54 protein-coding genes, 7 tRNA genes and 2 riboswitches are annotated in these 51044 nt (G+C 25.7%); of the genes, 39 read left to right on the top strand and 22 right to left on the bottom strand.

What is annotated here, in order from left to right:
- Positions 1–127: 127 nt before the first annotated feature.
- A riboswitch (cobalamin riboswitch) is annotated at positions 128–300 on the bottom strand.
- Between the two features lie 102 nt (positions 301–402).
- From Q0V09_RS00865 to Q0V09_RS00815, 11 genes are all read right to left on the bottom strand, one after another.
- Entirely contained in the window at positions 403–771 is a 369-nt protein-coding gene (locus Q0V09_RS00865; RefSeq protein ID WP_297404235.1) for a hypothetical protein, read from the bottom strand.
- A gap of 91 nt (positions 772–862) precedes the next feature.
- Entirely contained in the window at positions 863–1459 is a 597-nt protein-coding gene (locus Q0V09_RS00860; RefSeq protein ID WP_297404237.1) for a class I SAM-dependent methyltransferase, read from the bottom strand.
- A 10-nt stretch (positions 1460–1469) separates the two neighbouring features.
- On the bottom strand, positions 1470–2321 hold the full coding sequence (locus Q0V09_RS00855; protein WP_297486749.1) for an ABC transporter substrate-binding protein: 852 nt from the start codon (positions 2319–2321) through the stop codon (positions 1470–1472).
- The gene (locus tag Q0V09_RS00850; RefSeq protein ID WP_297404241.1) at positions 2314–3099 is read right to left on the bottom strand and encodes an ABC transporter ATP-binding protein; all 786 of its coding nucleotides are present in this window, start codon (positions 3097–3099) and stop codon (positions 2314–2316) included. The genes Q0V09_RS00855 and Q0V09_RS00850 overlap by 8 nt, the downstream gene beginning before the upstream one ends.
- Positions 3099–4085, bottom strand: a complete 987-nt coding sequence (locus Q0V09_RS00845) for an iron ABC transporter permease (protein ID WP_297404329.1) — start codon at positions 4083–4085, stop codon at positions 3099–3101. The genes Q0V09_RS00850 and Q0V09_RS00845 overlap by 1 nt, the downstream gene beginning before the upstream one ends.
- Positions 4086–4201: 116 nt before the next feature.
- Positions 4202–5260, bottom strand: coding sequence for a M23 family metallopeptidase (locus Q0V09_RS00840; protein ID WP_297486746.1), 1059 nt, complete (start codon positions 5258–5260; stop codon positions 4202–4204).
- A 133-nt stretch (positions 5261–5393) separates the two neighbouring features.
- Positions 5394–6143 (bottom strand): ABC transporter ATP-binding protein, encoded by a 750-nt coding sequence (locus Q0V09_RS00835; protein WP_297404246.1) that lies wholly within the window; start codon positions 6141–6143, stop codon positions 5394–5396.
- A 1-nt stretch (position 6144) separates the two neighbouring features.
- Complete coding sequence (locus Q0V09_RS00830; RefSeq protein WP_297404248.1) at positions 6145–7182, bottom strand: iron ABC transporter permease; 1038 nt, start codon at positions 7180–7182, stop codon at positions 6145–6147.
- Between the two features lie 11 nt (positions 7183–7193).
- A complete protein-coding gene (locus tag Q0V09_RS00825; RefSeq protein ID WP_297404250.1) occupies positions 7194–8048 on the bottom strand; it encodes an ABC transporter substrate-binding protein in 855 nt (284 codons plus the stop codon).
- Between the two features lie 50 nt (positions 8049–8098).
- On the bottom strand, positions 8099–8941 hold the full coding sequence (locus tag Q0V09_RS00820; RefSeq protein WP_297404252.1) for a sirohydrochlorin cobaltochelatase: 843 nt from the start codon (positions 8939–8941) through the stop codon (positions 8099–8101).
- Positions 8942–8959: 18 nt separating this feature from the next.
- Complete coding sequence (locus Q0V09_RS00815; RefSeq protein ID WP_297404254.1) at positions 8960–9886, bottom strand: sirohydrochlorin cobaltochelatase; 927 nt, start codon at positions 9884–9886, stop codon at positions 8960–8962.
- A 75-nt stretch (positions 9887–9961) separates the two neighbouring features.
- Positions 9962–10136: riboswitch (cobalamin riboswitch) on the bottom strand.
- A gap of 153 nt (positions 10137–10289) precedes the next feature.
- Here Q0V09_RS00815 and Q0V09_RS00810 point away from each other — a divergent pair.
- Positions 10290–12005 carry an ABC transporter ATP-binding protein gene (locus tag Q0V09_RS00810; protein WP_297404256.1) on the top strand — a complete coding sequence of 572 codons (1716 nt, stop codon included), beginning with the start codon at positions 10290–10292 and terminating at the stop codon, positions 12003–12005.
- A gap of 18 nt (positions 12006–12023) precedes the next feature.
- On the opposite strand, the gene Q0V09_RS00805 is transcribed toward Q0V09_RS00810, so the two are convergent.
- The 4 genes from Q0V09_RS00805 to Q0V09_RS00790 all read right to left on the bottom strand — a co-directional run bounded on the left by Q0V09_RS00805 (position 12024) and on the right by Q0V09_RS00790 (position 17103).
- Positions 12024–12371, bottom strand: coding sequence for a hypothetical protein (locus Q0V09_RS00805; protein WP_297404257.1), 348 nt, complete (start codon positions 12369–12371; stop codon positions 12024–12026).
- A 105-nt stretch (positions 12372–12476) separates the two neighbouring features.
- Complete coding sequence (locus tag Q0V09_RS00800; RefSeq protein WP_297486744.1) at positions 12477–13820, bottom strand: CoA-disulfide reductase; 1344 nt, start codon at positions 13818–13820, stop codon at positions 12477–12479.
- Positions 13821–13848: 28 nt separating this feature from the next.
- Positions 13849–15126, bottom strand: a complete 1278-nt coding sequence (locus Q0V09_RS00795; RefSeq protein ID WP_297404261.1) for a serine dehydratase subunit alpha family protein — start codon at positions 15124–15126, stop codon at positions 13849–13851.
- Between the two features lie 219 nt (positions 15127–15345).
- Positions 15346–17103, bottom strand: a complete 1758-nt coding sequence (locus Q0V09_RS00790; RefSeq protein ID WP_297404263.1) for a sigma 54-interacting transcriptional regulator — start codon at positions 17101–17103, stop codon at positions 15346–15348.
- Between the two features lie 156 nt (positions 17104–17259).
- Here Q0V09_RS00790 and Q0V09_RS00785 point away from each other — a divergent pair, with 156 nt between their 5' ends.
- Together Q0V09_RS00785 and Q0V09_RS00780 are read left to right on the top strand one after the other, a co-directional pair.
- Positions 17260–17637 carry a NifB/NifX family molybdenum-iron cluster-binding protein gene (locus tag Q0V09_RS00785; protein ID WP_297404265.1) on the top strand — a complete coding sequence of 126 codons (378 nt, stop codon included), beginning with the start codon at positions 17260–17262 and terminating at the stop codon, positions 17635–17637.
- Positions 17638–17639: 2 nt separating this feature from the next.
- Positions 17640–18080, top strand: a complete 441-nt coding sequence (locus Q0V09_RS00780; RefSeq protein WP_297404268.1) for a DUF134 domain-containing protein — start codon at positions 17640–17642, stop codon at positions 18078–18080.
- A gap of 16 nt (positions 18081–18096) precedes the next feature.
- On the opposite strand, the gene alr is transcribed toward Q0V09_RS00780, so the two are convergent.
- The 4 genes from alr to Q0V09_RS00760 all read right to left on the bottom strand — a co-directional run bounded on the left by alr (position 18097) and on the right by Q0V09_RS00760 (position 23352).
- Positions 18097–19146 carry an alanine racemase gene (gene alr / locus Q0V09_RS00775; RefSeq protein WP_297404269.1) on the bottom strand — a complete coding sequence of 350 codons (1050 nt, stop codon included), beginning with the start codon at positions 19144–19146 and terminating at the stop codon, positions 18097–18099.
- Between the two features lie 70 nt (positions 19147–19216).
- Complete coding sequence (gene ptsP, locus Q0V09_RS00770; RefSeq protein WP_297404271.1) at positions 19217–20962, bottom strand: phosphoenolpyruvate--protein phosphotransferase; 1746 nt, start codon at positions 20960–20962, stop codon at positions 19217–19219.
- Between the two features lie 92 nt (positions 20963–21054).
- Positions 21055–21318, bottom strand: coding sequence for an HPr family phosphocarrier protein (locus Q0V09_RS00765; RefSeq protein WP_297404273.1), 264 nt, complete (start codon positions 21316–21318; stop codon positions 21055–21057).
- Between the two features lie 222 nt (positions 21319–21540).
- Complete coding sequence (locus Q0V09_RS00760; RefSeq protein ID WP_297404275.1) at positions 21541–23352, bottom strand: replication initiator protein A; 1812 nt, start codon at positions 23350–23352, stop codon at positions 21541–21543.
- Between the two features lie 773 nt (positions 23353–24125).
- Here Q0V09_RS00760 and rpmH point away from each other — a divergent pair.
- From rpmH to Q0V09_RS00605, 31 genes are all read left to right on the top strand, one after another.
- Positions 24126–24260, top strand: a complete 135-nt coding sequence (rpmH, locus tag Q0V09_RS00755; RefSeq protein ID WP_023050045.1) for a 50S ribosomal protein L34 — start codon at positions 24126–24128, stop codon at positions 24258–24260.
- A gap of 78 nt (positions 24261–24338) precedes the next feature.
- Positions 24339–24680, top strand: a complete 342-nt coding sequence (gene rnpA, locus Q0V09_RS00750) for a ribonuclease P protein component (RefSeq protein ID WP_297404279.1) — start codon at positions 24339–24341, stop codon at positions 24678–24680.
- A gap of 19 nt (positions 24681–24699) precedes the next feature.
- Entirely contained in the window at positions 24700–24939 is a 240-nt protein-coding gene (gene yidD, locus Q0V09_RS00745) for a membrane protein insertion efficiency factor YidD (protein ID WP_297404281.1), read from the top strand.
- Positions 24940–25548: a YidC/Oxa1 family membrane protein insertase gene (locus Q0V09_RS00740; RefSeq protein WP_297404283.1), complete on the top strand. Its 609-nt coding sequence runs from the start codon at positions 24940–24942 to the stop codon at positions 25546–25548. It begins immediately after the preceding gene.
- An 8-nt stretch (positions 25549–25556) separates the two neighbouring features.
- Entirely contained in the window at positions 25557–26270 is a 714-nt protein-coding gene (gene jag / locus Q0V09_RS00735) for an RNA-binding cell elongation regulator Jag/EloR (RefSeq protein WP_297404285.1), read from the top strand.
- 12 nt (positions 26271–26282) lie between these two features.
- On the top strand, positions 26283–27650 hold the full coding sequence (gene mnmE / locus Q0V09_RS00730) for a tRNA uridine-5-carboxymethylaminomethyl(34) synthesis GTPase MnmE (RefSeq protein WP_297404286.1): 1368 nt from the start codon (positions 26283–26285) through the stop codon (positions 27648–27650).
- A gap of 75 nt (positions 27651–27725) precedes the next feature.
- Positions 27726–29576 carry a tRNA uridine-5-carboxymethylaminomethyl(34) synthesis enzyme MnmG gene (gene mnmG, locus Q0V09_RS00725; protein WP_297486741.1) on the top strand — a complete coding sequence of 617 codons (1851 nt, stop codon included), beginning with the start codon at positions 27726–27728 and terminating at the stop codon, positions 29574–29576.
- A 91-nt stretch (positions 29577–29667) separates the two neighbouring features.
- A complete protein-coding gene (locus Q0V09_RS00720; RefSeq protein ID WP_297404289.1) occupies positions 29668–30480 on the top strand; it encodes a histidinol-phosphatase HisJ family protein in 813 nt (270 codons plus the stop codon).
- 13 nt (positions 30481–30493) lie between these two features.
- A complete protein-coding gene (locus tag Q0V09_RS00715; RefSeq protein WP_297404292.1) occupies positions 30494–31057 on the top strand; it encodes a hypothetical protein in 564 nt (187 codons plus the stop codon).
- Entirely contained in the window at positions 31054–31206 is a 153-nt protein-coding gene (locus tag Q0V09_RS00710; protein WP_297404293.1) for a hypothetical protein, read from the top strand. Before Q0V09_RS00715 ends, Q0V09_RS00710 begins: the two co-directional genes overlap by 4 nt.
- An 8-nt stretch (positions 31207–31214) precedes the next feature.
- Positions 31215–32351: a GspE/PulE family protein gene (locus Q0V09_RS00705; protein WP_297486737.1), complete on the top strand. Its 1137-nt coding sequence runs from the start codon at positions 31215–31217 to the stop codon at positions 32349–32351.
- A complete protein-coding gene (locus tag Q0V09_RS00700) occupies positions 32348–33502 on the top strand; it encodes a type II secretion system F family protein (protein WP_297486734.1) in 1155 nt (384 codons plus the stop codon). The genes Q0V09_RS00705 and Q0V09_RS00700 overlap by 4 nt, the downstream gene beginning before the upstream one ends.
- Before the next feature lie 16 nt (positions 33503–33518).
- Complete coding sequence (locus Q0V09_RS00695) at positions 33519–33959, top strand: type II secretion system protein (protein ID WP_297404298.1); 441 nt, start codon at positions 33519–33521, stop codon at positions 33957–33959.
- Positions 33944–34399: a prepilin peptidase gene (locus Q0V09_RS00690; protein WP_297404300.1), complete on the top strand. Its 456-nt coding sequence runs from the start codon at positions 33944–33946 to the stop codon at positions 34397–34399. The genes Q0V09_RS00695 and Q0V09_RS00690 overlap by 16 nt, the downstream gene beginning before the upstream one ends.
- Positions 34396–34722, top strand: a complete 327-nt coding sequence (locus Q0V09_RS00685; RefSeq protein WP_297486732.1) for a prepilin-type N-terminal cleavage/methylation domain-containing protein — start codon at positions 34396–34398, stop codon at positions 34720–34722. The genes Q0V09_RS00690 and Q0V09_RS00685 overlap by 4 nt, the downstream gene beginning before the upstream one ends.
- A complete protein-coding gene (locus tag Q0V09_RS00680) occupies positions 34709–35242 on the top strand; it encodes a hypothetical protein (RefSeq protein ID WP_297404303.1) in 534 nt (177 codons plus the stop codon). Before Q0V09_RS00685 ends, Q0V09_RS00680 begins: the two co-directional genes overlap by 14 nt.
- Entirely contained in the window at positions 35214–35795 is a 582-nt protein-coding gene (locus tag Q0V09_RS00675) for a hypothetical protein (RefSeq protein ID WP_297404304.1), read from the top strand. The genes Q0V09_RS00680 and Q0V09_RS00675 overlap by 29 nt, the downstream gene beginning before the upstream one ends.
- Positions 35746–36450, top strand: a complete 705-nt coding sequence (locus tag Q0V09_RS00670) for a hypothetical protein (protein ID WP_297486729.1) — start codon at positions 35746–35748, stop codon at positions 36448–36450. The genes Q0V09_RS00675 and Q0V09_RS00670 overlap by 50 nt, the downstream gene beginning before the upstream one ends.
- 158 nt (positions 36451–36608) lie before the next feature.
- On the top strand, positions 36609–37070 hold the full coding sequence (locus tag Q0V09_RS00665) for a hypothetical protein (protein ID WP_297486726.1): 462 nt from the start codon (positions 36609–36611) through the stop codon (positions 37068–37070).
- Positions 37070–38620, top strand: a complete 1551-nt coding sequence (locus Q0V09_RS00660; protein ID WP_297404309.1) for a hypothetical protein — start codon at positions 37070–37072, stop codon at positions 38618–38620. Before Q0V09_RS00665 ends, Q0V09_RS00660 begins: the two co-directional genes overlap by 1 nt.
- Positions 38621–38622: 2 nt before the next feature.
- Positions 38623–39603 carry a D-glycero-beta-D-manno-heptose-7-phosphate kinase gene (rfaE1, locus tag Q0V09_RS00655; protein ID WP_297486723.1) on the top strand — a complete coding sequence of 327 codons (981 nt, stop codon included), beginning with the start codon at positions 38623–38625 and terminating at the stop codon, positions 39601–39603.
- A 19-nt stretch (positions 39604–39622) separates the two neighbouring features.
- Complete coding sequence (ispF, locus tag Q0V09_RS00650; protein ID WP_297404313.1) at positions 39623–40099, top strand: 2-C-methyl-D-erythritol 2,4-cyclodiphosphate synthase; 477 nt, start codon at positions 39623–39625, stop codon at positions 40097–40099.
- Positions 40100–40159: 60 nt separating this feature from the next.
- Positions 40160–40235, top strand: a tRNA-Val gene (locus Q0V09_RS00645).
- 3 nt (positions 40236–40238) lie between these two features.
- Positions 40239–40315 (top strand) — tRNA-Asp (locus Q0V09_RS00640).
- A gap of 35 nt (positions 40316–40350) precedes the next feature.
- Positions 40351–40426 (top strand) — tRNA-Thr (locus Q0V09_RS00635).
- 17 nt (positions 40427–40443) lie between these two features.
- Positions 40444–40518, top strand: a tRNA-Glu gene (locus tag Q0V09_RS00630).
- 3 nt (positions 40519–40521) lie between these two features.
- Positions 40522–40605: transfer RNA gene (locus Q0V09_RS00625), tRNA-Ser, on the top strand.
- Positions 40606–40636: 31 nt separating this feature from the next.
- Positions 40637–40712 (top strand) — tRNA-Phe (locus Q0V09_RS00620).
- Positions 40713–40730: 18 nt separating this feature from the next.
- Positions 40731–40805: transfer RNA gene (locus Q0V09_RS00615), tRNA-Cys, on the top strand.
- Positions 40806–40903: 98 nt separating this feature from the next.
- Positions 40904–41365, top strand: coding sequence for an S-layer homology domain-containing protein (locus tag Q0V09_RS00610; RefSeq protein ID WP_297404314.1), 462 nt, complete (start codon positions 40904–40906; stop codon positions 41363–41365).
- A gap of 21 nt (positions 41366–41386) precedes the next feature.
- Positions 41387–42736 carry a glucose-6-phosphate isomerase gene (locus Q0V09_RS00605; protein ID WP_297404315.1) on the top strand — a complete coding sequence of 450 codons (1350 nt, stop codon included), beginning with the start codon at positions 41387–41389 and terminating at the stop codon, positions 42734–42736.
- Positions 42737–42778: 42 nt separating this feature from the next.
- Here Q0V09_RS00605 and Q0V09_RS00600 read toward each other — a convergent pair whose 3' ends face one another.
- Entirely contained in the window at positions 42779–43594 is an 816-nt protein-coding gene (locus Q0V09_RS00600) for a carboxypeptidase-like regulatory domain-containing protein (protein ID WP_297486719.1), read from the bottom strand.
- Between the two features lie 97 nt (positions 43595–43691).
- Between Q0V09_RS00600 and Q0V09_RS00595 the strand changes: the two genes are divergently transcribed.
- The 4 genes from Q0V09_RS00595 (at position 43692) to leuS (ending at position 48961) form a co-directional block, all read left to right on the top strand.
- On the top strand, positions 43692–44264 hold the full coding sequence (locus Q0V09_RS00595; protein WP_297404318.1) for a DUF1694 domain-containing protein: 573 nt from the start codon (positions 43692–43694) through the stop codon (positions 44262–44264).
- Positions 44245–45537, top strand: coding sequence for a UDP-N-acetylglucosamine 1-carboxyvinyltransferase (murA, locus tag Q0V09_RS00590; protein ID WP_297404319.1), 1293 nt, complete (start codon positions 44245–44247; stop codon positions 45535–45537). The genes Q0V09_RS00595 and murA overlap by 20 nt, the downstream gene beginning before the upstream one ends.
- A gap of 10 nt (positions 45538–45547) precedes the next feature.
- On the top strand, positions 45548–46276 hold the full coding sequence (rlmB, locus tag Q0V09_RS00585) for a 23S rRNA (guanosine(2251)-2'-O)-methyltransferase RlmB (protein WP_297404321.1): 729 nt from the start codon (positions 45548–45550) through the stop codon (positions 46274–46276).
- Between the two features lie 72 nt (positions 46277–46348).
- Positions 46349–48961, top strand: a complete 2613-nt coding sequence (gene leuS, locus Q0V09_RS00580; RefSeq protein WP_297486715.1) for a leucine--tRNA ligase — start codon at positions 46349–46351, stop codon at positions 48959–48961.
- 45 nt (positions 48962–49006) lie between these two features.
- Here leuS and Q0V09_RS00575 read toward each other — a convergent pair whose 3' ends face one another.
- Positions 49007–49360: a zf-TFIIB domain-containing protein gene (locus tag Q0V09_RS00575; protein WP_297404324.1), complete on the bottom strand. Its 354-nt coding sequence runs from the start codon at positions 49358–49360 to the stop codon at positions 49007–49009.
- A 2-nt stretch (positions 49361–49362) separates the two neighbouring features.
- The gene (locus Q0V09_RS00570) at positions 49363–50175 is read right to left on the bottom strand and encodes a shikimate dehydrogenase (RefSeq protein WP_297486712.1); all 813 of its coding nucleotides are present in this window, start codon (positions 50173–50175) and stop codon (positions 49363–49365) included.
- Positions 50176–50275: 100 nt separating this feature from the next.
- On the opposite strand from Q0V09_RS00570, the gene Q0V09_RS00565 reads away from it, so the two are divergent.
- Positions 50276–50920 (top strand): Crp/Fnr family transcriptional regulator, encoded by a 645-nt coding sequence (locus tag Q0V09_RS00565; protein WP_297404327.1) that lies wholly within the window; start codon positions 50276–50278, stop codon positions 50918–50920.
- The last annotated feature ends 124 nt before the right edge of the window (positions 50921–51044 follow it).

Genomic DNA, 51044 nt, shown 5'->3' with positions numbered 1-51044 from the left:
TTGTTTCAAAGTTTTCTGTTGTGATTACACTTTCTTGCAATTTAACAGCTTTTCCCTCTGCACTTAAAGTCAATGCACATGTTAAAAATGATAATAATAATAAATTTTTATTCACTTTTTCCTCCCTCGAGATTAAATGTCTAAAAGTATCCTGACTAACTTCATCCTACTCCTATCCCTTCCCAACTTTTTAGTCAGTGGTTTATATAGTTTCGTCAATTTTACAGTGGCGGGGCCGTAAAGGAATTTAACCTTATTTCCATATTAAACATTTTTATATTCTTCAATAAAACATATTGTATCATTTTTAACTAAATTATGTAAGGTTTTAAATACTTTATTCTCATATATTTTTTCAATAAAAAAGTGAGAATACATATTGTACTCTCACTTTATTTCTTATTAATTATTTTTATTATCTTCTATTTGTTGGTCAAATTTATATTTTATTCTCATTCTCTCAGTTCTCATTTTAGCTTGAACTACTGCTTTTTCTTTATTTATTTTTTCAATCTCACTAAAATTAGGAGTATCTTTTGCCATCTCTTTCATTAACTTTACTTTTATTTCTTGTAATTCAATCTGCCATTGATCAAATTTTGGATTATCTTTTATTGCTTTTCTTATTTTCTGTTGTTCTACTGAATTTTCTGAACATCTATTATGAGAGTTCATTCTCATTCTATTTCCTCTCATCTGATTCTCGCCTTTAGCTAATGTTACTGTTCCTAAACCTAATGCCATCATTGATACTAATAATATTTTTTTCATATTTTATTACCTCCTAGTTTTACTTTTATTTCTAAAAATATATTAACAAACTATTGTGGCTAAAATATGTCCTAAATCATTTAATTTAATTTTATTTTTTTACAATTATTAATCTTAAAACATCTTTCATCATTAAATTTTTAACTTTAATCTCTTTAAAACCAATTCTTCTAATTGTTTTTTCTGTTTCTCTTAATAATGATGTTCCTAAAATGTTTATAGTTAAAAAATTAAGTATCCATAGAAAAAAATTAATAAAAGAATTTTTACTTTTCATATGCTCTAAAAAAATAGCAGAACCTCCAGGTTTTAATACTCTATATATTTCCTCTAAGCCTTTTTGTGGGTTTGGTACAGTACAAAAGACACATGTAGATAATACTGAATCAAAGGAGTTATTTGGAAACTGTATATTTTCAATATTCATTTCAACTAAAGTTATATTTTTCAAATTTAACTTTTCTATCTTTTTTTCTGCTAAATTTAACATCTCTTTTGAAAAATCTAATCCAATAACCTCTATTTCCTTAGGATAATATTTTAAATTAGCTCCACTCCCAATTCCCACTTCTAAAACTTTTCCTTTCAGATGAGAAACTGCTTCTTTTTTAAATTTTCCAATTGGCATTTTATTTTCAATATAATCATAAAATTTTGCCCATTTATTATAACCATTTTTTGGCTTCATAGACACCTCTTTATTTTAATTTTTTATATACCTTTTCTATTTCATCAAATACTCTATGAGAACCTCTAAGTAATATATTTGAATCTATTTTATATATTTTATTATTTTTAAATGCCTTTGTTTCCTCTATTAAAGGAATGGCTTTTTTAACATCGTCAATATTTTTTACTCCCCTTGTACCTATTATTATATCTGGATTTTCACTTAATACATATTCAGATGAAATAATAGATTTTTTTCCAAAGGATGGTGTTATTACATTCAAACCCAAAAGTTCAAGAATTTCTACTGGTAAAGAATCCTTTGAAAAGGAAGAGGGAGGATTTGTTGAATATAAAATTAAGGCTTTTCCTTTTAATTTTTCTTTGTTTTTTAAACTATTCAATTGTTTTTCTAATTCATTTGCAACTTTCAATGATTCTTTTTTCTTATTTGTTAATCGTCCTAAAACTTCAATATTCCCAATTATATTTTCTAAAGATTTATTTGAGTAAATTAAAGATGGAACACCTATTTTTTTTAACTCATCAACTTTATTTCCCATAACATTAAAAATAACTAAGTCTGGATTAAAAGATAATATCTTCTCTACAGAAGGTTTTGATATTGGACCTGCCAAAGGCAAATCTTTTGTTTTTTCCTCTGGCCATATTGAATTTCTATGATTTCCAATTGCAACTATTTCATCTTGAGACTTTAATTTATAAAGTATTTCAACAACTCCATAATTATATACAACTATTTTTTTATATTCCTTTAACTTTATACTATTTCCATAATCATCATAAACTTTACTATCTTTTATTTCCAAAGAAAAAACTGCTCCACACATTGTTAAGAATATTAATAAAATTTTAATCATCGTTACTCCTTTTAGGCAATATATATTTAGTATTGGCATTTTCTATAATTTCTGGAGAATATCCATAAATATCTTCTAATATATCTTTTTTTATAATATCTTTAGGTTTTCCTATATATGTTATTTTTCCATCTTTCATAAAGCAAATTTTATCACAAAATAAAGAAGCTAAATTAATGTCATGTATTACAATAATCCCTATAAGATCACTTTCTTTTATCTTAAAAATTAATCTCTCTAAAAAATCTAGAGCATGATTTATATCTAAGGCTGAAGTAGGTTCATCTAAAAATATTATTTCTCCCTCTTGAATAAAAGCTTTTCCTAAAAGTATTCTTTGAAATTCACCTCCACTTAAATTAACTACCTTTCTCGATAGGTAATTCTCTAAATTTAAATCCTTTATAACTTGATTTACAATATTATTATCATTTACATCCAATCCTTTAAAAGGATTTTTAATATGAGGGATCCTTCCTAATCTTAAAAATTCTAGCACATTAAACTCTATATTTTGATTTGTACTTTGTGTTATAAATGCTATTTTTTTTGATAACTCTCCCAATGAAATATCTTTTAAATTTTTCTCATCTATTAAAACTTTTCCAGAATCCATTTTGTAAAATCCCATAATAGTTTTTAATAATGTTGATTTTCCACAACCATTTGAACCTAATATTCCAACTAATTCACCTGAATCCAATGATAAATTTACACCTTTTAAAATCTTATTTTTTCCATATGAATATTCAAGATTTTCCACTTTTAAACTCTTCATTAACAATCTCTCCTTTTTTTAAAAGCTAAATATAAAAAGAAAGGAGCTCCAAAAATTGCTGTAATTACTCCTATTGGTATTTCCATAGTACTAACGATTCCTCTTGAAAGAGTATCACATAATAATAGAAAAATTCCTCCATAAAACATTGAAAGTGGAATTAATTTTATATTGCTTACTCCAAAAATACTTCTTACAATATGAGGAATAATTAAACCTACAAAACCTATCATTCCACTAAAAGCTACAGAAAATCCAATCATAAATGTAGAAACTACTAAGACACTATATTTAAAAAATTTAACATCTATTCCTAGTGTATATGCTTCCTCTTCAGATAATAAAATAGCATCTAATTTATATCTATTTTTATAAAAATAAACCAATGAAAACAGTAATGGAATTAATAAAATTATTATCTCTTTCCATGTTCCACCACCTAAATAACCCATTGTCCAAAGAACAATTCTAAAACTATCTTCACCTATTAAATACATTGAAAGAGAAATAAAAGCTCTCAACAAAGCAGATATTGATATTCCAACAACTAATAATGTTGAAAGGTTAAGAGTTCCTTTTTTATTATTAGATAACTTAAATATTATAAAAGATGTTATAAAAGAAAATATTGATCCTAATATCCCATAATACTCTTCAGGTAAATTTAAAAAATATGCAATTACTGCTCCAAAAGTTCCACTCGCTGATATTCCTATTATATATGGATCTGCCATAGGATTTTTAAAAAGTGTTTGAGTTACAGCTCCACTACTTCCTAATAGCATTCCTACAATAAGTGCCATTATTATTCTTGGTAATCTTAAGTTCCAAATAATTTTATTTTCCATTATATTTGAAGTTGATCCTAAAAATAAAATTTTCAAACTATTTAAAATAGAAATTTTATAATTCCCCACTACTAAAGCAAGAAAAAAAAGACCTATTAAAAATAAAAATGATACTACTAATACTCTCCGTTTATCTATTTTCATTTTTCTCCCCATTTATCTATTTGTTTTATAAATTAATTATACGTTTCCAAAATATTAGTGTCAAATTTATTTCCATAAAAAAAAACTCCCTAAAAAGGAGTTTTATTTTTTTATGACATTTTTAAAAATTCCAATGGATTTAATATTTTTCCATTTTTTCTAATTTCAAAGTGCAAATGAGGTCCTGTTACTCTTCCTGTTGCACCACTTAATCCAATAATCTGATTTTGAGTAATTTTTTGTCCTCTTCTTACACTAATTCTACTTAAGTGTGCATATCTAGTTTCATACCCACCTGGATGCTTTATTATTATTACATTACCATACCCTCTTGCTCTACCTGCATAAGTTACTACACCTGTTTTAGCTGACATTACCTTCGTTCCTACTTTAGCTCTTAAATCTAAGGCTCCATGCTGCAATACTCTTTTTAATACTGGATGACTTCTTCTTCCATATCCACTTGTCACATGCATTGCTAATAATGGATTGGCAAATCCAGCAACCATTGGTCTTACTGCATATTCATTTTTTGTCCCTTTTAAATATCTCGATACTTTTGGTTCTCTTAAAAATATTTTTGCTCCAATTAATAAGGTATCCATTCCATTATCTTCTTTTAATATTTTTTCACTAACATCAAATTTTAAAGCTAACTTTGAAAAAGTATCACCTTTTTTTATAGTATAAAAAATTCCATCTTCTGTTGGTATTTTAATTTTTTTTCCAATTTGTAATATTTTTAAGTTTTGATCTAAATTATTTGCATATATGTAATCGCTTTTTATTTTATATTCTTTTGATAAATCATAAATTGTATCGCCTTTTTTTATAACATATTCAAAATTTTCTAATGTTACTTTTTCAGCTAGTTCAACATTTTCAGCTTCTTTTTCAGAATTTTCTTGATTCTCCCATTCTAATCCTAAATCTTTTTCTATTTTTTCAGAATCTTTCTCTTCAACTAACCCATCATTTTCTTTTATTTTCTCAGTAGCTTCAGTTTTTTCTTCCTTCACAACTTGTTTTTCAATATTCTCTTCTTTTATATTTTGAGGTGTTGTTATTTTTACAATTTCTTTTGTTTCTACCTTATTAATATTCTTATTATATAAAATATTTCCCGCCAATATTCCTACTATTATTAATAATTTCACACTTTTTTTCATAGCTCTCCATTTTTTATTTGACTTTATTGAAAATAAATACTTATTAAATTTTACCATATTTTTCTATTTTCAGTCTAGTTTTATTTTTTTATAATACAAAAAAAACTAATAAAATCAATACCATTTACTATATTTATAAAAAAATAACAAGTGGCTTTTTAGTTGTGGGATGAGGAAGTATATCCACATCTATTTCAAAAATTTTTTTTATTTTTTTCTTTGTTATTACCTCTTCTGGAGATCCTTCACAAATTATTTTTCCATCCTTCATTGCAAAAATATAATCACAATAACTACTAGCAATATTAACATCATGAATTACAGCAACTACAGTTTTATTTAAACTTTTAATCAAATTCATAATTTGATACTGATATCTCATATCAAGATGATTTGTAGGTTCATCTAAAATTAAAATGTTACTCTCCTGTGCAAGCGATCTTGCAATAAATACTCTTTGCATCTCTCCACCCGAAAGAGTTAAAAAACTTTGATGTTTTTTTTCTAATAATCCTACTTTTTCCAATGCTTTATCAATCTCTTTTTCTTCATCTTTTTTATAAAATAATGAACTTTTAGTATATCTTCCCATCTCTACAATCTCTTTAACTGTAAAATCAAAAATTATTTTTTGATTTTGACTAAGTACTGATATTTTTTGCGCTAATTCTTTTATTGAATATTTCTTTAAATCTTTTCCCTCTAAAAAAATTTTATCATCTTCTGGAGAGTATGATTTATATATATTTTTTAAAAGGGTGCTCTTTCCACACCCATTTTCTCCTATAATTCCTACAAATTTATGTTTTTTTATTTCTATATCTATATCTTTTAAAATATCTTTATTATCTATATTAAATGATAATTTTTTTACCTTAATCATTTTATCCTCCAAACCTATAACTGTTTTTTCTCAACATACTCATAAAAAATGGTGCACCAATTATAGAGGTTATTACACCGATTGGAATCTCTTGATTTTTAAATAAATATCTTGTTAAAGTATCCATTGTTAATAGAAAAAGACCACCTAATAAAACTGATGTTATTATCAATTTTTTATGATTACTTCCAACTAACCCTCTTGAAATATGCGGTATTACAAGTCCTACAAAACCTATTACTCCTGTTACTGACACTATTACTCCTGTTAAAAATGTCGATAATAATACTATTAATATCCTTAATTTTTTAACATCAACACCTAAACTTTCTGCAACATCATCTCCAGACATTAATATATTTAATTCTCTATATTTATAATAAGTTATTAATATTCCTAGTAACAGAACTATAAATATAGGAAATATTTGACTCCATCTTGCACCTGCTAAACTTCCTGAAATCCAAAACATTGCACCTCTTAAATCATTTTCATTTTTAGCTGTTGTTACTAAAAAAGTAGTAATTCCTGAAAATAAAGAAGATATTGCAACTCCTACTAAAACCAACTTAGTACTTGAAAATGAACCTCTCCCTGATAAATAAAAAACTAAAAAGGCTGTTAAAGTTCCAAATATAAATGCTCCTACACCTGGAGAAAATTTAAATCCAAATACACCACCTAAGACAATTGATAAAACTGCCCCTGTACTAGCTCCTGAAGAGATTCCTAAAATATAAGGACTAGCTAAAGAGTTTTTAGTTAATGCTTGCATTAAAATTCCAACTAACGATAGTCCAGCTCCACATAAAATCCCTAAAATCATTCTTGGAGCTCTTAAATTCCATACTATCATCTCTGTACTTTTTTTCCATTCTATTTGAAATATATTCTTTTCAAACACTCTATTTATTACAATTTTCCAAATATGAAGGGGTGATAAATCAACACTTCCTACTGTTATTCCCATTGTTCCAATAAAAATTAACAATAGACTACTTACTATCATTAACTTTTTAAAGCTTTTTTTTTCTTTCATCTATTCTCCTCTTATTTATTAAATCCCTCGGCCATTAATTTAACTGCATAAGGAACTCTTACTCCTGCAGATAAATAACTTAAAGGAACTACTATAAATTTATTTTCTTTTACTGCTGAAATTTCTGAAATAGGAGAGTTTTCTTTTAAAAATTTGATTTTATCTTTATAATTAACTTTTCCATAATCTACTACTACTATATAATCAGGATTTTCATCTAATACCCTTTCCCAAGTTCCTGTTCCAAAAGAAAAAGATGTATTTTTAAATATATTTTCTCCACCTGCCATTTCAATTAGCGTATTCCCAATACCTCCTCCTCCAACTACAAAAGGAGCTGTTTCTTGACTGTCATATGCAAATACTTTTACAGGTTTCTCTGATTTTTTTATTTTTATTTTTGCTATTTCACTTTTCATATTTTTCACAACATTTTCAGCATTTTTTTCCACATTAAATTTTTCACCTAAAGTTAATATATCTTTATAAATATCATCTATTTTACTGCTATTTTGTGATTTTGTAAAATACACTTCTACTCCGTTCTCTTTTAATTCTTCTGGTGTTCCTAGATTTTTCTCTGTAGCTATTGATTTCCATCCAATTAAAAAATTTGGATTTATTGAATAAAATTGCTCTTTTGTTGGAGCTCTCTCTGATAATACTGGTATTTTATCATATTGCTTTTTTAAACTTGGTAATATTTTATCGTCTAAAAAAGAAGTTCCTATCATTTGATCTTCTGCTCCAATTGATAGAAGTATCTCTGTTGTAAACTGCGCTGTAGATACTGCTCTTAATTTGGTTTTTTCTTTTCCTAATATTAATGTACATATACATATAAATAAAAATATTATTCTTTTCATTTAATTTCTCCCTTTAAAAAAAAATTGGAGAGAAAAATCTCTCCATAAAATTAATGATTACTCTCTTTCCCTTTTTCATAATCTTTTTTCTTTTTAAGAATATCTTCTGGTGCAAATTCAAAAATAGATTTTATATTCTTCAAATATATATCTTGAATTTTTGAGATCTCCCCTAAACCTCTTAAATCTAAATTAATTTCAAATCCATTTGCTTCTAACTCCTCTTTCCAATCTTCTGCAATATCATTTTTTGCATGATCTCCAGCTACAAACATTAAAGGCATTAATTTCACTTTATTTATTCTATCTTTTTTCAATAAATCTATAACATTTTCAATAGTTGGATATCCTTCTACTGTTCCTATATAAAACTTTTTACCCAAAGCTTTTGCTACATAATCTAGCATTGGATAAGCTGATGTTGCTGAATGTTCTGTTCCATGACCTACAAATACTACCCCTTCATCATCAGATAAATCTCCTATCTCTTGTGATAAAGCCTCTACTACCATTTTATAATTCTCTGGAGTACTTAATAATGGATTTCCTACTCTAATTTCATTAAAACTACTCAGGTGTATTTCAACCTCTCTTTTTAATGCTTCCATCTCTGTTCCATTTATTATATAAGTTGGCTGAATCAAAATATTTTTATATCCATCTTCTTTTAGTTTTTTTAACATTTGTGATGTATTTAAGTTTTCTATTCCTCTTTTTAATAAAATCCTATTTATTATTCTTGAAGTATAAACTTGAAACAAATCAATTTCTTCATATTTTTCTTTTATTTTTTTGTTTATTTCATCTATTGTTTTTAATTTTGTATCTTCATGTGTTGTTCCAAAATGAGCAATTAATATTGCTTTTTTTTCTTTTAATTTATTAAAATTCATTGTTACTCCTCAACTTTATTAATGAGAGTGTCCCTCTTCTCCCTTTGTATATCCTCTTTTTTTAGCAAGAATATCTATTTCTTTATGTTTTTCCAAAAACTTTGCATCGTTTATGAATTTATTTTGAATTTCTGGCATCTCTCCCAAAGGTAATAACTTCACATTTACCTTATATCCTGCTTTTTCTAACATATCTTTCCAATCTCCAGCTATATCATTCTTAGCATGATCTCCAGCTACAAACATCATTGGCATTAGAACCACTTCTTTAATTTTATCTTTTTTTAACTGTCTATTAACTGTGTCAAATGTTGGATACCCTTCTACTGTTCCCACATACATTGGCTCATTCATATCTTTAGCCATATAATCAAACATAGCATATGCTGAATTTCCTGAATCATAACTTCCATGTCCTACCAAAACTATTCCTTCATTTTTTTTCAATTTACCTATATTTTTCTTGATTATTTTAATTGTATCTTCATAATCATGAGGATTATTTAATAAAACTTCTCCAACCCTTAATTCTTTAAAGTCTTTTGAAAATTCTTGTGCTTCTTTTTTTATTGCATCCATTTCAACTCCATCAATAACATTAGTTGATTGAATTATTATATTCTCATATCCTTGTTTTTTTAAAGCTTTTAACATCTCTGTTGTATTCATTTTATTAATATTTTCTTTATCATGTAGCTTTTTATTTATTATTCTTGATGTATAAACTTCAAAAACATCAGCATTCCCTTTAAAAGCTTTCGCCGCTTTTTGATTAATTACATCTATAGTCTTAGCTCTTGTGTCATCATGAGTAGTTCCAAAATGTGCCATAATTACAGCACTTTTCCCACCGTTATAAAATTCAGAATCAACATATGATTCAGCTCCATGTGCAAAAGATAAAACTGTTGTTAAACAAAATAATGAAACAAATAATTTCTTCATGTAAAACCCTCCCAAATAAATTAAGTTAAATTTGAGAGAAGAGTTTATTAAATGTTGAATACTCTTCTCTGTCCGCGCAGATATACTAATTATGGCAGGTATCCTGACTTAGATTCATCCTACTAATAGCCCTTCCCAAAATATTACTTTCAGTGGTTTTTCTATTTTCGTCATCATTACAGTGGCGGGACCGTTTAAGCTTATACTTAATTCCCTTTTAATCAAAAGAACCATAATTTTATACTTTATACTATCACCTGTGCGTACAAATTTCAATCGTTTTATTAAAAATAATAACAAAAAGTTTTATAATAAATACAATATATATTTATCACCATTGACTTTTTGTAAATATTTTTTGTATGATTAATATTATAATTTAAAACAATAAAAGGAGTTATTTATGAATAAACAATCATTTTCCAAACTATATTTCTACTTAAAAAAAGAAAAAAAATATCTTTTTCTTTTCTTAATTATAAGGCTATTAATGACATCAATTGATATTTATTCTCCACTTCTTATAAAATCTCTTATTGATAAAGCTTTACCTTTTAAAAATATAACATTATTATTTCACTATTCTATTATTTTAATAATATTATATATCTTTCGTTTGATTTTTGCTATTAATTCTCAAGTTAATGGAAAATTAATGGGTAGCAAAATAAAACAAAATATGAGAGTTGATCTAACAAAAAAAATATTAAAACAACCTCATAATTTTTTCAAAACTAATAATAGCGGCGACTTAATCTCTAGGGTGATAAGTGATTTAGATAGTATATCTACTCTTTGCCATAGAGGATTAGAAGATTTTATTTTTTCATTTATTACTATTTTTTCATCTATTTTTATTATGTTTGACTTTAGCTATAAATTAACTATTATCTCTTTGATTCCTTTACCACTTATTTTAATTTTTGTTTATCGTGAAAATTTAAAAATGAAAAAAGGATATAGAACTATTAGAAAAAATAATGGACTTTTAACTAGTTCTTTACACGATATTTTAAAAACAATATTTTTTTTAAAAGATAATCACCTTGAAAATAGTGCTTTAAATGATTTTTCCAAAACTAATATTACTTTATTTCAAAGTGAAAAATCCAATATGCTTCCCTCTAGCCTACTTGTTTCTTCTGTAACTTTTTATTCAAATATTACTCAACTTGTTATAATTTTAGCCGGTGGCTATCTTTATATAAAAGATAGTCTTACTATGGGTGTAATTCTTTCTTTTCTTTTATTAGTCGATAGATTCCGATTAAGAATAATGAGAATGGTAGGACTTATTGATATTTATCAAAAAGGTGTTTCGGGACTACATCGTTTTACTGAAATTTTAGATATTCCTGATTTACCTGATGGAAATATAGAGATTAACTCTGATATTAAAAATATAGAATTTAAAAATATCTCGTTTTCTTTTAACGATACTTTAATTCTTAAAGATTTTAATTTAAAAATAAAACAAGGTGAAAAAATAGCAATTGTTGGAAAAAGTGGTATTGGAAAAAGTACTACTGCAAATTTATTAAAAAAAAGTATAATTCCCCTTAAAGGAGAAATTTTAATTAATAATATTCCACTAAATTCAATTAAAACTGAAAGTTATTTAAATAAACTTGGTATTGTTGATCAAGGAGAATATATTTTAAATAAAAGTATTATTGATAATATTAAATTAGTTAAAGAAAATGCCACAGAAAAAGATTTATATTTTGCTTTTGAAAAATCATATTTAAATGAAATTATTAATATATTTAAAGAGAAAGAAAATACTCTAATCGGAGAAAAGGGAGTCTTTTTAAGTTCAGGTCAAAAACAAAAAATTGCCATGGCTAGACTATTCTTAAAAAATCCTGATATTATATTATTGGATGAAGCAACTAATGCCCTGGATATTATTAATGAAACCTCAATATTAAACAATATAAAAGAAGTTTATAAAAATAAAACAATTATTGCAATTACTCATCGTTTAAGTATATTAAAGGATTTTGATAAAATATATGTTTTTGATAAAAATAACATTATTGAAGAGGGTACTTTTTCACAACTAATTGAAAAGAAAGAATATTTTTATAATTTATATAATGGGATTAGAGAGGATTAATAAACTTTAATCTTCTCTTTATATTGAATTTTTTATAATTATATCAACTAACTCTTTAAGCTTTAATTGAACAATTAATAATTTTTTATTCGAATCTTTATCTTTTATATATTTTTTTAAATTTATTTCTGAAGATATTCTATATGCACAAAACAGCTCTAATTCTTTTTGTAATCTTATATTCTCCTTAATTAAAGATACTATTATTTTATCTATTTCTAAAAAATTTTCAGCTATTAAATCTCTTTTAGATAAAATATCTTTATATTTTTTTAGTTCTTCAATATTAATAGCGAAATCTTTTTTTAATCTCTTTTCTTTATTTTTTTCTATAAAATATCCTAATATTTTTTTTAATGTAGTCATTATAGCCTTCCTTTTACTATTTATTTACACAAATAAGAATACTAATTTTACAATAAATTTGCAATAAAAAAGCAGAATTAAATTTTTTAATTCTGCTCATTTTATTTATTTAGCTACATTTCCTGCAACATTCATTGCATCCCAAGTTCTTGCAAAAGGTGGAGCATAACAAAAATCCATCATTCCTAATTGATCAACTGTTAATTTAGCAAATATTGCTGTAGCTAAAGAATCCACTCTTAGAACAGCACCTTTTTTCCCAACTATTTGTCCTCCTAAAAGAACTCTTGAATCTGTATTATATATTAATTTAATAAATATATCTTCTCTTCCTGGGTAATAATTTGTTTGATTTTTATCTTTTATAAATACAGTTTTATAATTTATCCCCATATTTTTTGCTTCATTTTCTGTTATTCCTGTTCTTCCTGCTTCTAAATCAATTACTTTAACTGCCGCTGATCCCAAAGTACCCTGAAACTCTGTATCCATTCCTACTAAATTTTCACCAACAATTCTTCCTAATTTATTTGCAGTTGTAGCTAAAGGTATATATACGTTTTCATCTCTAACCAAATGATGAACTGTTGCACAATCTCCAGCTGAATAAATTGAATCAATACTTGTTCTTCCTTTATTATCTATAATAAGAGCTCCATTCTTCAGCATTTCAATACCAGTCTCTTTTAAAAATAAAGTATTAGGTCTTATTCCTGTTGATATTATAACTAAGTCAGCTCTATATTCACCTTTATTAGTCTTAACTCCAACTACTCTACCATTTTCTTCAATAATACTTTGAACTAATTCTTCAACATGAAGATCTATTCCTTCGTATGAATTTATTTCTTCTTCCATTATATCTGTAATCTCTTTATCAAAGCTTTCTAATAAAACCCTATCTCCAAGTTGAATTATTCTAACACTATCTTTTCCCAGGTGTTTAGCTGCTTCTGCTACTTCTAAACCAATATATCCCGCACCTACAATCACAATATTTTGATTCTCTTCTCTAATCATTTCTTTTTTTAATTCAATTCCATCTTGAAAATCTTTTAAAGTAAATACTCCCTTAGCATTTACATTTTCTATTGGAGGAATTATTGCATGTGCTCCTGTTGCTATAACTAACTTATCATAAGTATCAATAAACTCTTCATTGGTTAATATTTTTTTTACTGTTACCTCTTTCTTTGTAACATCTATTCCTACTACTTCATGCTTTATTTTTACATTTATTCCAGCTTCTATAAATTTTTCCACTGGTCTTGCTATCATATTTTTTGAATCTTCAAAAAAATTCCCTACATAATAAGGAAGTCCACATGCTCCCCATGAAACAATATCCGTTTTCTCATATATAACTATCTCTGCTGTTTTATCTAATCTTGATGCTTTAGCTGCTGCTGACATTCCAGCTGCTACTCCACCTATAATTATAACTTTCATATTCCCTCCTAAATTTAAAATAAATATTTTAATTATTTAGCATTATTTCAAGAACAACTTCATCTGTTTTTCTTAATCCTTCATGTGCTAATACTTTTACATTAGCTAATGTAGCTTCTACATCTTTTCCAACAAGTCCTTCTCCATATTCAAAATTTCTATTTTTCTTTGACATATAATAAGAATCAAAAGCCATTCCTATTGAAGAAGCAATTTTTGTGGCACATGAACTTTTTGCACCATCACAAAGCATTCCTGATAATGTTGCCAATGTTGTTTCTATTGCTGCACTTACTCTTTCAAGAGATAAACCATCTAAGAAAGATAATGCTCCTGCTACTCCTCCACCAGCACAAACAACTCCACAATATGCTGATAATCTTCCTACATTTGATTTTATATGAATTGTAGTCATATGAGAGAAAAATAATCCTCTAATTAACTCTTCATAAGATAAACCTTTTTCTTCACAATATTTTATAACTGGTAAAGATGCTGACATTCCTTGGTTTCCACTTCCACTAGTTGTCATTACAGGCATTCCACATCCATTCATTCTAGCGTCACTTCCAGCACTTGCAAAACTTACCATTTTATTTTTCAAGTCCTTACCATAAACTCCTTCTTCCATTCCTTCGGCTAAACTCTTACCCATTGCAATTCCATAAGTATTAGTTAATCCTTCTTTAGCTATAGCAGAGTTATACTCTATAACTTTTTTAAATAATGGTTCAATTGAAGATAAATCTATTGTTTTAGCTAGATTATAAATTAATTCAACTGTTAAAAATTCTTTATCAGTCATTGTTTCATGTGTTGAAACTTCATCACACGAACATCCCTTTAACTCTACTCCATTTTTTAAAATTGAAACAATATTTGTATGATAATCTTTTATTTCAACTGTTACTTCTTCATTTCCTAAGTAACCTGTTGCTCTCATATGTAATTTTACATCACCATCTATTTTACTTGTTTTGACTCTATTTTCTTTTAAATAGTTTTCAACTTCTGATAATCTTGAATTATCAATTGTTGATATTACCATTAACTCTTTAGAAGAATCACCTAAAATTGTTCCTAAAGCTACTGCAGCTTCTATTCCTACCATTCCATTTGAATTAGGAATTTTAACACTTTTAACATTTTTTATTAAATTTCCAGAAAGTAAAATTTCTATTTTCTCTGGAACGTTTCCTAATAATGATGTTATTTTACTTCCTATATATGCTAAAGCTATTGGTTCTGTACACCCTTCCGCTGGTACTATCTCTTCATTTAAAATACTTAAAATTTTATTAATCATTTGAAACCTCCAATTTATTATATCTTTTTTTATATATAAATATAAGCAATTTTTATTCCAAATTATAAAAATGATAAAATTTAATGTATATTTAAAAAAAAATAGATTTAATCTATTTTTTTTAAGTATTTGTAAATAAATTCCAATTCTTGATTTTTCATTTTGAAAATTATTTTCATTTTGAAAATTATTTTTAATTCTTATTTTTCATTTTGAAAATTAAACTATTTCATATTTTTGTATTTTTCTATACAATGTTGTTAATCCTATACTCATTTTTTTAGAAATTTCTTTTTTCCCATCTGTATCACTTCCATAAATTTTTAACGCTTTTTTTATATAATTTTTTTCAATCTCTTCAAAATCATCTAATTTATAATTTTTCTCAAAATCAAAAGTTTTTTCATTAACTTTTACTTTTTCATCTATATTTAATAATTTTTCAGGAACTGTTGAAACATCTAAAGTTTCCCCATTATTAGAAATACTAAACATAAATTCAATTGTATTTTCTAACTCTCTTATATTTCCGGGCCAATTATAATCTAGTAAAATATTTTCTACTTTTTCATCTATATTTTGAATATATTTATCTGTTATTTTATTATATTTTTTTATTAACTTATATGCTATTGGTAATATATCCTCTTTCCTATGTCTTAAAGGTATCAATTCAAAAGGAATCACTTTTAATCTATAATATAAATCACTTCTAAATTTTTTTTCCTCTATTCTTTTTTCTAAGTCTACATTTGTTGCAGATATTATTCTTATATCTAAATCTATTACTCTATTTGAACCAATTCTCGTAACTTTTCTTTCTTGAATAACTCTCAATAGTTTTGCTTGTAAGTATAAAGGCATATCTCCTATTTCATCTAAAAAAATTACTCCTCCATTTGATAATTCAAATTTTCCCATCCTTCCATTTTTATCAGCTCCAGTAAAAGCACCTTTTACATATCCAAACAATTCACTTTCCAATAAAGAATCGGGTATTGCCGCACAATTTATAACAATAAAAGGGGCATTTCTTCTATCACTATGAAAATGTAGGGCTCTTGCTACTAACTCTTTTCCTGTTCCACTTTCTCCTGTTATTAGTACTGTTGATTTAGATAGAGATACTCTTTTAATTCTTTCTTTTAATTCTCTTGTAAAATGAGATTCTCCTATTATATTTTTAGTTGAAACACTATTTGATGTTTCAACTAACTCTCTAATATTACTATTCACCTTATTCATATCATCAAAAATAAAAAGTTTTTCATTTCTTCCAAAAGACTCAAATGGTAAAATTTTACCGACAACTTCTACTTCTTTATAATCAATTTTTAATTTAAATATCTCTTCCTTCATTAAAAAATCTTCTAATGATTCTATTTTTACTTTTTTTCCAATTATTTCACTATCAATATCTATTTTTTTTAAAGCATATTTATTTCTTGTCGTTATTATGTTATTTTCATCAAACCTTATTACTCCCTTTTGAAGGGTATTTAATATCGTTGATAAAACATTTTCTCTTTCTGCTTTTTCTAAATTCTCTTTATATTCTGTAAATCTTATACTTATTAATTCTGCCATTTGTTCTACAAAATCCAAATAATTTTTTAAATCATTTTCTATTTTTTCTTTTTGTTTCTCATCAAAAGAAACTAAACTAATAAGACCTATTATTTTTTTTTCATTTCTTATAGGAGTAGAAATTTCTAAAGTTTCTAAACAACATTTTTTTTCTGAACATCCATCACATATTGAATCCTCTCTTGGATTTAAAATAACTGTTGTTTCTCCTGTTTCTAAAGCCTTTTTATTTGCTCTTCCTTTGATTATTTCCCCTATTTTTTGTGGTCCACTTCCTGTTATTCTAACAAGATTTTTATCACAGATACCTACATCCATAGAAAAAAGTTTAGAAATAGTATTTGCATATTTTTTTAACTCTTCCTTTATATCTTGTAAATTAACTTTCATTACTCTCCCTTGAAAATACTATGTTTTTTATATGTATATTAACAAAAATAATTTCCTAAGTCAAACTTATATAAAAAGATTCTTGACTTATATTTATTAAAATTATATTATTAGTTAATGGCATATGCCATTAACTAATAATATGTGAGGTGTATCATGAAAATAGCAGTTGTAGCAGACAATAATAAGGTAAGTCAACATTTTGGACAAGCTAAAGGTTTTTTTGTTTATGATAGTGAAGGTAATAAAGAATATTATGAAAGCACTGGTCATGGTGAGATTCCTGCACTTTTAAAAGAATTAAATATAGATTTTGTAGCTTGTGGTGGTATTGGACAAGGAGCTATGGATAATTTAAAAAATAAGGATATAAAAGCTTTTACAGGTTTAGAAGGTCTTTGTGATGATATTGCTGATGGTTTCTTTAGAGAAATTTTAGTAACTGGAAGACAAAAATGTTGTGGTGGACATGGAAACCACGAACATCATAAACATGATGATAATCACTCTTGTAATTGTAATTGTGGTAAATAATTTTGTCTAGACCAGTTAAAATTAGAAATGTAGAGTTAATTCCAACTAATACCACTTTTATTCCTGAAGGGCAAAAAAAATGTTCTACTTCTTTTAATAATTTAAAAATAGAAGAGTTTGAAGCCATTAGATTAAAAGATTTTCAAGAGCTATCTCAAGAAGAAGCTGCTGAAAAAATGGATGTATCACGACAAACATTTCAAAAAATTCTAAGTTTAGCTAGAAAAAAAATTGCAGATGCTCTTATCAATGGACATGGAATTTCTATTGGCGGTGGTGATTTTAAAACTCCCCACTGTAAATTTCATTGTGAAGATTGTTCATACGAATACATTCCTTCATTTAATTCTCAATTAAATCAATGTCCTAATTGTTCATCTGAAAATATTATTTGCATCAAAATACAAAAAAAATGCACAAAATTATGCCATTTAAAAAAGTAGGATTACTCCTACTTTTTTAAATTAACACTCTTTCTATTCGATCATTTATACAAGATAAAAATTCATAGTGTGGCACTTTTAAATAATCTATTGCTTCTTCTAGATCATGAAAAATTTCGATTTCATCTCCCACTTTTACTGAATCATCAACTACTACAAAAGAACTATCCATACTTATATGTATTATTTTATATTTTTTATTATTGATTATAGACATAATATTTTCGCTTCTTTTCGATAATCCATCTCCATAACCTATTCTAATCTTTGCAACTTTATCTGTATCTAAAATATTTAAATTTTCTTTTTTTTCATATCCTATATACTTTAAATTTTTCACTTCTTTTATTCCTGAAATTTTTCCAACTAAGAAAATTGATCTCTTTATATAAGGATCATAATAACCTATTTCTTGTAGTCCAAATAATATTGTTCCACATCTTATATGAGTACAACCCTTTCCCTCAATGGATATTACTCCTGCACTGTTTTGAGAGTGTATCATCTCAAATCTATCTCTTCCTAAATTAGAAATAATTTTATCAAATTTATTTTCAATATCCAACATATCTTCATGTGTACAATCAAATAGATGAGTAGCTATGCCTTTAAACTTCAAATCATTTTCTTGTATTATTTTTTCTAATTTTTTAATCTCACTTTCTAAAATTCCATTTCGTCCAAATCCAAAATCTATTTTTAAATGCATTTGTGATGTTGATATTCCTTTAGATAATGCTTTTTTTAAATCTGATATGCTGTTAATAAAAATTTCAAGTTCATCAAAAACTTTTAATAATTCCATCTCTTCTATCGTTTCTAAAACTAATACTTTTATATTTTTTAACTTCAATCTCAATATTTTTTTAGCTTCCCAAATCCTAGCAACTGCAAAATATTTACACCCTTCCTCTTGTAATAATTTTACAACTTGCTCAATTCCATGTCCATAAGCATTAGCTTTTACAACTGCAATAATCTCTTTTTTTTTTGATTCTTTTAAATATCTATAATTATGAAGTATATTTTCTTTTTTTACTTTCATAAAAAAATCATCAAATGCCATATTTTCTCCTTTTTTCCTTTTAGTATACTCCAAAATTAAAAAAAGATGAAGAAACCTTCATCTTTTTTTCTTATAATCCAATAAATTCATTATTAAATTTATCTATTTCTTTTAAAACTTCTTCAGTTGTATTCATTAACATTACTCTTTCAACTAATTCTTGAGAAGATTTTTTATCTATCTTTATGATGTTTTTCTTAATTCTTGCAACTGATATTGCTGACATAGAAAAAGCATCAAGTCCCATTCCAAACAATAAAGCTGTTGCTCTTGCTTCTCCAGCAAACTCTCCACACATTGAAATTGGAATTCCTCCGTCATGTGCTCCATCTATTGCCGCTTTTATTGCTGATAATACCCCTGGATTATATGTATCATATAAATGAGATATTCTTTCATTACCTCTATCTACTGCTAAAGTATATTGTGTTAAATCATTTGTTCCTATTGAGAAAAAGTCAACTTCTTTAGCAAACCATTTAGCTCTAAATGCTGTTGCTGGAGTTTCTATCATTATTCCAAGTTGAATTTTTTCATCAAATTTAATTCCTTCATTTCTTAACTCTTCTTTACACTCTTCTAATAATTCTCTTGATTTTCTAACCTCTTCTATTGAGATTACCATTGGTAACATTATTTTAATATATCCAAATGCAGAAGCTCTTAATAATGCTCTAAATTGTGTTTTTAAAATTTCAGGTCTGTCTAAACAAATTCTTAATGCTCTCCATCCTAAAAATGGATTTTCTTCATGTGGTAATTCCATGTAAGGAAGGGACTTATCTCCACCTATATCCATAGTTCTTATAGTTACTGGATATTTATTTCCTTCTGAGTCTTCCATTGATTCTGCAACTGATTTATAAGCTTCAAACTGTTCATCCTCTGTTGGAAATCTATCTTTAGCCATAAATAAAAATTCAGTTCTATAAAGACCAATTCCATTGGCACCATTTCTCAATACACCACTTACATCTTTAGGTGATCCAATATTTGACCAAGCACCTACTACTATTCCATCTTTTGAAATTGCTTGCTTATCTTTTAATTGTTTTAAAAGTTCTTTGTCAGCTAAATATTCTTCTCTTTTTTTAGTATAAAATAATATATCTTTTTCTTCTGGATTAAGAATTATATCTCCTGTTAAAGCATCTACTATAATTGAATTTTCATTTTCAACTAACTCCGTTATATTTCCTGTTCCTACTACAGCTGGAATTTCAAGTGATCTTGCCATAATTGATGAGTGAGCTGTTTTCCCTCCAATATCTGTTATAAATGCCACTACATTTTTTAAATCCAATTGAGCAGTATCTGATGGAGTTAAGTCCCTTGCTACAACAATTGAATTTTCAGGTAAAGATGAGAGATCTACTATATCCATTCCTACAATATTATATAGCCATCTTTTTGCTATATCTCCCAAGTCAGCAGCTCTCTCTCTTAAATATTCATCTTCAAGATTTGCTAACATATCACAATAACCACTAATCCCTTGTTCTAAAGCGTTCTCTGCACTTATTTTTTCATCTTCAATAAGTTCCACTACTTCATCAAAAAGATCTTCATCTTCTAATAAAGTTATATGTCCATCAAATATAGCTGCCTTATCTTCACCTAATTTTTTTGCTGTTTTATCTCTTATAATTAATAGTTGCTCTTTTGTTTTTTCTCTTCCCTCTATTAATTTTTCTTTTTGAATTTCTGAATTATCAAATTCACCTTTATCTATAAATAATTCTTCCTCTTTATATAAAAATACTTTCCCTATTGCTATTCCTGGAGACGCGTCTATTCCTTTTATTAACTTTTTCATAATTATCTCTCCCTAATTATCTATATTTTTTTCTATATTTTTCAACAAAAAAAGATGGAGTTACCCCCATCCCTCTTACTTTTCTAGATTAACTAGTCTTTTAGATTCTCAAGAAGGTGAGCTAACTTTTCTATTGCTTCGTTCTCATCTTCACCATTTGCATAAACTGTTATGTTTGCACCTTTTTTTATTCCTAAAGAAAGTAGTTTTAGTAAAGATGTTCCTTTTACTTTTTTTCCTTCTTCATTTTCTAATTCAATTTGTGACGTGAATGTTTTTGCTAAGCTTACGAATTCATTTCCTGGTCTTGTGTGTAATCCTGTTTCATTTTTAATTTCAACTGTTTTACTTATCATAATCTAAACTCACCTTTCTATCCTAATTGTTTTATTTTAATTAATAAATATAAGCATTTTTATACTTTAATTTAAATATAGAATACTTAATTTTAAAGTTTTTGTCAATTTTTATTTTGAGTGTTTTTCTCCAAAATTTTGGTTATTTTTATGTCTTTAAATACAATTTTTTATATCTTAAAGAAAAAATATAAACTCCAGTTTAACAAAACTTAGGCTATGTTAACCCTCCTCGTTAATTACTCTTTCAATATATTTTTTTATTGTATTAAAATATATCTTTTGAGATTTTCTTTTCATTGTAAGTAAAAAATTAATATCGATGCTTTCTTCTACAGAACATATATTGATCGCTCTTTCCTCTATTTTTAATTTTTCATATTCATCATATTCATCAAAAACTTTTAATATATCTGTAGAAATTTCTGAATCTTCTATTAAATCCTTTATACTATTTATTACTGGTTTCTTTACTGTTTTCCTTGCTTGATTTATTTTTTTCTTACTAATTAACCCTTTTTCTTTAACTATATTATTAAAAAGTGTTAGATTTTGCTTAGATTCTGCATTTTCTTGAGATAATAAATTTTTTAAAACACCGTTTATATATTGAACTAAGGTTGTTTTTATATTAGAATTTAAATTTTTATATATAATTTTCAAAACTTCTATTAGTATTAAATCTCCCTCTTCTATAAGAATTTTTTTTAATTTTGTATCTGTTCTTTTATCCCAAGCTCTAGAAGCATATATATTTTTTTTAGCTTTTTGAATATATTTAGATATATTTTCAGGAAAATCAAAATCACTTTTCTTTTCTTTTTTTATTATTGTTTTTTTAATTTTTTCTGTTTTATTTATTTCCACAATATCTATTACTTCTGCTTCTTCTATTTCTAGATCTTTATATTTCTTCTCTTTTTCTTTAGATCCACTATAAGTTAACTCTCTTGGTTTATTTAATTTATTTCCTTCTATAAACGTTGAAACATGACAATTTCCATCTTTATTGGGATTAAATTTATAAATAATATAATATGTTTCTTCTTCTTTAGAAATAAAAGACTCATAATACTCAACATAACCAAGTTCAACTAATACATCATAAGCTTTTTTTACCCTTTTTAAAACTTGTTTCATTCTACATAAAATATATTTTTTTATCTCACCATTCTTATTAGCTCTTTCTGTTATTTGCTCTGTTTTTAATGGAATTATTGCAGCTATTGTTCTTAAATTTATTTTATCTTCTTGTTTTTCATATCTTATTTTACTAATATATTTATAAATTCTTCCTGCAATTGGATCTTTAGCTAAAATCTCCATTAAAGCTTTTGAGTTATATTTAATATATCTCTTATCACTAATTTTTTTTCTAATATTTTTATTCAATGTTACTCTATAATAAATTTTTTTACCTTTTTTTAATTTCTGATATGTTAAGAGTTTAAACTCTTCATCTTCAAATTTATATTTCCCAAGTTTAGTGTGATTTGAAACTATAAATTGATATTCTGTATTTTTTAAATTTTTCAAAGCTTGTTCAACTTTTGTATAATAAGTTCTATTCATTTTATTACCTAAAAAGTTAACTATAAAATCTGAAATTTCAAACTCTATATACTCATCTTCGTCATTTAAATCTTTTTTCATTTCATATGTTGATATTAAGTAAGTATATATTTTTTCTTCAAATATTGATGGTTGAAATACTTTATCTTTTCCATCCTTAGCCACTAATGTACAGTACATTGTTACTCCTAGATCCTCAAAGGAGTATTGAAAGTTTACTCTTTTATTTTGCTTTTGAGGAGTAAAAAATGGAAATACGATCATTTCAACTGGAATATTTATAATATTATCTTTTAAATTTAAAAAATTTCCTGTTTCTTTTATTATTACTTCCCTTACTTCTATATCAGGAACTTGATTTAATTTTATATCTATTTTAGTTATATCAGTTAATAATGAGCCCGTTGAACTTATTTTAAAATTTTCAACAATATCACTAATATCTTTTGATTTATTCTCCATAAAAACTCCTTTTTCATATGTATACGTACAATAATATTTAAAAATTTGCGTAATATACTATACCATTTTTTCTGTATATAAACAATAATATTTTTTTCTTTTTTTAATTGTCATCTAATCTTTATTTTTACTAGATCTTCGCATAATTTTGATTATAAATATATTGAAAAATATAGCTTTCTATTTATGTATACGTACAATAATATTTATAATAAATAATAACCCTTTGATTTTATTGATCTTTTTATATCTTACAATAATGTTCTCCATTGAAAAATATAGCTTTCTATTTATGTATATAAACAATAATATATTTATTTTAATAAAACATATTGATTTATATAGCTTTTTCTCTTTTTTTATTCTTTTAAATTTATATATATTCAACAAAATCAATATGTTTCTTAAATGTCTATTAACAATAATATTTTTATATCTTTATAACCTATTGATTTATAAAGGTTTATTCTTTTTATTTTAGTTCAAAACCTTATAACTAAAGGGTATTCTACTGTGTATACGCACAATAATATTTTTTAAACAATAAATCCAGTAAAATCAAGGATATTACGGGTGTTTTTTTTCCATCTTAGTCTGTACATATAACATTATACAAAAAACAAAAACAACAGGGGGATTTATTTTTAAATAATTAAAAAAAAGTTAAATATTTCATCTTCTTATAATTTTTATTATGAGAATTTACTTGACAAAAGGCAAATTTTCTTCTAAAATATTTATCTGAAATATAGATATTTTTAGGAGGTGAAAAAATGAAAAGAACTTATCAGCCAAATAACAGAAAATACAAGAAAGATCACGGGTTCAGAGCTAGAATGGCTACTAAAAACGGAAGAAAAGTATTAAAGAGAAGAAGAGCTAGAGGAAGAAAAGTATTATCAGCATAAAACCCGGTGAACAAATACACCGGGTTTTTAAAGGTATTATAAAGGATTTAAGGACTATTTTAGGGAGTTAACTAAATTATGATTAATTTAAAAAAAAATAGAGAGTTTCAAATAATTTATAACTCAGGACAAAAATCATTTGGATATTACTCTCTTATTTTTTTTAAAGAGAATAATACAAAATTCAATAGATGTGGTTTTGTAGTTAGTAAAAAAACAGGAAATGCCGTTTGTAGAAATCGTTTAAAAAGATTATTTAGAGAATATTATCGTTTACATGAAAATGAATTAAAAATAGGCTACGACATTATTTTTGTAGCTAAAAGAACAGCCGGAGAAAAATTTAAAACTCTAACTTATGAGGAGATGAAAAAGGATCTTGATCGTGTTCTTAAAAATATTAAGGAATCAAATTCTTAATATTAAATTAAAAAATATTTTGAAAAAAACAGTATTAATTATAATAAAAATATATCAAAAATTTATTTCTAGATTTTTAGGAAAAAATTGTATATTTCAACCAACTTGCTCACAATATACATATGAAGCTATAAATACATATGGAATATTCAGAGGAAGTTTTTTAGGAATCAAAAGGATTTTAAGATGTCATCCATATTCTCAAGGTGGATATGATCCAGTGCCATCACTTAAAAAAAATGCGGAGGAAAAAAAATAAATGGAATTTTTATACAAAGTGTTTGAACAAATATTAATTTTTTTAAATAATATTACAGGAAACTTTGGATTAGCTATTATCGGATTAACTCTTTTAATTAAATTAGCATTATTGCCATTAACTTTAAAGCAAGATAAGTCTATGAAAAAGATGAAAGAATTACAACCTATTTTAGATGACTACAAGAAAAAATATGGAAATGACAAAAATCTATTAAATCAAAAAACAATGGAATTATATAAAGAGAAAAAAGTTAACCCTGCAGGAGGGTGTCTTCCACTTTTATTACAATTGCCAATTTTATGGGGATTATTTGGAGTCCTAAGAGTAGATAGAGGGGTTGTTCCTCCAGAAGCATTCTTATGGATGAACTTATTACAACCAGATCCATATTATATACTGCCAGTTCTTAACGGAATTGTTTCATTTTTCCAACAAAAATTAACTGGTGCAGATCATAATCCACAGATGAAACAAATGATGTATATATTCCCAGTAATGATGATATTTATTTCTTATAAAATGCCAGCAGGATTACAAATTTATTGGTTAACATCAAGTTTAGCTGGTGTATTACAACAATATTTCATAATGAAAAGAGGAGACTAGTTAAAATTATGGAAAATATAATAGAAATCAAAGCAAGTAATAGAAAAACTGCTATTGCTAGAGCTATTAAAATATTAGAAGTTTCCGAAGAACAAGTTATCAATGTTAAAGAGTTAGAAAAACCAAAATCTTTTTTTGGTTTTTTTGCAAAAGATGGTCTTTATCAAATAGAAATAACAAAAGAAACGGAACTTAGTAAAATTAACACTTTTGAATCTGAAAAAATTCAAGAGGAAGTAAAAGAAAAAAATGTTCAAGAAGAACCTAAGGTTATTCTGAAGCAAGAAAATAAAGAAAAAAAAATAATTGATTTAGCACAAACTTTATTAAAAAAAATGGGTCTAGACTTAGAAGTTGAAATTTTAAGACTAGAAGGTAGAAATTGCATTATTAATCTATTTGGAGAAGATAATGGAATTATTATTGGTAAAAAAGGTAAAACATTAAATAGTTATGAATATTTACTAAATACTTTAATCAAAGATGTTAGAATTGATGTTGATGTTGAAGGATTTAAAGAAAAAAGAAATATAACTTTAAGAGATTTAGCTAGAAAAATGTCTGAAAAAGCATTAAAAACAACAAAACCAATAAAATTAAATCCTATGCCTCCAAGAGAAAGAAAAATAATTCATGAGGTTGTAAATAAATACCCAGAGTTAGATACTTATAGTGAAGGTAAAGACCCTAAAAGATATATTGTGATAAGAAAGAAAAAGTAGGGGTGAGTTTTTATGTTTGATACTATTGCAGCAATATCTACTCCTAGAGGAGAAGGCGGAATAGGAATTGTTAGAATGTCTGGTAAAGATGCCATATGTATACTAACAAAAATATTTAAACCAGTATCTAAAAAAGAAGTTAAAGATTTAAGAAATTTTAGTATAAATTATGGGCATCTTTATGATAAAGAGATTTTAATTGATGAAGTTTTAGTTTCAATAATGAAAGGTCCAAATACATATACTAAAGAGGATATTGTAGAAATAAATTGTCACGGTGGATACTTAATAACAGAAAAAGTATTAGAGCTAGTTCTAAAAAGTGGTGCTAGAATCGCTGAGATAGGTGAATTTACTCGAAGAGCATTTTTAAACGGTAGATTAGATCTTACTCAAGCAGAAGCTGTAATAGACCTAATTCACGGAAAGACAGATAAGAGTATATCATTATCATTAGATCAACTTAGAGGAGATCTAAAAGAGCAAATAAATATTTTAAAAAAATTATTATTAGATGTTTCAGCTCATGTTAATGTAGTACTTGATTATCCAGAAGAGGGAATAGATGATCCTTTACCAGATGATCTAGTAGATAATCTACATCATGTTATAAATACAACAGATACTTTAATCAAATCCTACAATAAAGGAAAAATGATTAAAGAGGGAGTAAAAACAGCTATAGTAGGAAAACCAAATGTTGGAAAATCAAGCTTATTAAACTCTATCTTAAAAGAAGAAAGAGCTATAGTAACAAATGTTGCTGGTACAACAAGGGATATAATTGAAGAAGTTATAAACTTAAAAGGAATTCCACTTGTTCTTGTTGACACAGCAGGAATAAGAGCAACAGATGATGTTGTTGAAACTATAGGAGTTGAAAAATCAAAAGATATGATAGATAAAGCTGATTTAGTTTTATTTGTTGTAGATAATTCTAGAGAAATAGATGAAGAAGATTTAAAGATTCATGAAAGAATTAACTCTGGTAAAGTTATTGGATTGATAAACAAAACAGATGTTAATGGGAATTTAGATACTTCATCATTAACGAAAATTAAAAAGTGGATAAAAATATCAGCTTTAGAAAAGATAGGAATTGATGAAATGGAAGATGAAATTTATAATTATGTAATTTCAGGACAAGTAGAAGATAGTTCTGAAAAATTAGTAATTACAAATGTAAGACATAAATCAGCTCTAGAAAAAACTAAACAAGCGATAGAGAATATATTTGAAACGATAAATATGGGATTACCAATGGATCTAATTGCCGTTGATTTAAAAGAAGCTTTAGATTCTTTATCAGAGGTTACTGGAGAAATTAGTAATGAAGATCTTCTAGATCATATATTTAGTAATTTTTGTGTAGGTAAATAAAATTGGTTAGCCACAGATTGTTATCTGTGGCTATATTTTTTTTATGTATATGAACAAAAATAAAGGGAGAAAAAAATGATTTTGAATTATGATGTAATTGTTGTTGGTGGAGGTCATGCAGGTGTAGAAGCAGCTTTAGCCAGTGCAAGATTAAATAGGAAAACACTTTTGTTTACACTATCTTTAGATAATATAGGAATGATGTCATGTAATCCATCTATAGGAGGACCTGGAAAAAGTAATTTAGTTGCAGAGATAGATGTTTTAGGTGGGGAGATGGGAACTCACACTGATAAGTATAATTTACAATTAAAGCATTTAAATACAAGTAAAGGTCCAGCTGCGAGAATAACAAGAGGTCAAGCTGATAAATTTTTATATAGAACAAAGATGAAATCACTTCTTGAACATACAGAAAATCTTGAAATTATGCAAGATAGTGTAGATGAAATTTTAGTTGAAAATGGGAAAGTAATTGGAGTTAAAACAGGATTGGGAATAGAGTATCAATCTGAAGTTGTAGTATTAGCAACGGGAACTTTTTTAAAGGGAAGAGTAGTAATAGGAGATGTTGAATTTCCAGCAGGAAGAATGGGAGAAAATTCTGCAGAGAAACTTTCTGATAGTTTAAGAGCTAATGGTATTTTACTAGAAAGATATCAAACAGCAACACCTCCAAGAATAGATAAAGAAACAGTTGATTTTTCAGTAATGAAGCCATTATACGGAGAAGAGCATCCAAGATATTTTTCTATATATACAGAAAAGAAATCTAATGGAATTGTTCCAACTTGGCTAACTCATACAACTGAAAAAACATTGGAAGTTACGAAAGAGATGTTAAAATATTCTCCAATTGTATCTGGAATAATAGAAACACATGGTCCTAGACATTGTCCATCATTAGACAGAAAGGTTTTAAATTTTCCAGATAAATTTGATCATCAAATTTTCTTAGAATTAGAGTCTATTGATTCTAATGAACTTTATGTAAATGGATTAACAACAGCAATGCCTCCATTTGCTCAAGATGCAATGTTAAAATCTATAAAAGGTTTAGAGAATGCAAAGATAATGAGATATGGTTATGCAGTGGAATATGACTATGCTCCTGCATCACAATTATATCCTAGTTTAGAAAGCAAAAAACTTAAAGGACTATTTTTTGGTGGACAAATAAATGGAACATCAGGATATGAAGAGGCAGCAGCTCAAGGGTTTATAGCTGGAGTAAATGCTGCTAGAAAATCAATAGGAAAAGAGCCTGTAATATTTGATAGAAGTGAAGGATATATAGGAGTTTTAGTTGATGATATTATTCATAAAAAAACACCAGAACCTTATAGAGTTCTTCCATCAAGATCTGAGTATAGATTAACTCTTAGATTTGATAATGGATTTATGAGATTATTAGATAAAGCTGAAGAGATTGGAATAGTACCTAAAGATAAAATTGATTATTTAAAAAAATGTCGTGAAAATGTATATTTAGAAATAGATAAAATTAAAAGCAGTAAGATTTTAATGAAGGATGCTAATGAATTATTAGAGAAAAAAGGAGCTACCCAAAGATTGACAAAGGGAGTTCAAGGAAATGAGTTGTTAAAATTTAAAGAGATATCTTATGATGATTTAAAAGATATTTTAGATATTAATGAATATCCAGAGTTTGTAAAAAATCAAATAGAAACTATGATAAAATATGAAATTTTTATTGAAAGAGAAAGAGAACAGATAGAGAGATTTAAAAAATTAGAATCATTAAGTATTCCTAGAGATTTTAATTATGATGAAGTTAGAGGAATATCAAATATAGCTAAATCAGGATTAAAAGATGTTGATCCTATGTCTATAGGAGAAGCTTCAAGAATAAGTGGAGTTACAGGGAATGATATAGCACTATTATTAGCATATTTAAAGAAGTAAAATAGTAAATGGATTAACTTCCATTTACTATTTTTTTATTAGATAAAAAATAAGAAATATGATATTATAAAATAAAAAACAGGAGAGAAAAATGTATTTAAGCGATTACCATATTCATAGTAATTTTTCTGGTGATTCTGTTGAAGATTTAGAGAATATAATTAAAAGAGCAAAAGAATTAGAACTAAAAGAGATTGCTATAACAGATCATATGGATTTAGATACAGGAAGTATTTATGATAGTAATTTTATATTAGATTTAAATAAATATATCCCTAAACTTCTTGAGTTAAAAGAAAGAGAAAGAAAAAATATTGATATAAAAATAGGGATGGAATTTGGAATTCAAAGCCATTTAGGGATGGAAGCTGAGAAAATAATAAAAAATCATCCCTTTGATTTTGTAATTTCTTCAATACATTCAATAAATAAAATACTAATTGATCAAAAAGAATATTGGAGAGATAAAACAAAAGAAGAAGGACAAGAAAAATACTTTTTAGAAGTTTTAAAATGTATAAAATCTTATGATACCTTTAGTATTCAAGGTCATTTAGATTTTATAAGTAGATATGGAGGAGAAGGGAAAAAAGGTTTTATTGATTATACTAAGTATGATGATATAATTGATGAGATTTTAAAAGAATTAATAGATAAAGGAAAAGGGATAGAAATAAATACTTCAGGTATAAGATATTTAGAAAATAGATTTTATCCATGTAACTCTCTAGTTAAAAGATATTTTGATTTAGGCGGAGAGATAATAACAATAGGATCAGACTCTCACAAATCAATAGATATTTGTAAAAATTTTTCAGAGGTCTATGATTTTTTAGAGAGTATAAATGTTAAATATATATCTTCTTTTGAGAAAATGAAGATTGAATTTAAAAAATTTAGATAAGTAGTAGGTGTCTATGATTAATAATAAGAAAGCAAAAGGATTAACATTCTTGGAAACAATAGCAACAATTGCCATTATTTCCAGTGTTAGTCTTTTTTTTTATATAAAATTAAATAAGTTTGAAGAAAAAAGAGATTTAGAAATCTCAAGAAGATTAATTAAAAATACTATTTATAAATATACTCTTCAATCAGTATTTTCAAAAGAGAGATATAAATTAGAGATTTATTTAATAGATAAAAAAATAGATATAAAAGGAGAAAATTATAAAATAATTGAAAGTATACATCTTCCTAAAAAATTAAAGTACGAAATAATATATAAATATCAAGGAGGGCTAGTTTTTAATGTAGAGACAACACCAAATGGCAATCTATCAAAGGCTTTTACAATTTATATTTGTGATTATAATAACTTAGTACAAAATAGAATATCTTTTTATACATTTCAAATAGAAAAAATTTTAAAAATAAATTCATATATAAATTTTTCAGCTGGAAAAATAAAATATATAGAATTACCTTATTATCATTATAGTGAAGATAGCAAGAATAGGAAAGGATGGAAAATAGAATGAAAAGTTTATTTTTTTTATGTTTATTAACTATAGTTTTATTGAAAGTTATAAGTAAAAAAGGAGAGGAGATGAAAGTTTATATTAAAATATCTACTACTGAAGAGAAAGATTCTTTTAAAATTTTACTAATAGAAAGATATTTAAAATAAAATTCTAAATGGAAAAAAATTTATATTTTAAAAGGGAAGTTTTTATAATACAGGAAAAAAATTTTTATAAAGAAATTATTTTAGAACTGTTAAATGAAATTTTATTAAAATCTTATTTAGATAAAGTTTCAGATATACATATTGAATCTCAAGAAAATAATGTAAGGATTAGAATGAGAGTTGATGGAACTCTTTATATTTTAAAAAATATTGAAAAAGATTTAGGTATCAAATTAATTTCTAAGTTAAAAATTTTAAGTGAACTTGATATAGGAGAAAAAAGATTGCCTCAAGATGGTAGATTTAAAGGGATGTATTTAGATGAAAAGTTAGATTATAGAGTTTCAATAGTACCTACTCTTTTTGGTGAAAAATGTGTAATTAGAATTTTAAAAAATAATTTATTAGATTTAGACTTAAATAAATTAGGTTTTAGCAAGTTAAATTTAAATACTTTATATGGAGCTATTGGGAAAAAAAGTGGTTTAATTCTTTGTGTTGGGCCCACGGGTTCTGGAAAGACAACAACGCTCTATTCAATTATAAACTACTTAAATAAAGAGAATTTAAATATAGTGACAATAGAAGACCCTATTGAATATCAATTAAATGGAATAAATCAAATACAATATAAGAAAGAGATAGGATTAGATTTTTCAGAAATTTTAAAAAGAGTTTTAAGACAAGATCCAGATGTAATTTTAATTGGAGAAATAAGAGATATAGAAACAGCAAAAATTGCACTAACAGCTTCTCTAACAGGACACCTAGTTCTAACAACTTTGCATACTAGAGATTCAATTTCAACTATTGAAAGACTTTTAGGTTTTGGAATAGAGCCTTATATAATAGCTTCTGGACTTTCATTAATTCAAAGTCAAAGATTATTAAGGAAAATTTGTATATCCTGTAAAGGAATAGGGTGCAGTGAGTGTCTTAATGGATTTAATGGAAGAGAGGCTGTTGAAGAAGTTATAGTTATTAATGATAAGATTAGGAGTTTTATACTTGAAAATAAAGGTACGGAAAAAATGAAAGAGTATTTAATATCTCAAAATTTTATCTCTTTAATAGACAATGGAAAACAGAAAATAAAAAATGGAATTACAACAGAGGAAGAATTAAATAAAGAGTGTTTATTATGAAGATAGTAACTTATTTGTATTTTGATAAATATAAAATTTTAAAAACAAGTGAAATTATAGTTGAAAATAATATTGAATTAAAAAATTATTTAACATTAAAAAATAAGATGTTAATAAAAATAATAACATCTCAAAAACATACAAAAATAAAAAGAAAGGATCAAGATTATTTTTTCTATAGCACAGGAAAACTTTTAAAATCAGGAATTCCACTAAAGAAATGTTTAGAACTTCAAGTTGAAAATTCTAAAAACAGAGTAGTAAAAGCATATTATAAAAGGATTATTTGGAAACTGGATTTGGGAGAAGATATTTTTTCAATTTTAAAAGCAGATAATATATTGAGTAAGTCTGAAGAACTATTAGTTTATGTATTTGAAAATTCAGGTGATTTAAGTGATGGTTTTTTTAAAATCAACAACTTAAGAGATCGAAGGGATAAATTAAAAAAAGAAATAATAACTTATTTAATATATCCTTTATTGATTTTAGTACTATCAACAATAATAATTATTTTAATGTTGATTTTTATAGTTCCAAATTTTGTTGAAATTTATGAATCAACAGAAATAGAATTGCCACTTGTAACAAGAATAATAATAGGATTTGCAGATTTATTTAGAAAGATTTTATATGTGATGGTCATCTTATTTTTTAGTAGTTTTTTCTTTATTAAGAAATTATTAAAAAACAGATTAAAAATTTTAAGAATTCCGTATATAGGAAAATGGATAATAAATAAATTTGTAATTGATATTTTAGAAAGTTTAGCACTGTTATTAGATTCTGGTTTTTCATTGGAAAAATCAATAGATGTAATTTTAGAAGGAATTTCAAGGAAAGAGATAAAGGATAGTTTTTCAATTCTTAAAGAGATAAAAATGGGAGATTCTATTTCAGAAGTACTGAGTAGAACAAATTTACTTTCCAATATTGAAATTAATATGATTAAAATTGGGGAAGAAGGTGGAGATTTATCAAAAATGTTAAAAGACATTTCATTTATGAAAAAAGAAATTCATGAAAATAAATTAAAGATATTGTTAAAATTATTAGAACCAATTTTATTATTGATAATAGGACTAATAATAAGTTTTTTTATAATTGGACTTTATTTACCAATTTTAAATATGTCAGAAACAATTCTATGATAAAGAGAGGTAACTTATGAAAAAAAAAGGATTTAGTATTGTTGAGATTGTTTTAGTTTTAGGTGTAATAGGTATTTTAGCAACTTTTTTAGTTCCTAAAACGAGAGTTTACTTAGCAATGGCAAAGGACAATAAAATGATATCAAGTTTAAACGGAATTCGTATGGCATCGGAAACTTACTATTTAGAAAATGGAAAAGAATTTTTTTTAGATGATGGAAATATAGCAATATCTCAAATAGAATTAGATAAATTAAAAAATTATTTAAATGAATCTTTAAAATTAACAGGAGTCAATTTACTGCTAGAGATTGGAGGAAGTAAGACAGATGCTGATGAAATAAAATATGGAGGAGATGTAGAAGTGTATATAAACAATAATAATGAAATAAAAATAAGAGCTACTTCTGCAGTTGGACCTAAAAATATAAAAGGTGAATTATGGGAAGAGATGTAACTTTATTAATAATAGTAGTAATCTTTATTTTAATTAGTATTATTGATATAAAGAAAAAAATAATTCCAAATACCTTAGTAATTATTTTAGGCATCTTATCTTATTTTTATAATTGTATAAATTTTACGTTAGAAGATATTTTTTTGGGAGGTTGTGTTTACTTAACAGCTTTTTCTTTAATTTATGGTTATGGATCAGATTTTTTAAAAAAAGAGTGTTTAGGTTTTGGAGACGTAAAACTTTCTTTTTCATTGGGAATACTCATGACATATACAACATTGTTAGATGTTGTTTTTTTTATAAATATGACATTTTCATTAGCACTATTATATTATGTTTTAGTTATGATTTTAAAGAAACATAAAATAGAAGAGATACCCTTAGGACCATTTTTAATTATATCAACAATAGTAAAGTTATTAAATAGAGGATTATTATGAAGAATAAAGGTTTTACCTTTATAGAAACAATGATATCTTTGATAATTATTTCTATATTAATAAATCCAATATATAAAAATATTATTTTTTTTAAAAAAGAATTAAAGAATTTAATATTTTTAAATTTAGTAGAAGATGAAATGGAGAAATTAAGGTCTTTTTATTCTAAAAATAATTTTAATGAGAATATGCAAGATAAAAATAAAATATTAGTACTAGAAAAGAAGAAAGTATTAATTAGAGAAAATTTATATAAAATTGTGTTAAGAATAAAGTTAAAAAACAAAATAATAAGAGAAAGTGTTTTATATGTATACGAATAAAAATAAAAAAATGGGATTTACTCTTGTAGAGGGAGTTACTATTGTCTTTATAGTATCTATCTTAGTTTTAATTTTAGTTAATTTAACAAAAATATTAGTAATAGAAAAAAAATTATATACAAATATGATTTTATTTAATAATAAAACAAGATTTGTCTTTTTAAGAATTCAAAAAAATTTAAAAAATTCATTAGAGTATAAAATTTTAAACAGAACCTCTGGAATATATTTGAATTTAGATTATTCTTCAAATGGTAGAAAAGAAGGGAATATTTTAGTAATTAAATACGGAGTAAAAAAAAGAGAAAAATTTATAAATAAAGCTCAAATATATCATTTAATATACAATGATTTTATTTCTATAAAAGGAGAGTTTGTAGGAGATATGATTATAATTGAAAAAGGAACAAGAGAAAGTATTATAGATAATTTTTTTGGAAAGTTTTATTTAAAAGAGTATGGTGTATCTTTAAAGGGAAAAGTAGGAATATATGAATTTAAAAATAATTTTAAAGATTAGAGGAAGCATATTATTTACAACTATATTTTTATTTACTTTAATAACTTGGATTATATCTTTAATTGGAATTTTTTACAGTGGAAATATTTCAGAATTAAGAAATAGAAAAATAAATAATGATAAAAATTGGGAAATAAAAAAATACTATATTTTTGGGGAACAAGAATTAAAAAGAGGAGATACTTTAATAAATAAAGGTGAGTATAAAGATATTATAGATTATTTTGAAGGAGTAGAAAAGGTTTGGTTAAAAGAGGGAGTTTATTCTAAATCAAATTATACAAGAAAGAAGGTATATCAAAATAATAGGGAAGTTAAAGGAGAGATAAAGCTAATAAAAAACAGAGAAAATAAATTAGAAATTTTTTTAATAAAGGAAAATATTATTGATAGTATGAAGATTGAATTTTTAATTTTATTATTTTATAAGTATAAAATAAATAATCTAGATATTTTTAAACCAGATATTAGAATTATTAAATCTTTTAATGTGGAGAATATTGATGAAAAAGTTGAATATAACCGAGAGAGGAATAATATTAGAAGAAAATAATGAAATTTTAAATAATGTTATTTATAATGAAAAAAAAGATATAGTTTATGAAGTATATAAATTGTTTTCAGAATATGAAAATATTGGAGAAATTGAGGTTGTTTTAAAAATTCAATTGGAAAAAAATGATATTGAAAACATAGATAATATTATTATTAATAGCAATGGAAAATTAATAAAAAAAAGAACAATTGGAAAAGGATTAAAAAAAATAATATTAATTTTTACATTAATCCTTTTAGGAAAGATAATGATATTTTCTTATTTGTTTATAAAATATAAAAGTTTAAAAAGAGAATTGTTAATAACAAATAAAATTTTACTAAAAAAAGAAAAAGATATTTTTAAAATACAAGAATCAATAAATCTTTTAAAAGAAGAGTTGACAATAGGGGAAAATGGTTTTAAAAAATCTAAATTATTTGAAAATAATATAGAAAGAATAATAAAAGGTTTAGATAAAAATATATTTTTAGAATATATAGACATAAATAATAATATGATTGAAATAAAAGGATATAGTAAGAGTGTAGATGAAGTTTTAACTTTTGAAAAAAATTTATTATATTATTTTAATAATAAATCAATAAAATTTGATTATATTAAGAAAAGAGGTGGCTTAATATATTTTTTAATAGAGTTAGAGAGTTTGTAAAGAATAATATAAAGATAGTAATATTAACAATAATAATTTTTGAACTTATATTGATTTATTATGTTTTTGTAAAATTAGTATTAGATTCTAAAAAAATAAAAAATAAAATTGAAATAAAACATAAAAAAATTAATTTAATAGACAGAGATATAAGGGATTTGAATATTTTATATAAAGAAACTAAATTATCTAGTGATAAAAGAGAAAAAAATAATAAAAACTTGAAAGAGATAAATAAAGAAAAAAAGTTTAATTCAACAGGAGAATTTATAAATTTTATTGAAAAATTATGCAAAAGACTACAATTAAATTTATTATTAGTAGATAGAGAAAAAAATATTAATGAGAAAAATAATGATAAGAAAATATATTTAGAAATTTATGGAAAAGAAAAAAGGATTCTTAGATTTTTAAAAAGCATAGAAAAATCTGAAATGTTTTTAACTTTGAAAAAGAGTAATTTCCTTTTAAAGAAAACTAAAAATACTATGGTATTAAAGGTGGAAGTTATGTATATTATCAATAATAAAAAAGAAAAAGTTAAGGCTTTAAAGAGAAAAGAGATATATTTTAAAAAAACTAAGGAAAGAAATATTTTTAATTTAAGAGAGGGATTTTAATGAAATATTTAATTATATATATATTATTGGTAATAAAGATTTTATCAAAAGATATCTATACAGATGAATTAGATATAAAAGATGCAAAACTTTCAGATGTAGTAGCAGAACTCTCTAGAAAATCATCAAAAACTATATTATGTGATTTAGAAACTAAAGATGAAATAATAGATGTTTTTTTTAAAGAGAAAACCTCTATAAAAAAAATATTAGAAACTATTAAACTAGCTTATAATTTAGATATTATTGAAAAAAATGATATTATTCTATTAAAGAAAAATGGAATAAATAGAAATATTTTAGCAGGAAAGATATTAAATAGAGATTCTGGAGTGAGAGATATACTTATAAAATTAAGAAGAAATAATGAAGAATATATTTGTAAAAGTGGAAATTTTGGAGAATATTTATTTGAAAATATTAATGATGGAGTTTACTATATATCAATTGATCACAAGTTATCCAAGGGTTACTCTTATAATGGTGAATTTATAAAAATAAAAAAAGGAATTAACGAAAGAAATATATTTTTAAAAATAGATTCTAAAAAAAATACTAATATGTTGGAAGAAAATATTCAAAAGAATGAAAAAAATGTTATAATAGAAAATATTTCTTTAAAAAATAGTCATCATTTGGAAATAAAGAAAACTTTAAATGAAATATTAGGAAGTTCTATAAAAATATCTTCTAATAATAGAAATAATAGTATTATCTTATTTGGAAATAGCGATATGGTTTTAGAAGTAAAAAAATTAATAGGTAATTTGGATAAAAAAGTAAAACAAGTAAAAGTAAAAGCAGAAATTCTTGATATAACAGAAAATAAATTTAAAGATATTGGTTTAAATCTTTCTTTAGGTAATAAAAAAGAGGATATTGATTCAGGTTTATCTTTTGGAGTTTTAACAGAAAGTTATATTGATGGAATAGGTGATATATTAGGAAGTTCTATAAATTTTATAAGTAAATTTAATAATGAAAAAAATGTTTTGAATTTAAATTTAAAACTTCTAGAATCAACACAAGATTTAAAGACAAGTGCCTTACCGTCTATTATACTTTTAAGTGGTGAAACTGGAAATTTAAAAATGGTGGAAGAAGTTATTGTAGGACAGATAAAAGAAGAGAACACAGAAAATGATGAAGTGAATTATCAGCCTATATTTAAAGAAGCAGGAATAATTTTAAAAGTAACTCCTTATGTAAAAGAAGATAACTATATATATTTAGAAATTGAACTAGAAGCAAGTGATTTTAAATTAAAAAAAACTTTTAAAAAAGATGAGGAAAATGAAAATGATGGAACCTTTAATTCTGAAGGAGGATCAAAAGTTTCAAGAAGTTTAAAAACAAAAATACGAATTAAACATAATGATATATTAATAATAGGAGCTTTAAAAAAAGAGGGAAATAGAAAATTGAAGGATAAAGTCCCTTTTTTAGGAGATATTCCAGTACTTGGAAATTTATTTAAAAATGATTCAAGAAGAAAGGAAAATACAGAACTTTATATTAAATTAAAAGCAGAAATTATAGAGGAGAATTGATTATGAAAAAAGGTAGACTAGGAGAGATTTTAGATAGTTTTAAAAATCTTAAAGTTGCAGTTGTTGGAGATATGATGTTAGATGATTATTTAATAGGAAATGTAGATAGAATATCTCCAGAAGCTCCAGTTCCAGTTGTATCAGTAAAAGAGGAAAGATTTGTTTTAGGAGGAGCAGCTAATGTAGTAAATAATTTATCTACTTTAGGAGCTACAACTTTTTGTTTTGGTGTAATAGGTGATGATTTTGATGGTGATAGACTGATTAGAGAGTTTGAAAAAAAATCAATAGAAACAATGGGTGTTGTTAGAAGCACATCAAGACCGACAATAGTAAAAAGAAGAATAATCGGTGGAAATCAACAATTATTAAGATTGGATTGGGAAGACTCAAGAGCTATTTCAGAGGATCTTGAAAAATCTTTGTTGAAACATATAGAAGCAAAAATAAAGGAACTTGATGCCATAATTCTTTCTGATTATGATAAAGGGGTTCTAACACCTAATGTTGTAAAAAGAATTATATCTTTATGTAAAGAAAATAATATAATTGTAACAGTTGATCCTAAACCAAAAAATGCTATGAATTATATAGGGGCTACTTCAATGACTCCTAATAGAAAAGAAGCGATAGAGTGTTTAGGAAAAACTAACTTTGATAGTATTATTGAAATTGGACAAGAACTTAAAGAAAAATTACAATTAGATAATCTTTTATTAACTAGAAGTGAAGAGGGAATGAGTTTATTTCAAGGAGAAGAGATTATAAATATACCAACATATGCAAAAGAAGTATTTGATGTAACAGGAGCTGGTGACACAGTAATCTCTGTATTTACAATGGCTTTAGCATCAGGAGTAAAAATAGAAGAAGCAGCAAAAATAGCAAATACTGCAGCAGGAGTAGTAGTTGGAAAAATGGGAACATCAATAGTAACTAAAGATGAAATAATAGAGTTTTATAATACAATTTATAAAGACTAAAATTAGGAGTATTTATATAATGATAAAAATAGGAAATGGATATGATGTTCATAAATTGGTTGAGGATAGAAGATTGATTTTAGGTGGAGTAGATATTCCTCATATAAAAGGTGTTCTAGGACATTCAGATGGAGATGTTTTAATTCATGCAATAATGGATGCACTTTTAGGTGCATTGGCTCTAGGAGATATTGGACAGCACTTTCCAGATACTTCAAAAGAGTTTGAAGGAATTGATAGTATGATTCTTTTAGAAAGAGTATATAATTTAATTGATTTAAAGGGATATAAAATAGGGAATTTAGATTCTATAATTGTAGCTCAAAATCCTAAATTAAAACCTTATTTAAATACAATGAGAGAAAAAATATCTGAAGTATTAAAAACAGATATTAATAATATAAGTATAAAGGCAACAACGGAAGAAAAGTTAGGATTTACAGGTAAAGAGTTAGGGATAAAATCATATTGTGTGGTTATTTTATTAAAAAAATAAAAACATGTAAAAAATAGTTGCATCAAAGAGTAGTTTATGCTATACTACTCTTGTCTTAAAGGAAGCATAGCTCAGTTGGGAGAGCACCTGCCTTACAAGCAGGGGGTCACTGGTTCAAGTCCAGTTGTTTCCACCATATGGGGGTGTAGCTCAGTTGGTTAGAGCGCATGCCTGTCACGCATGAGGTCGCGAGTTCGACCCTCGTCACTCCCGCCATTTATTAAAATTAACAAAATTAAATATATATCAAAGCCGCTTTAGCTCATCTGGTAGAGCAACTGACTTGTAATCAGTAGGTGATTGGTTCGACTCCGATAAGCGGCACCACTAAAATTCAATAGGATGCTCCGTTCGTTCAACGGTTAGGACAATAGATTTTCACTCTATAAACAGGGGTTCGATTCCCCTACGGAGTACCATATGGAAGGCTACCCTAATTGGTAAGGAACCGGTCTTGAAAACCGGCGTCGCAAGACTTCAGAGTTCGAGTCTCTGGCCTTCCGCCATAAGGTATTTTGCAGGAATAAAAAAAGGTTTGCCCAGATAGCTCAGTCGGTAGAGCAGGGGACTGAAAATCCCCGTGTCGGTGGTTCGATTCCGCCTCTGGGCACCATTTTTTAACTTAATAGAAGGCGACGTCGCCAAGTGGTAAGGCAGAGGTCTGCAAAATCTCTATTCACCAGTTCAAATCTGGTCGTCGCCTCCAAGATAACAACAAACAGCTTTAGAGCTGTTTTTTTTTTGTTTTTAATGATATAATAAACGAAATAAAATATAAAATGAACTGTAAAAAGAGGGATAAAAATGAAAAAAATTATTGTATTATATTTTACATTAATAACAATGATTTTGGCACACAATCCGCCTAAAAAAGGTTTGATTTTTGAAGATGTTCCTAAAAATCATTGGGCATATAAAGCCATAGATAATTTAGTTCAAGAGGGGATAATTTCAGAGAATAGCTATCTATTTAAAGGTGAGGTACCTGTGTCAAGATACACATTTGCTGAAGGATTAGATAGAGCTTTTCAAAATTTAAATGAAAAAAAAGCGAATAGAGGAGATTTAGTAATTTTAGAAAGTTTAGTTTATGAATTTTCTAGAGAATTAACTAAAATAGGATTTGACTCAGAAACCTTTAATGGTAAGATAGAAAACATAAGAATGGATATAGAATTTTTAAAGAAAAAAACAGATGAAACTAATGCTTCTGTTATTGAACTTGAGAAGAGAGTAAAAGCTTTGGAAGAAAAAACTGGTATTTAAATTAAGTTGGAGGTATAGATTATGAAAAAATTATCATTTGATTATTCAAATGCGTTAGAATTTTTTAATGAAAATGAACTTGCTTTAATGGAATCACAGTGTTTATTAGCAAAAGATATGTTAATGAATGAAAAAGGAGCTGGAAAAGATTTTTTAGGTTGGATAAATTTACCCACAAATTATGATAAAAATGAATTTAACAGAATAAAAAAAGCTTCAGAAAAAATAAAAAATGATTCAGAAGTATTGGTTGTTATTGGAATTGGAGGGTCATATTTAGGTGCAAGATCAGCTATAGAATTCTTATCTCATACTTTCTATAATAACCAAAAGAAAGAAAATAGAAAAGGACCAGAAATATACTTTGCGGGACAAAATATATCTGGAAAATATATAAAGGAATTATTAGAAATAATAGGGGATAGAGACTATTCTGTAAACATAATTTCTAAATCAGGAACAACAACAGAACCTGCAATAGCTTTTAGAATTTTTAAAAAACATTTAGAAGAAAAATATGGTGTCGATGAAGCAAGAAAAAGAATATATGCGACAACAGATTCTAAGAAAGGTGCTTTAAAAAAATTAGCAACAGATGAAGGATATGAAACATTTGTAGTACCTGATAATGTAGGAGGAAGATTTTCTGTTTTAACAGCAGTGGGATTACTACCAATATCTTCAGCAGGAATTAATATAGATGAATTAATGGAAGGTGCAAGAGCAGCTCAAGAGGATTATAAAGCTCCGTATAATGAAAATGATTGTTTAAAATATGCCACAATAAGAAATATTTTAAATAGAAAAGGGAAAGATATTGAAATGCTTATAAATTATGAACCAAGACTTCATTATATTGGAGAATGGTGGAAGCAATTATTTGGAGAATCAGAAGGAAAAGATGGAAAAGGATTATTTCCAGCAGCAGCAGATTTTTCAACAGATTTACATTCAATGGGGCAATATATTCAAGATGGAAAAAGAAGTTTAATTGAAACTTTAATAACTATTGAAAATCCAGAATATGATATTTTAATAGAGAAAGATGAGTTAGACTTAGATGGATTAAACTATTTAGCAGGTAAAGGAATGGATTTTGTTAATAAAAGAGCATCTGAAGGAACAATACTAGCCCATGTAGATGGAGGAGTACCTAATTTATTAATTAATTTACCAGAAGCTACACCATATCATTTAGGATATATGTTTTATTTCTTTGAAAAAGCGTGTGGTATAAGTGGATATATTTTAGGGGTAAATCCTTTTGATCAGCCAGGAGTGGAAGCTTATAAGAAAAATATGTTTGCATTATTGGGAAAAGCAGGATATGAAGAGGAAGCTGAAAAATTAAATAAAAGATTAAAAAAATAGAGATAAAAAAATGGCAAAAGTTATTTAAACTTTTGTCATTTTTTATTTTGTAAATATATTATACTGTCTAAAATCTTTATTTAAAGTAAAAGCTTCGCTTCTAAATTTATAAATTGGAACTTTAAAATAAACATTTTTAAAATACCGGATATCTCTAAACTCAAAAATACCATATTCATTAGTTCTTACTTTAGAAATTTTTTTATTAGTTAAACCATTAATAATCTCTATTTCTGTATTTTTTAAAAAAGAATCTTCATTTGAAAGAGTTCCAGATAAAAAATAAGTTTTTTCTTCAAGTTTAATAGAAATATCATTGATATATTTTTCTTTTTCAATTAAAAGAGCAGTTCCATTTCCATAATAACCTTTTTTAGTGGCAAATATTGAAATTAATCCTTCTTTTCCTTGGAAAGAAAAAAATCCATTATTATCACTCTTTAGATTTTCTAAATTTTCTCCAATTTTCACTTTAATATTGGCATTTTTAATAGAATTTCCATTTTGATTTAGAATTCTTCCAGATACTAAAATTTTATTATCGACCATATTTAAAATTAGAGGTTCAGGATTGTTAAAAATATAATCAACAAAAAGATCAGTATTCTCAAGAGATGAATAACCGGTTTTTTTAACAGTAACTCTATATTTATTTTTAGGTAAAGTAATGGCAAAGTTTCCATTTATATTTGTTTTTGTAGAATAAACTTTATTTTCACTATTAAAAAAAGAAATTTTAGCATTTCCTAATCGATACTCTTTATCAACGACAAATCCAGAAATAGAGATGAAATTATCTCTTCCAAAAAGAGAAAATGAGAAAATTATAAAAAAAACAAAAAAATACTTGAATCTCATTTAAACCTCCTATTTGCTTAATGTTATATTTTATAATTATATCATTTTTTTGAATTTATGTGTTATAATTATTGAGAAAAACTAAAATTTATTGAAGGTGATTATTTTGGTAGATAATATCATAATGGAAAAAGAAAAAGCTAAAATGCGATTTTTTAAAATGCAAAGCGAAAAGCTTGAGTATTTAGGTGAATTTAAAGAAAATGTAATTATAGCATTAGATAGAATGGATATAGAAAAAAATTTAATAAGATTTGAAATAAAAGAAGCTATGAAGAATAAAAATGCAATTTTATTAAAAATAAAAAGAGATATAAAATTAAATTTGATAAAACCTTATATAGATGAAGCAGAAAAGCAAGGGCTTAGATATATGTTAGTAGATGATTTGACATATAGAGGTAGTGTAGGATTAGTAGTTGTGACAAGTGAAAGTTTAGATAATGAATCTGAAGATATTATCTTAGAAAGCTCTACTAAAGTTTTTACAGATGCAGGATTAAGTGAAAATTTTGCCCATGCAATTGGAGAAAAAATATGTTCTAAGCATTATAAAGAGTTAGAAGAAAAATTACCAGAATATTTAGATAAGTTTGAAAAAATGAATATTTTTGATAAGTTTTTAGGAAGAGAGTGCATAATAGACAGATATGATGAAAAGGAGAGATAAGGTGAGCATAGAAGCATTTAAAATAATAGGTGGGAAAAAAATAAATGGAGAATTATCAGTAGAAGGGGCAAAAAATGCAGCCTTACCAATATTTGTAGCAACATTAATTGAAAAGGGAACATATATACTGAAAAATGTTCCTAATTTAAGAGATATTGTAACATTAACTAAATTATTAGAAAGTCTAGGTTTAGAAATAGAAAAATTAAGTAATCATTCATATAAAATAGTAAATACAGGATTAAAATCACTTGAAGCTTCATATGATTTAGTAAAAAAAATGAGAGCTTCATTTTTAGTAATGGGTCCAATGCTAGCTCATGAAAAAAAAGCGAGAGTTTCTTTACCAGGAGGATGTGCAATTGGCTCTAGACCAGTTGATTTACATTTAAAAGGATTTGAAGCTTTGGGAGTAAAGATAAATATAGATCATGGATACGTTGAAGGAGAAACAGCTGAACTTATTGGAAACAAAGTTGTATTTGATTTTCCAAGTGTGGGAGCCACAGAAAATGTAATTATGGCAGCTGTAAAAGCAACAGGAATTACAATAATTGAAAATGCAGCTAGAGAGCCAGAAATTGATGATCTTTGTAATTTCTTAGTAAAAATGGGAGCTAAAATAAAAGGTATAGGAAGTGGAAGATTAGAAATAGAGGGTGTAAAAAAATTATATCCTTGTGAGTATTCAATTATGCCAGATAGAATTGTAGCAGGAACATTTATAGTAGCCTCTTTAATGTTTGATGGAGAGATTAGTGTAAAAGGAGTTGTAAGAGATCATATTGAAAGTTTCATATCAAAACTTGAAGAAATGGGAGCAGAATTTGAGATCGAAGGAGATGTTTTAAGAACAAAGACAAAACTTTCTCAATTGAAACCTGCTAAAGCTACAACAATGCCTCATCCAGGATTTCCAACAGATCTACAATCTCCTATGATGACATTAATGTGTTTAGTAGATGGAACAAGTGAGATAAAAGAAACTATTTTTGAAAATAGATTTATGCATGTTCCCGAATTAAATAGAATGGGAGCAAATATAAGTACAGATGCTAATATGGCAAGAGTAACTGGAATAAAAAACTTCTCATCAGCTGAAGTAATGGCAAGTGACTTAAGAGCCGGAGCTTCGCTAGTTTTAGCGGGATTATTAGCAGAGGGAGAAACTATAGTAAATAGAATTTATCATGTTGATAGAGGATATGAAAATTTAGAAATAAAATTACAAGCTCTTGGAGCAAATATAGAAAGAATAAAAGTTGAAATATAAAGGAGAAAAAATGGAAAACGTAGAAAATTTAGAAAAAGTTATAGGAATTAATCCTGTTATTGAGTTATTACAAAATAAATCTAACAATATTGAAAAAATAGAGATATTTAAAGGTATGAGAGAAGAGAAATTAGGGAAATTAAAAGCCTTAGCCTCAGCAAGAAATGTAAAAATATTTTCTGTTGGTAAAAAAGAGGAAAATTCCCAAGGTGTCGTAGCATATTTAAGTAATTATGATTACTATATAACAATGGGAGAATTTTTAGAAAAAATAGCAAGAGATGAGAAATCAATTGTATTGGTTTTAGATGGAGTACAAGACCCGAGAAACTTTGGAGCAATAATAAGAAGTGCAGAAATATTTGGAGTAAAAGGAATAATTATTCCAGAAAGAAATGCAGTTAAAATAAATGAAACGGTAATCAAAACATCAACAGGAGCAATAGAACATGTTGACATTATAAGAGTAACAAATATATCAGATGCTTTAGCTCAATTAAAGAAATTAGATTTCTGGGTTTATGGAGCTGAAGGTTCAGGGAAAAAATACTATCATGAAGAGAAGTATCCAAATAAAACTGCATTAGTATTAGGTAGTGAAGGGGAAGGAATAAGAAAAAAAGTTAAAGAAAATTGTGATATTTTAGTAAAAATTCCAATGCATGGAAAAATAAACTCATTAAATGTTTCTGTAGCAGGAGGAATAATACTTTCTGAAATTGCTAAAAATTTATATTAATCTCTTTTATTTCAAGCAAAACTGTGTTATATTAGATACTAAAAAATTAAAATTAAATAATGAGGTGAAAGAATGAGAGAGTATAATTTTGGTGAAATCGAAAAGAAATGGCAAGAAGAATGGAAAAATCAAAATTTATTTAAAACAGAAAATAAAGTAGAAGGAAAAGAAAATTATTATGTCTTAGAAATGCTACCTTATCCTTCAGGAAAATTACATGTAGGTCATGCTAGAAACTATACAATAGGAGATGTAATTGCTAGATATAAAAGAATGAAAGGATTGAACGTTCTTCACCCAATGGGATGGGATTCTTTTGGATTACCAGCAGAAAATGCAGCAATTCAAAATGGAGCCCATCCAGCTATATGGACAAAATCAAATATTGAAAATATGAATAGACAATTGAAAATGATGGGATTATCTTATGATTGGGATAGAGAAATTGCATCGTATACTCCTGAATATTATAAATGGAATCAATGGATTTTCAAAAAAATGTATGAAAAAGGATTAGTTTATAAAAAGAAATCTACAGTAAATTGGTGTCCAGATTGTCAAACAGTACTAGCTAATGAACAAGTAGAAGATGGAATGTGTTGGAGACATTCTAAAACTCCAGTAATTCAAAAAGATTTAGAACAATGGTTCTTTAAAATAACTGAATATGCTGATGAATTACTTCAAGGACATAAAGAGTTAAAAGAAGGATGGCCAGACAAAGTTTTAACTATGCAAAAAAACTGGATAGGAAAATCTTATGGAACAGAAGTTAATTTAAAAATAATTGAAACTGGAGAAAATTTACCAGTATTTACAACTAGAGTAGAAACTTTATATGGAGTGACATATGCAGTGATAGCTCCAGAGCATCCATTAGTTGATGAGATATTAAAAGTGAATCCAAGTATAAAATCGTCTGTTTTTGAAATGAAAAATACAGATATGATTGAAAGAACAGCAGAAGGAAAAGAAAAAACAGGTATAGCAACAGGATGGCATGTAATAAATCCAGTTAATGGAGAAGAGATCCCTTTATGGATTGGTGATTATGTTTTAATGAATTATGGAACTGGAGCTGTGATGGCTGTTCCAACTCATGATGAAAGAGATTTTGCTTTTGCTAAAAAATATAATTTACCACTAAAGGTTGTTATTAATCCAATAGATAAAAAGACTAAAGAAGAGATTGTAATTATTCCTTCTGAAATGGCTAATGCTTTTGTTGGAACAGGAGTAATGACAAATTCAGATAAATTTAATGGAATATCATCAAAAGAAGCTTTAACAAAAATTGCAGAATATGTTGAAGAAAAAGGTTATGGAGAAAGAACAGTAAAGTATAGATTAAAAGATTGGGGAGTTTCAAGACAGAGATATTGGGGAACTCCAATTCCAGCATTATACTGTGAAAAGTGTGGTATAGTAATGGAAAATGATGAAAACTTACCTGTGAAATTACCAACTGATGTTGAATTTAGTGGAAATGGAAATCCATTGGAAACATCTGAATCTTTTAAACATGCAGTTTGTCCAAAATGTGGGGGAGAAGCAAGAAGAGATACAGATACAATGGATACATTTGTAGATTCATCTTGGTATTTCTTAAGATATTGTGATCCTAAAAATACAGATCTTCCTTTTGCTAAAGATATAGTTGATGGTTGGGCACCAGTAGATCAATATATTGGTGGAATTGAACATGCAGTTATGCATTTATTATATTCAAGATTTTTCCATAAAGTATTAAGAGATATGGGATTACTTTCATCAAATGAACCTTTTAAAAGATTATTAACTCAAGGAATGGTATTAGGACCATCATACTATTCAAATGCAGAAAATAGATTTTTATATCCAGAAGATGTTGAAATTAAAGGAGCTCAAGCTTTCTTAAAAACAACAGGAGAAGAGGTACAAGTAAAAGTAGAAAAAATGTCTAAATCAAAAAATAATGGTGTAGATCCTGAAATAATGATAAATAAGTATGGTGCTGATACAACAAGATTATTTATTATGTTTGCTGCTCCTCCTGAAAGAGAACTTGAATGGAATGAAAATGGATTAGCTGGTGCTGCAAGATTTTTAAATAAAGTTTGGAGATTAGTTTTAGAAAATAAAGAGTATTTAGAAGATAAAAAATCTATAGATTACTCAAAATTAACAAAAGAAGACAAAGCTTTAGTTAGAAAATTACATCAAACAATTAAAAAAGTAACTGAATCAATAGAAGCGGATTATCATTTTAACACTTCAATTGCAGCAACAATGGAATTGTTAAATGAGATGCAAGATTTTAGAGCTAATATTTTAGGAACTGAAAAAGAAACTACTGAATCTAAAAAAATATTTAGAGAAGCTATGATAAATGTAGTTATTATGTTATCTCCATTTACTCCTCATTTTTGTGATGAATTATGGGAAGAGATGGGAAATGCAGGGAAGTTATTTACAATAGCTTGGCCAATATATATAGAAGAGTTAACAATAGCTGATGAAGTAGAAATAGCTGTTCAGGTAAATGGTAAATTAAGAGGTACTTTAGAAGTAGATAGAAGTATTCCTAAAGATGAAATAGAAAAAATGGCTTTAGAAATAGAAAATGTAAAAAAATTCATTGAAATGAAAGAAGTTATGAAAGTAATTGTAGTACCTGGAAAAATAGTAAATATAGTTGTTAAATAAATTATAAAAAAGAGATTAACCAAAAATTCATTTTGGTTAATCTCTTTATTTTTTGAATCTATCCCAGAAACGAGGCTTATTAGCTTGTTTCATTTTTTTTGCTTCAGCTTGTTCTTTGTGAAAATTAGACCAATTTGGATTTTTTTTCATATTTTTTTTCATTTGCTTCATATAATTGTATGTAGCTTTAGTGTTTTTATATTTAGTTACAATATTAAATTTAATATCCTTGAAAGTTTGAATAATTCCTTTAAAAAAAGAAGAAACTTTGTATATTCCTCTTTTAAAATGATTGAATTTATAAACTTCTTTACAGTTAGGACATCTATACTTTGCAACTTTATCCATTATTTTCATTTTTTCTTTACATTTAGGACAAGTAATAATGATTTTTTTCATTTTTATTTCACCTCTTTATTTTTATTATATGCAATATTTATTAATTTACTATATATGTTATTAGTATTAATTGATAGATTATTCCAAATTTCTTCTGATTTTACTCCTTGTGAAATTAACATAAATAAACCATTTTCACAAATTTTCTTATATTTTTTTCCAATTTTTATAAATTTAGTTTCTTTTGGATTATATATTAAATCTAAAAGGAAGTCAAAATTTTGAATAATACCTTCATCAACAGGTGACTCATTAATATTAGGATAAGTTCCTATAGGAGTTGCATTGATTAATAGATAACCTTTTTCATTTATTAAATCTATATAAGAAATTATTTTAGTATTTTTAAATAAATGAGATATTTCATCAGGATTTCTACTAACAATAATAGGAATGCCATCACAATCTACAATAGATTTCCAACAAGCTTTTGCAGCTCCACCAGAGCCAAGAATAAAAACTTTTTTATTTTTTAAAGAGAGGTTCATTTTTTTGAAAGTTTCAAGAATGCCTAAATAATCTGTGTTATATCCGAAAAACTTTCCGTTAATAACTTTTACACAATTGACTGCTCCAATTTCTAAAGCCTCTGGAGAAATATAGGCTAAAAATTTTATAATATTTTCTTTGTAAGGAATGGTAACATTAAATCCACTAATATCACTATTTTTTATATTTGTAATAATATTTGCAATATTATTATTATCAAGAATACTATATGTAGCTTTTATAGAAGTAGAGTTGAAAATCATTGTATGTAAAATAGGAGAAAAAGAGTAATTAATATTATTACCTATGAGAACAAATTTTTTCATAAAGATCACCTCGTTTTATTAAATATTATATTATTAAATATAGAAAGAAACAATCATATTTGCTAATATATAGATAAAATAAATGTGGGGGTTGAAAATATTGGAATTAAAAAATATAAAAAACGTTAGAATTTTTGAAGGAGTTTCTTTAAAAGAAATAAAAAACATCTTTGAAAATATAAATTACTCTTTTGTAGAAATTGAAAAAAATGAAATATTATTTTTTAGAGGAGATGAATTAAATACATTTAATATAATATTAAATGGAGAGTTAAGCGGAGAGATGTTAAAAGAAAATGGTGAAATAAAAAAAATAGAAAATTTAAAAACTGGAGATATTATAGCATCAGCTTTTATTTTTGGGGATTCTAATATCTTACCTGTTGATTTAAGAGCTCTGAAAAATACAAGACTGATATCTATAGATAAGGACGAATTTTTAAAAATATTTGTTTTAAATAAAAAAATTTTAAAAAACTTTTTAGATGAAATTTCTAGCAAAACACAATTTTTATCTAAAAAGATATGGAAAAGTTTTACCATAAAAACAATTAAAGAAAAATTAGATGATTATATAGAAGAAAATATGAAAAATAATGAAATTCACTTTGAAAAAAATGTTAAAGAGTTAGCTGAAATATTTTCAGTGAGCAGACCATCACTATCGAGAGTATTAAGTGTCTATTTATCTGAAGGAAAATTAGAAAAGATTGGTAAAAATAGCTATAAAATAAAAAATAAATAAAAAGAAAAAAGTTATTGACAAAGTTTAAAAAAAATGATAATATATTTCTTGTAACGAGCACAACTCGGAACACAACAGAAGGACATTAACAACCGAATAGAGAAAATAGTCAGAAGTTATGAAA

Source organism: uncultured Cetobacterium sp., assembly GCF_947039425.1.
Taxonomy (GTDB): Bacteria; Fusobacteriota; Fusobacteriia; order Fusobacteriales; family Fusobacteriaceae; genus Cetobacterium_A.
The sequence above is the reverse complement of the archived record's forward strand: the minus strand, read 5'-3'. Positions and strand labels throughout refer to the sequence as shown.

What these genes read in the sequence shown, in the direction of transcription:
- murA (WP_297404319.1), top strand. Translation starts at nt 44,245, where the DNA reads ATGATGAAAAGGAGAGATAAGGTGAGCATAGAAGCATTTAAAATAATA.
- ptsP (WP_297404271.1), bottom strand. Translation starts at nt 20,962, where the DNA reads ATGAAAAAGTTAATAAAAGGAATAGACGCGTCTCCAGGAATAGCAATA.
- alr (WP_297404269.1), bottom strand. Translation starts at nt 19,146, where the DNA reads ATGGCATTTGATGATTTTTTTATGAAAGTAAAAAAAGAAAATATACTT.
- rfaE1 (WP_297486723.1), top strand. Translation starts at nt 38,623, where the DNA reads ATGAAAAAAGGTAGACTAGGAGAGATTTTAGATAGTTTTAAAAATCTT.
- Q0V09_RS00840 (WP_297486746.1), bottom strand. Translation starts at nt 5,260, where the DNA reads ATGAAAAAAAGTGTGAAATTATTAATAATAGTAGGAATATTGGCGGGA.
- Q0V09_RS00810 (WP_297404256.1), top strand. Translation starts at nt 10,290, where the DNA reads ATGAATAAACAATCATTTTCCAAACTATATTTCTACTTAAAAAAAGAA.
- Q0V09_RS00850 (WP_297404241.1), bottom strand. Translation starts at nt 3,099, where the DNA reads ATGAAGAGTTTAAAAGTGGAAAATCTTGAATATTCATATGGAAAAAAT.
- Q0V09_RS00815 (WP_297404254.1), bottom strand. Translation starts at nt 9,886, where the DNA reads ATGAAGAAATTATTTGTTTCATTATTTTGTTTAACAACAGTTTTATCT.
- Q0V09_RS00575 (WP_297404324.1), bottom strand. Translation starts at nt 49,360, where the DNA reads ATGAAAAAAATCATTATTACTTGTCCTAAATGTAAAGAAAAAATGAAA.
- Q0V09_RS00795 (WP_297404261.1), bottom strand. Translation starts at nt 15,126, where the DNA reads ATGATTAATAAAATTTTAAGTATTTTAAATGAAGAGATAGTACCAGCG.
- Q0V09_RS00600 (WP_297486719.1), bottom strand. Translation starts at nt 43,594, where the DNA reads ATGAGATTCAAGTATTTTTTTGTTTTTTTTATAATTTTCTCATTTTCT.
- Q0V09_RS00660 (WP_297404309.1), top strand. Translation starts at nt 37,070, where the DNA reads ATGAAATATTTAATTATATATATATTATTGGTAATAAAGATTTTATCA.
- mnmE (WP_297404286.1), top strand. Translation starts at nt 26,283, where the DNA reads ATGTTTGATACTATTGCAGCAATATCTACTCCTAGAGGAGAAGGCGGA.
- Q0V09_RS00710 (WP_297404293.1), top strand. Translation starts at nt 31,054, where the DNA reads ATGAAAAGTTTATTTTTTTTATGTTTATTAACTATAGTTTTATTGAAA.
- ispF (WP_297404313.1), top strand. Translation starts at nt 39,623, where the DNA reads ATGATAAAAATAGGAAATGGATATGATGTTCATAAATTGGTTGAGGAT.
- Q0V09_RS00605 (WP_297404315.1), top strand. Translation starts at nt 41,387, where the DNA reads ATGAAAAAATTATCATTTGATTATTCAAATGCGTTAGAATTTTTTAAT.
- Q0V09_RS00700 (WP_297486734.1), top strand. Translation starts at nt 32,348, where the DNA reads ATGAAGATAGTAACTTATTTGTATTTTGATAAATATAAAATTTTAAAA.
- Q0V09_RS00705 (WP_297486737.1), top strand. Translation starts at nt 31,215, where the DNA reads ATGGAAAAAAATTTATATTTTAAAAGGGAAGTTTTTATAATACAGGAA.
- mnmG (WP_297486741.1), top strand. Translation starts at nt 27,726, where the DNA reads ATGATTTTGAATTATGATGTAATTGTTGTTGGTGGAGGTCATGCAGGT.
- Q0V09_RS00865 (WP_297404235.1), bottom strand. Translation starts at nt 771, where the DNA reads ATGAAAAAAATATTATTAGTATCAATGATGGCATTAGGTTTAGGAACA.
- Q0V09_RS00790 (WP_297404263.1), bottom strand. Translation starts at nt 17,103, where the DNA reads ATGAAAGTTAATTTACAAGATATAAAGGAAGAGTTAAAAAAATATGCA.
- Q0V09_RS00805 (WP_297404257.1), bottom strand. Translation starts at nt 12,371, where the DNA reads ATGACTACATTAAAAAAAATATTAGGATATTTTATAGAAAAAAATAAA.
- Q0V09_RS00695 (WP_297404298.1), top strand. Translation starts at nt 33,519, where the DNA reads ATGAAAAAAAAAGGATTTAGTATTGTTGAGATTGTTTTAGTTTTAGGT.
- Q0V09_RS00680 (WP_297404303.1), top strand. Translation starts at nt 34,709, where the DNA reads ATGTATACGAATAAAAATAAAAAAATGGGATTTACTCTTGTAGAGGGA.
- Q0V09_RS00690 (WP_297404300.1), top strand. Translation starts at nt 33,944, where the DNA reads ATGGGAAGAGATGTAACTTTATTAATAATAGTAGTAATCTTTATTTTA.
- Q0V09_RS00760 (WP_297404275.1), bottom strand. Translation starts at nt 23,352, where the DNA reads ATGGAGAATAAATCAAAAGATATTAGTGATATTGTTGAAAATTTTAAA.
- Q0V09_RS00830 (WP_297404248.1), bottom strand. Translation starts at nt 7,182, where the DNA reads ATGAAAGAAAAAAAAAGCTTTAAAAAGTTAATGATAGTAAGTAGTCTA.
- Q0V09_RS00835 (WP_297404246.1), bottom strand. Translation starts at nt 6,143, where the DNA reads ATGATTAAGGTAAAAAAATTATCATTTAATATAGATAATAAAGATATT.
- Q0V09_RS00740 (WP_297404283.1), top strand. Translation starts at nt 24,940, where the DNA reads ATGGAATTTTTATACAAAGTGTTTGAACAAATATTAATTTTTTTAAAT.
- Q0V09_RS00765 (WP_297404273.1), bottom strand. Translation starts at nt 21,318, where the DNA reads ATGATAAGTAAAACAGTTGAAATTAAAAATGAAACAGGATTACACACA.
- rpmH (WP_023050045.1), top strand. Translation starts at nt 24,126, where the DNA reads ATGAAAAGAACTTATCAGCCAAATAACAGAAAATACAAGAAAGATCAC.
- leuS (WP_297486715.1), top strand. Translation starts at nt 46,349, where the DNA reads ATGAGAGAGTATAATTTTGGTGAAATCGAAAAGAAATGGCAAGAAGAA.
- Q0V09_RS00675 (WP_297404304.1), top strand. Translation starts at nt 35,214, where the DNA reads ATGAATTTAAAAATAATTTTAAAGATTAGAGGAAGCATATTATTTACA.
- Q0V09_RS00720 (WP_297404289.1), top strand. Translation starts at nt 29,668, where the DNA reads ATGTATTTAAGCGATTACCATATTCATAGTAATTTTTCTGGTGATTCT.
- Q0V09_RS00855 (WP_297486749.1), bottom strand. Translation starts at nt 2,321, where the DNA reads ATGATTAAAATTTTATTAATATTCTTAACAATGTGTGGAGCAGTTTTT.
- Q0V09_RS00670 (WP_297486729.1), top strand. Translation starts at nt 35,746, where the DNA reads ATGAAAAAGTTGAATATAACCGAGAGAGGAATAATATTAGAAGAAAAT.
- Q0V09_RS00860 (WP_297404237.1), bottom strand. Translation starts at nt 1,459, where the DNA reads ATGAAGCCAAAAAATGGTTATAATAAATGGGCAAAATTTTATGATTAT.
- Q0V09_RS00785 (WP_297404265.1), top strand. Translation starts at nt 17,260, where the DNA reads ATGAAAATAGCAGTTGTAGCAGACAATAATAAGGTAAGTCAACATTTT.
- rlmB (WP_297404321.1), top strand. Translation starts at nt 45,548, where the DNA reads ATGGAAAACGTAGAAAATTTAGAAAAAGTTATAGGAATTAATCCTGTT.
- jag (WP_297404285.1), top strand. Translation starts at nt 25,557, where the DNA reads ATGGAAAATATAATAGAAATCAAAGCAAGTAATAGAAAAACTGCTATT.
- Q0V09_RS00715 (WP_297404292.1), top strand. Translation starts at nt 30,494, where the DNA reads ATGATTAATAATAAGAAAGCAAAAGGATTAACATTCTTGGAAACAATA.
- Q0V09_RS00685 (WP_297486732.1), top strand. Translation starts at nt 34,396, where the DNA reads ATGAAGAATAAAGGTTTTACCTTTATAGAAACAATGATATCTTTGATA.
- Q0V09_RS00825 (WP_297404250.1), bottom strand. Translation starts at nt 8,048, where the DNA reads ATGAAAAGAATAATATTTTTATTTATATGTATATGTACATTAATATTA.
- Q0V09_RS00610 (WP_297404314.1), top strand. Translation starts at nt 40,904, where the DNA reads ATGAAAAAAATTATTGTATTATATTTTACATTAATAACAATGATTTTG.
- Q0V09_RS00820 (WP_297404252.1), bottom strand. Translation starts at nt 8,941, where the DNA reads ATGAATTTTAATAAATTAAAAGAAAAAAAAGCAATATTAATTGCTCAT.
- rnpA (WP_297404279.1), top strand. Translation starts at nt 24,339, where the DNA reads ATGATTAATTTAAAAAAAAATAGAGAGTTTCAAATAATTTATAACTCA.
- Q0V09_RS00800 (WP_297486744.1), bottom strand. Translation starts at nt 13,820, where the DNA reads ATGAAAGTTATAATTATAGGTGGAGTAGCAGCTGGAATGTCAGCAGCA.
- Q0V09_RS00570 (WP_297486712.1), bottom strand. Translation starts at nt 50,175, where the DNA reads ATGAAAAAATTTGTTCTCATAGGTAATAATATTAATTACTCTTTTTCT.